Origin of the sequence: Oscillibacter ruminantium GH1, assembly GCF_000307265.1 — a bacterium.
Taxonomy (GTDB): domain Bacteria; phylum Bacillota; class Clostridia; order Oscillospirales; family Oscillospiraceae; genus Oscillibacter; species Oscillibacter ruminantium.
The window spans coordinates 230687-288357 of the sequence record NZ_DF158897.1; the positions used below are offsets into that span (position 1 = coordinate 230687).

The 57671-nt window shown below is 53.2% G+C and carries 44 protein-coding genes (1 of these 44 cut by a window edge); 19 read left to right on the forward strand and 25 right to left on the reverse strand.

Annotated elements, in window-relative coordinates; all coding sequences use genetic code 11:
• The 4 genes from ON16_RS05695 to ON16_RS05710 all read right to left on the reverse strand — a co-directional run.
• On the reverse strand, positions 1 to 173 hold the start of the coding sequence (locus tag ON16_RS05695; RefSeq protein WP_040660245.1) for a 2-hydroxyacyl-CoA dehydratase subunit D. Its footprint begins 955 nt before the window's first position; only the first 173 of its 1128 coding nucleotides appear in the window; it begins with the start codon at positions 171 to 173; its stop codon lies beyond the left edge, outside the window.
• Entirely contained in the window at positions 166 to 1476 is a 1311-nt protein-coding gene (locus ON16_RS05700) for a 2-hydroxyacyl-CoA dehydratase subunit D (RefSeq protein WP_193372944.1), read from the reverse strand. Before ON16_RS05700 ends, ON16_RS05695 begins: the two co-directional genes overlap by 8 nt.
• 102 nt (positions 1477 to 1578) lie before the next feature.
• Complete coding sequence (locus ON16_RS05705) at positions 1579 to 2781, reverse strand: CaiB/BaiF CoA transferase family protein (protein WP_040660247.1); 1203 nt, start codon at positions 2779 to 2781, stop codon at positions 1579 to 1581.
• 98 nt (positions 2782 to 2879) lie between these two features.
• Complete coding sequence (locus tag ON16_RS05710; RefSeq protein ID WP_040660249.1) at positions 2880 to 3662, reverse strand: enoyl-CoA hydratase/isomerase family protein; 783 nt, start codon at positions 3660 to 3662, stop codon at positions 2880 to 2882.
• A gap of 467 nt (positions 3663 to 4129) precedes the next feature.
• Here ON16_RS05710 and ON16_RS05715 point away from each other — a divergent pair, with 467 nt between their 5' ends.
• From ON16_RS05715 to ON16_RS05730, 4 genes are all read left to right on the forward strand, one after another.
• On the forward strand, positions 4130 to 5317 hold the full coding sequence (locus ON16_RS05715) for a thiolase family protein (protein WP_040660251.1): 1188 nt from the start codon (positions 4130 to 4132) through the stop codon (positions 5315 to 5317).
• Between the two features lie 33 nt (positions 5318 to 5350).
• Entirely contained in the window at positions 5351 to 6241 is an 891-nt protein-coding gene (locus ON16_RS05720; RefSeq protein WP_040660253.1) for a 3-hydroxyacyl-CoA dehydrogenase family protein, read from the forward strand.
• A 197-nt stretch (positions 6242 to 6438) separates the two neighbouring features.
• The gene (locus tag ON16_RS05725) at positions 6439 to 8277 is read left to right on the forward strand and encodes an NAD(P)-binding protein (protein WP_040660255.1); all 1839 of its coding nucleotides are present in this window, start codon (positions 6439 to 6441) and stop codon (positions 8275 to 8277) included.
• Positions 8271 to 10001 (forward strand): [FeFe] hydrogenase, group A, encoded by a 1731-nt coding sequence (locus tag ON16_RS05730; RefSeq protein WP_040660257.1) that lies wholly within the window; start codon positions 8271 to 8273, stop codon positions 9999 to 10001. Before ON16_RS05725 ends, ON16_RS05730 begins: the two co-directional genes overlap by 7 nt.
• 183 nt (positions 10002 to 10184) lie before the next feature.
• On the opposite strand, the gene ON16_RS05735 is transcribed toward ON16_RS05730, so the two are convergent.
• The 3 genes from ON16_RS05735 to ON16_RS15290 form a co-directional block, all read right to left on the reverse strand.
• Positions 10185 to 12962: an ATP-binding protein gene (locus ON16_RS05735; RefSeq protein ID WP_040660259.1), complete on the reverse strand. Its 2778-nt coding sequence runs from the start codon at positions 12960 to 12962 to the stop codon at positions 10185 to 10187.
• 144 nt (positions 12963 to 13106) lie between these two features.
• A complete protein-coding gene (locus tag ON16_RS14940) occupies positions 13107 to 17831 on the reverse strand; it encodes a response regulator (RefSeq protein WP_051131564.1) in 4725 nt (1574 codons plus the stop codon).
• Positions 17815 to 21270, reverse strand: a complete 3456-nt coding sequence (locus tag ON16_RS15290) for an EAL domain-containing protein (RefSeq protein WP_144032059.1) — start codon at positions 21268 to 21270, stop codon at positions 17815 to 17817. The genes ON16_RS14940 and ON16_RS15290 overlap by 17 nt, the downstream gene beginning before the upstream one ends.
• Before the next feature lie 365 nt (positions 21271 to 21635).
• Here ON16_RS15290 and ON16_RS05750 point away from each other — a divergent pair, with 365 nt between their 5' ends.
• Positions 21636 to 22799 carry a DUF4317 domain-containing protein gene (locus tag ON16_RS05750; protein WP_040660261.1) on the forward strand — a complete coding sequence of 388 codons (1164 nt, stop codon included), beginning with the start codon at positions 21636 to 21638 and terminating at the stop codon, positions 22797 to 22799.
• 358 nt (positions 22800 to 23157) lie between these two features.
• The gene (locus ON16_RS05755; RefSeq protein ID WP_040660263.1) at positions 23158 to 24513 is read left to right on the forward strand and encodes a uracil-xanthine permease family protein; all 1356 of its coding nucleotides are present in this window, start codon (positions 23158 to 23160) and stop codon (positions 24511 to 24513) included.
• 134 nt (positions 24514 to 24647) lie between these two features.
• On the opposite strand, the gene pnuC is transcribed toward ON16_RS05755, so the two are convergent.
• The 3 genes from pnuC to ON16_RS05770 form a co-directional block, all read right to left on the reverse strand.
• Positions 24648 to 25346, reverse strand: a complete 699-nt coding sequence (gene pnuC / locus ON16_RS05760; RefSeq protein ID WP_051131565.1) for a nicotinamide riboside transporter PnuC — start codon at positions 25344 to 25346, stop codon at positions 24648 to 24650.
• A gap of 242 nt (positions 25347 to 25588) precedes the next feature.
• Positions 25589 to 26965 (reverse strand): MATE family efflux transporter, encoded by a 1377-nt coding sequence (locus ON16_RS05765; protein WP_040660267.1) that lies wholly within the window; start codon positions 26963 to 26965, stop codon positions 25589 to 25591.
• A 4-nt stretch (positions 26966 to 26969) separates the two neighbouring features.
• Positions 26970 to 27416, reverse strand: a complete 447-nt coding sequence (locus tag ON16_RS05770; RefSeq protein WP_051131566.1) for a MarR family winged helix-turn-helix transcriptional regulator — start codon at positions 27414 to 27416, stop codon at positions 26970 to 26972.
• 231 nt (positions 27417 to 27647) lie between these two features.
• Here ON16_RS05770 and ON16_RS05775 point away from each other — a divergent pair, with 231 nt between their 5' ends.
• On the forward strand, positions 27648 to 28493 hold the full coding sequence (locus tag ON16_RS05775) for a DegV family protein (protein WP_040660269.1): 846 nt from the start codon (positions 27648 to 27650) through the stop codon (positions 28491 to 28493).
• A gap of 287 nt (positions 28494 to 28780) precedes the next feature.
• Positions 28781 to 29428 (forward strand): hypothetical protein, encoded by a 648-nt coding sequence (locus tag ON16_RS05780; protein WP_051131567.1) that lies wholly within the window; start codon positions 28781 to 28783, stop codon positions 29426 to 29428.
• Positions 29429 to 29612: 184 nt separating this feature from the next.
• Here ON16_RS05780 and ON16_RS05785 read toward each other — a convergent pair whose 3' ends face one another.
• From ON16_RS05785 to arcA, 3 genes are all read right to left on the reverse strand, one after another.
• Entirely contained in the window at positions 29613 to 30998 is a 1386-nt protein-coding gene (locus tag ON16_RS05785) for a YfcC family protein (protein ID WP_040660271.1), read from the reverse strand.
• Positions 30999 to 31012: 14 nt separating this feature from the next.
• Positions 31013 to 32011, reverse strand: a complete 999-nt coding sequence (argF, locus tag ON16_RS05790) for an ornithine carbamoyltransferase (RefSeq protein ID WP_040660273.1) — start codon at positions 32009 to 32011, stop codon at positions 31013 to 31015.
• A 109-nt stretch (positions 32012 to 32120) separates the two neighbouring features.
• Entirely contained in the window at positions 32121 to 33344 is a 1224-nt protein-coding gene (gene arcA / locus ON16_RS05795; protein ID WP_040660946.1) for an arginine deiminase, read from the reverse strand.
• Between the two features lie 422 nt (positions 33345 to 33766).
• Here arcA and ON16_RS05800 point away from each other — a divergent pair, with 422 nt between their 5' ends.
• From ON16_RS05800 to ilvA, 4 genes are all read left to right on the forward strand, one after another.
• Positions 33767 to 34852, forward strand: coding sequence for a sensor histidine kinase (locus ON16_RS05800; protein ID WP_040660274.1), 1086 nt, complete (start codon positions 33767 to 33769; stop codon positions 34850 to 34852).
• Complete coding sequence (locus ON16_RS05805) at positions 34849 to 35556, forward strand: response regulator (RefSeq protein WP_040660276.1); 708 nt, start codon at positions 34849 to 34851, stop codon at positions 35554 to 35556. Before ON16_RS05800 ends, ON16_RS05805 begins: the two co-directional genes overlap by 4 nt.
• Before the next feature lie 353 nt (positions 35557 to 35909).
• Positions 35910 to 37391, forward strand: coding sequence for a carbon starvation CstA family protein (locus ON16_RS05810; protein ID WP_040660277.1), 1482 nt, complete (start codon positions 35910 to 35912; stop codon positions 37389 to 37391).
• A gap of 372 nt (positions 37392 to 37763) precedes the next feature.
• The gene (ilvA, locus tag ON16_RS05815; RefSeq protein ID WP_040660279.1) at positions 37764 to 38957 is read left to right on the forward strand and encodes a threonine ammonia-lyase; all 1194 of its coding nucleotides are present in this window, start codon (positions 37764 to 37766) and stop codon (positions 38955 to 38957) included.
• A gap of 603 nt (positions 38958 to 39560) precedes the next feature.
• Here ilvA and ON16_RS05820 read toward each other — a convergent pair.
• The 4 genes from ON16_RS05820 to ON16_RS05835 all read right to left on the reverse strand — a co-directional run bounded on the left by ON16_RS05820 (position 39561) and on the right by ON16_RS05835 (position 43486).
• Positions 39561 to 41321, reverse strand: a complete 1761-nt coding sequence (locus ON16_RS05820) for an ABC-three component system protein (RefSeq protein ID WP_040660281.1) — start codon at positions 41319 to 41321, stop codon at positions 39561 to 39563.
• Positions 41318 to 41566 (reverse strand): ABC-three component system middle component 6, encoded by a 249-nt coding sequence (locus tag ON16_RS16345; protein ID WP_040660282.1) that lies wholly within the window; start codon positions 41564 to 41566, stop codon positions 41318 to 41320. Before ON16_RS16345 ends, ON16_RS05820 begins: the two co-directional genes overlap by 4 nt.
• Positions 41563 to 42531, reverse strand: a complete 969-nt coding sequence (locus ON16_RS05830; RefSeq protein ID WP_040660284.1) for an ABC-three component system protein — start codon at positions 42529 to 42531, stop codon at positions 41563 to 41565. The genes ON16_RS16345 and ON16_RS05830 overlap by 4 nt, the downstream gene beginning before the upstream one ends.
• A gap of 628 nt (positions 42532 to 43159) precedes the next feature.
• Positions 43160 to 43486 (reverse strand): helix-turn-helix domain-containing protein, encoded by a 327-nt coding sequence (locus ON16_RS05835; protein WP_158441606.1) that lies wholly within the window; start codon positions 43484 to 43486, stop codon positions 43160 to 43162.
• Between the two features lie 180 nt (positions 43487 to 43666).
• Here ON16_RS05835 and ON16_RS05840 point away from each other — a divergent pair, with 180 nt between their 5' ends.
• From ON16_RS05840 to ON16_RS05870, 7 genes are all read left to right on the forward strand, one after another.
• Positions 43667 to 44023 (forward strand): helix-turn-helix domain-containing protein, encoded by a 357-nt coding sequence (locus tag ON16_RS05840; RefSeq protein ID WP_040660288.1) that lies wholly within the window; start codon positions 43667 to 43669, stop codon positions 44021 to 44023.
• Positions 44024 to 44170: 147 nt separating this feature from the next.
• Complete coding sequence (locus ON16_RS05845; RefSeq protein WP_040660290.1) at positions 44171 to 44779, forward strand: recombinase family protein; 609 nt, start codon at positions 44171 to 44173, stop codon at positions 44777 to 44779.
• A complete protein-coding gene (locus ON16_RS05850) occupies positions 44772 to 46676 on the forward strand; it encodes a recombinase family protein (protein WP_040660292.1) in 1905 nt (634 codons plus the stop codon). The genes ON16_RS05845 and ON16_RS05850 overlap by 8 nt, the downstream gene beginning before the upstream one ends.
• Positions 46669 to 47484 carry a hypothetical protein gene (locus tag ON16_RS05855; RefSeq protein WP_193372945.1) on the forward strand — a complete coding sequence of 272 codons (816 nt, stop codon included), beginning with the start codon at positions 46669 to 46671 and terminating at the stop codon, positions 47482 to 47484. Before ON16_RS05850 ends, ON16_RS05855 begins: the two co-directional genes overlap by 8 nt.
• Complete coding sequence (locus ON16_RS05860; protein WP_040660294.1) at positions 47481 to 47888, forward strand: hypothetical protein; 408 nt, start codon at positions 47481 to 47483, stop codon at positions 47886 to 47888. Before ON16_RS05855 ends, ON16_RS05860 begins: the two co-directional genes overlap by 4 nt.
• Complete coding sequence (locus ON16_RS05865) at positions 47869 to 48843, forward strand: ParB N-terminal domain-containing protein (protein WP_051131568.1); 975 nt, start codon at positions 47869 to 47871, stop codon at positions 48841 to 48843. Before ON16_RS05860 ends, ON16_RS05865 begins: the two co-directional genes overlap by 20 nt.
• Positions 48843 to 49706, forward strand: coding sequence for a DUF6551 family protein (locus ON16_RS05870; RefSeq protein ID WP_040660296.1), 864 nt, complete (start codon positions 48843 to 48845; stop codon positions 49704 to 49706). Before ON16_RS05865 ends, ON16_RS05870 begins: the two co-directional genes overlap by 1 nt.
• Positions 49707 to 49759: 53 nt before the next feature.
• Here ON16_RS05870 and ON16_RS05875 read toward each other — a convergent pair whose 3' ends face one another.
• From ON16_RS05875 to ON16_RS05905, 8 genes are all read right to left on the reverse strand, one after another.
• Positions 49760 to 51019: a type II toxin-antitoxin system HipA family toxin gene (locus ON16_RS05875; RefSeq protein ID WP_040660298.1), complete on the reverse strand. Its 1260-nt coding sequence runs from the start codon at positions 51017 to 51019 to the stop codon at positions 49760 to 49762.
• 1 nt (position 51020) lies between these two features.
• On the reverse strand, positions 51021 to 51341 hold the full coding sequence (locus ON16_RS05880; RefSeq protein WP_040660299.1) for a helix-turn-helix transcriptional regulator: 321 nt from the start codon (positions 51339 to 51341) through the stop codon (positions 51021 to 51023).
• 76 nt (positions 51342 to 51417) lie between these two features.
• Positions 51418 to 53058 carry a recombinase family protein gene (locus ON16_RS05885; protein ID WP_051131569.1) on the reverse strand — a complete coding sequence of 547 codons (1641 nt, stop codon included), beginning with the start codon at positions 53056 to 53058 and terminating at the stop codon, positions 51418 to 51420.
• Positions 53015 to 53920 (reverse strand): recombinase family protein, encoded by a 906-nt coding sequence (locus ON16_RS05890; RefSeq protein ID WP_040660303.1) that lies wholly within the window; start codon positions 53918 to 53920, stop codon positions 53015 to 53017. The genes ON16_RS05885 and ON16_RS05890 overlap by 44 nt, the downstream gene beginning before the upstream one ends.
• Positions 53921 to 53937: 17 nt before the next feature.
• On the reverse strand, positions 53938 to 55479 hold the full coding sequence (locus tag ON16_RS05895) for a recombinase family protein (protein ID WP_040660304.1): 1542 nt from the start codon (positions 55477 to 55479) through the stop codon (positions 53938 to 53940).
• A 164-nt stretch (positions 55480 to 55643) separates the two neighbouring features.
• Positions 55644 to 55802, reverse strand: coding sequence for a hypothetical protein (locus tag ON16_RS15905; protein ID WP_162829295.1), 159 nt, complete (start codon positions 55800 to 55802; stop codon positions 55644 to 55646).
• A 4-nt stretch (positions 55803 to 55806) separates the two neighbouring features.
• The gene (locus ON16_RS05900; RefSeq protein ID WP_040660306.1) at positions 55807 to 56355 is read right to left on the reverse strand and encodes a recombinase family protein; all 549 of its coding nucleotides are present in this window, start codon (positions 56353 to 56355) and stop codon (positions 55807 to 55809) included.
• A 530-nt stretch (positions 56356 to 56885) separates the two neighbouring features.
• Positions 56886 to 57359 carry an RNA polymerase sigma factor gene (locus ON16_RS05905; protein ID WP_040660308.1) on the reverse strand — a complete coding sequence of 158 codons (474 nt, stop codon included), beginning with the start codon at positions 57357 to 57359 and terminating at the stop codon, positions 56886 to 56888.
• Positions 57360 to 57671: the final 312 nt, after the last annotated feature.

Here is a 57671-nt window from a genome sequence, read left to right on the forward strand (position 1 = left end):
CCGCCCCAAAGGCCCATGGGAATCATGCCGGAGGCATGAACCAGCTCTTCCGGCGTATAGGCCGGGAAGCATCCCACCACCTTTTTCCCCTGACTCAGATAGAAGTCCAGCCGGGCGCGGGGATTTTGACAGGCCTCGGCCAGCAAAGAGAGATTACTCTTCAAATCAGCCATTTGCGTTTGCCTCCTTTTTCTGCGCCATGACTTCCACCAGGCCCTGAATGCGCGTTTCAAACTGCGCCTCGCTGTAATTGCGGTAATCTGCCTGATCGCCGTCAAAAGAGGCGAAGGGGATACCGGCCCGCTCGGAAATCTGGCGCTGAACCTCCATCATCTGGCAGTCCATGACCTTGCAGCTGCGGTTGACGTGGTAGATGGTGCCCTCGCAGTCAAACTTCTTCAGCGCTTCCATCCGCCGGTCGATCATGGTGGAGGCGTTGTCGCCGTTGGTAGACGCAAAGCAGTATGCCCGCGCCATGCCGTCCAGATCGTCGTATTCAATGGCCCATGCCTTTCCGTAGCTGGAGGCCACCATGTTGATGCCGTACTTTTTCATGGTGCGCAGATTGTGGCTGAGATAGGGCCAGCAGGCAATACCGTCCCAAGAGACGCGGAACTGCTCCTCCACAGGGAAGGTGGAGGTTCCGTTTTTAATATGCTCCTCGATCTCGGCGTTCAACTGCTCCAAAACGGCGGTGGAGGACGTCTTGCCCCGGTTGCAAACCATGGCGGACATGTAGTTGAACAACTCAAAGCCGCCGATAGGGGCAGGCTTATGCTCCATCAGGTTATTGGCCCGCTCCCAGAGGAAGCTGTTGCGCTGGGAAATTTTCATGACCTCCTGAAAGCGCTTTTCATCCCACGTTTTGCCCGTGAACGCGCATAGGTCCTGAATCAGCTGGTCAATCTGGGCGCGCACATAGCGCACGCGCGTCTCGGTGACATAGTCGTTGGGATTGTAGCAGGTGTCGATAAAGAAAATGGGAATATCCATCTGCTTCGCGAGGTTTTCATACCACTTGGTCAGCTGGTTGCAGATATTATTGGTCAGCAGCAGAAAATCCGGCTTGACCATTTTTCCCCCATCGGGGAATTCCACCGTGCTCTCCCCGTTGAGGGCTGCCGCGTAGGACAGATTCACCTTGGCGTAGGCGCACAGGTCGTTGGAATAACCCAGCGGACCCTCGCAGTCCTGCAGGAAGGGGTCTGCCTGATGGCGGGCGGCGATGCCTGCCGAGTGGTTTTCAGGGTAGAGGATGTTCAGTCCCAGCGTCTCGGCGATCTCCTGCGGGAAGATGGAAGCGGACCAGCCCACCTTTTCGCCCCGCTCTTTGGCAAGGCGTGCGTTTTCAAAGAGATCGCGGGTCTGCTCATCCAGCATCAGCATAGACTTCGGCTTGGGACGCTTGGGCTTGGGGGCGGGAGCCGCCTGATCGGCGGGCGCGGTATTGGACTGAGCCGTTATCGTTTCACTCATTTCAGTGTACCTTCTCCTTTTTTAATTTCGGCCATGCCGGAATCGCCGCTTCGCCGGAGGCAAAGCGCTGTCGATTCCTCCCTATCCATGGCAGGACGGGATTTACATCACGTCCTTTGCCGCATACATGGCGGCAATCTTCTCCTTGGAGTAGCCCAGCTCCTCCAGCACCTCCGCCGTGTCACAGCCCACAGGGCCGGAAGTCTTGCAGGGAATCTGAGCGGGGTCGATGGAGCCGAAGTGAACCGGGCCGTTTGCAAACACGGTTTTGGTCCCGTCGTCGTATTCGTGGAAATATGTATAGTGGTTTACCTGAACCTGCGGATCATTGGGAACGTCCTTGAAGTGGCGCAAAACCTCGTGAGGCAGGTCGTGCTCGGTCAACAGCTGGTCCCAGTATGCAACGGGATGCTCGGCAAACTTTTTATCGAAGATATGCGTCAGTTCGGCACGGTTGGCGTAGTATGCGGTGGACGTACTGTACTTGGGGTCCTTTGCCAGCTCCGGCATGCCCAAAAGGTCGCACAGCTCGGGGAACCGGCGGTAATCAATCACCGCCAGATAGAACCACTCGCCGTCCGCGCCCTGATAGGTGTTGCTTCCCGCATGGCCGCAGTCATAGCGGTCCCGGGGGAGCTTGCGGCCGTTGAAGCCGTTGAGAATTCCGGTGCTGAGAATGAAAACGCCGGACTGAAGCAAGGACACGTCCACCTTGTCGCCCTGACCGGTGACGGTTCTGCGGTAGAGCGCGGCGGCAATGCCGCCCGCCAGCGCCACGGCCACGCTGTGGTCGCCCACGCCGCCGATGGGAACCAGCGGACCGGCTCCCGCCGGGGAGAGGTCGGACATCAACCCGGTCCGGGAAAAGAAAACGGTGTAGTCATATCCGGGGCGGTCCTTGTCGGGGCCTTCGGCTCCGTAACCCAGCACCGACGCGTGGATCAGGCGGGGGAATCGGTCCTTGATCTGCTCATAGGCAAGACCCATGCCCTCCAGCGCCTGCACGCGGTAGTTGGTCACCAGAATATCCGCCTTTTCCAACAGCTTCATCATGGCGGCGGAGCCTTCCTCCGAGCGCATGTTCAAAGAGACAAAGCGCTTGTTCAGGTTTTGCATGTCAAAGTTGGGGTTTGCCGTCTCCGTGCAGGGGGAGAGGGTCGTTCCGGCCTGTTTGCGCCATGCGTCTCCGTTTGAGGACTCGACCTTGATCACGTCGGCGCCCCACTCGGCGAGAATACGGGCAGTCATCGGTCCTGCAAGCATCGTTGACAGCTCCACAACACGAATGCCTTCCAACGGTTTCATAAAAAAATTCCTCCCTAAATGTTCTCAGGAACGCCGCGCGTCCCATTTTATACAGGTTCGTTTGTCTCGCCGGGATTCTCCGGCATTTTCCCGGGAAATCAGCAGCCCTTAAAGTCTACCGGACGCTTTTCCAAAAACGCCGCGGTGCCTTCTTTGCGGTCCTGCGTGCTGAACGCAATGGTCTGGGCCAGCCGCTCAATCATCAGTCCCGTGTTGATATCCGTTTCATAGCCCAGATTGATGGACATTTTCGCAAGAGAGACGGCCATCGGCCCCTTCGCCATAATTTGCCGGGCAATTTCCTCCGCCTCATGCAGCAGGGCCTCCCGGTCGTCTTCGGTCACGCGGTTGACAAGACCGATGGACGCGGCCTCCTCGGCGGGAATAATGCGTCCGGTGAAAATCAGCTCCTTGGCCTTTGCCAGCCCCACCAGGCGGGCCAGACGCTGCGTGCCGCCCGCGCCGGGCATGATGCCAAGGCCCACCTCCGGCTGACCGAATTTGGAACGCCGGGTGGCCACCCGGATGTCGCAGGCCATTGCCAGTTCACAGCCGCCGCCCAAAGCAAATCCGTTTACCGCGCAGATCACCGGCTTATAAAGATCCTCCAGCTCCTTGAGGGAGACGGACGCAGTGGCCAGCAGCATTTTGAGATAGTCGCGGTCGTGGATTTCCTTGATATCCGCGCCGCTGGCCAAAGCCTTATCGCCCGCGCCGCTGACAATCACCACTTTTATCGAATCATCCTCCCGTGCGCATTGCACCGCCGTTCGGATGTCATTCCACATTTCCGGACTAAGCGCGTTGCGGACTTCCGGCCGATTCAGGGTCAAATACAGGATTCCGTCTCTCACCTCGTACAGAATATTGTCGAACGTCATGTTGCTTTTCCTCCTTCGCTGTTCCGCGTTTTTTCAGAGTTTCGCGAAAATCAACTCTTGCTAATAGGAACAGCAAAATGCGTACCAACCGGACAGCGTTCTGTTCTTTTTCTCTTTTTGTTTGATTTTTCAAAATATATGTCCTGAATATGGCAGATTTCACGAAATAAAACCACAAAGAAGTACCACCGCCCGTCCAAAACATTTCTCAAAAGTTGTGAGTTCACGCCTTTTTAAGCACTCATTTCACAGTTCTCACTTCACACTTTTAAAAAAGAGTTTCCCCAATCCATGCGAGAAATTTTGGGGTTCCCCACGATTTAGAAGAGGAGAATTCCGTTTTTCCACAAAAATCCGCAAAATTCGCATGACATCAAGTATCTGGCATCATTCTTGCTTAAATTATATTGACTCGTTCTATCCGCAAATCAAATGTAGTCAAAACAAACCGAAAGGGGCTGCAAAAATTGGAGAATATCTACATTATGGGCGCTGTTCGTACGGCCATTGGCAAATACGGCGGTTCACTTAAAAGCGTACCGGCACACCAGATGGGAGCATTGGTGATTCGGGAGGCTTTGACCCGCGCAGGTGTCGACGGCGGCACGGTGGATGAAGTAATTTTAGGCGAAGTCCGCCAGAGCACCGAATCTTCCAACATCGCGCGGTGCGCAGCGCTGGAGGCGGGACTTCCCGAAACGGTTCCCGGCTATACCGTCAACCGCCTCTGCGCCTCTGCCATGCAGGCCGCTTTTTGCGGCTGTCAGGAAATCTGGTGCGGCGAGGCGGACGTCATCGTGGCTGGCGGCACGGAGAACATGAGCCGTGCGCCGGTATATGTCCGCAATGCCCGCTGGGGCGGAAACAAGATGGCGATGGTCGACTCCAACATTGAAGCCGGAAGCACCGCCGCGCCCGCTTCTGTTTACGGCTCTGGCCTGAGCATGACCAAGACGGCTGAAAACGTGGCCGAGCGCTTTGGCATCAGCCGCGAGGAGCAGGACGCTTTTGCGGCGGAGAGCCAGCGCCGCGCGCTGGCAGCCATCGAGGCGGGCTATTTCAAAAAGGAAATCGTCCCGGTAGAGATTACCGAAAAAAAGCGCAGCTTTATTTTCGACACGGACGAATTCCCCCGCCCCGGCACCACGATGGAGGTTCTGGCGGGACTGAAATCCATTGTGAAACCCGGCGGGACCGTTACCGCAGGGAACTCCTGCGGCCTCAACGACGGGGCGGCCGCGCTGGTACTGATGTCAGAGCGAAAGGTCAAGGAAACCGGGCTGAAGCCTCTGGCGCGGATCGTCGGCATGACGGCCAGCGCGCTGGACCCCACCATCATGGGCTACGGACCTGTGTTCGCCACCCGAAAGCTGCTTGAACGCACCGGGATGCAAATCGAGCAGCTGGATCTGATCGAACTGAACGAGGCGTTTGCCTCCCAGTCCGTGGCCTGCGTGAGGGACTTGGGGTTGGACCCCGCCAAGGTTAACATCAACGGCGGCGCCATCGCGCTGGGCCATCCGCTGGGCTGCACCGGCGCGCGGCTCATCGTCACGTTGCTGCATAACCTCCAGCGCACCGGCGGACGGTTTGGCCTTGCCACACTGTGTATCGGCGGCGGGCAGGGCATGGCAACCATTATTGAAAAACTGTAAGAACTCAAATTTTATATAAAGGTGGTCTTTTCATTGAAAATCGAAAACATTCAGACCGCAGTCGTGGTAGGCGCGGGGGCCATGGGCCGGCAGATCGCAATGAACACCGTGCTCAACGGCCGTGCGCATGGCTACAAGGTCATTCTCTGTGATTCCTTCCCCAAGGCGATTGAAGGCGCGCAGGTCTGGGCAAAGGAGTATTTTGCCGGGCGCGTGGCTAAGGGCCGCCTGACGCAGGAAGAAGCCGATCAGGTTGCCGCCAACCTGACCATCACCGGCGATGTGGACGGCTCCGCCCCCGCCGCCGACATTGTGGTCGAGGCCATTATTGAAGATTTGGACGCGAAGCGGGAGCTGTTTTCCAAACTGAGCAAGCTGTGCAAAAAGGATACCATTCTTGCCACGAACAGCTCCAATCTGGTCAGCTCAAAGCTCGCCGACGTGGTGGAAAATCCGGAGCGTCTTTTGAATATTCACTATTTCAACCCCGCGCTTGTCATGCAGCTGGCCGAGATCGTCCGCGGCCCCCACACCTCTGAAAATACCATCGCGGTTGCCACCGCCTTTGCCGCGAACACCGGAAAGTCTCCCATCGTGATTCAGAAGGAGATCGCCGGTTTTGTCGCCAACCGCATCAACGCCGCCGTCACCCGGGAGGCCTGTCTTCTGCTGGAAAAGGGCATTGCCTCTGTGGAGGATATTGACACCGCCTGCGAAAAGGGCCTTGGCTATCCCATGGGGCCTTTCAAGCTGATGGACATGACGGGGTTGGACGTGAACTACTTTGTCCGCCGCGACCGCTATGCGGAAAGCGGAGATGAAAACGACAAGCCCAGCCCGCTGGTCATCGAGAAGGTGAAAAAGGGCGAGCTTGGCCGCAAGTCCGGCAAGGGCTGGTATACCTACGACACCGAAAAGAAATAAGAAAAACTCCCTGCGCTTTGGCGCGCCGCGCCGAACGCGGACGCGCGCGCCAAAATCGCAGAGAGCGTATCGCGGGATTGCCTGAAATCTTTACATGATAAAATCGGCCAACTGGTTGGATCAACGCCCGGTTCCCTTATTGTCCCTTTTTCAAAGTCACTATGGAATTAGAACGGAAGAGAAAGGCGTGAAATGATATGAGCAGGCTTGAAGTCAAAATTCCGGGGCAGGCCCAAGCAATCGTGGAACAGCTGTACCGGAATATGGAACGGCGAATCGCCGCCAGCCCACCGGGCCTTTGCCCCGTGGATATGGCATTGAATTTCCTGAATCTCTGTCGTGCGCAGACCTGCGGCAAATGCGTTCCCTGCCGCATTGGTCTTGCCCAACTGTCCAGCATGCTGACACAGGTGCTTGACGGAGAGCCGGAAATCGGAATTTTGTCCCGCATTGAAAGCACCGCGCAGGCCATTACCGAAACAGCGGACTGCGCCATCGGCATCGACGCGGCAAATCTGGTCCTGATGGGCCTGAAGGGCTTTCGGGACGATTACGAGGAGCACATTCTCCATCACCGGTGTCTTGGCAGTCTCAAAAACCCCGTGCCCTGCGTGGCGCTGTGTCCCGCCGGGGTGGATATTCCCGGTTACATCGCTCTGGTCAACGCGGGCCGCTGCGACGACGCGGTTCAGCTCATCCGTAAGGACAACCCCTTCCCAACAGCCTGCGCCTATATCTGCGAGCACCCCTGCGAGGCCCGGTGCCGGCGGAACATGGTGGACAATGCGCTGAATATCCGGGGGCTGAAGCGCTACGCCGTGGATCACGCCACAGGTGCCCCCCACGCTAAAAAAGCCCCCGAAACAGGGAAGTCCGTCGCCATTATCGGCGGCGGCCCCGGCGGTCTTTCCGCCGCCTACTATCTGGCACTGATGGGCCATAAGGTCACCGTCTATGAAAAGAAAAAGCAGCTGGGCGGCATGATGCGTTACGGCATCCCCAGCTACCGCTTACCCCGCCAGCGGCTGGACAACGATATCAACGCCATCCTCTCCCTTGGCATCGAGGTTCACACGCAGGTGAACGTGGGCAGCGACATTACCTTTGACCAGCTGAAAAAGCAGTATGACTGCCTGTATCTCTCCATCGGTGCGCACACCGACAAAAAAACCGGCATTCCCGGCGAAGACAGCCGGGGGGTCATCTCCGCGGTGGAGCTGCTGCGCCGCATCGGCGACGACGATATGCCCGATTTCACCGGACAGAACGTGGTGGTTATCGGCGGGGGAAACGTGGCGATGGACGTGACCCGCAGCGCAATCCGGCTGGGCGCAGCCAACGTGACATGCGTGTATCGCCGCCGTCAGGCAGACATGACCGCCCAGCAGGAGGAGATCGAAGGCGCAATTGCGGAGGGAGCCGAGGTATTGACCCTGCAGGCCCCGGTGCGGATTGAGGCCGACGAGACGGGACAGGCTGTGGCCCTTTGGACACAGCCGCAAATTATTGGGGCGATGGACAGCAATGGCCGTCCTCGCCCGGCCACTGCGGCTGTGGAGCCTCGGCGCATTTCCGCCGACTCCATCATTGTGGCAATCGGACAGGGGATTGAGTCCCTTGGGTTCGAGCAGTGCGGCGTGAAGATTCAGCGGGGCGGCACACTGCTGGCGGATTCCAGCACACGCCTCCCGGACATGGAGGGAGTCTTTGCCGGAGGCGACTGCGTCACCGGACCCGCCACCGTCATCCGGGCCATTGCCGCCGGAAAGGCGGCAGCGGCCAACATCGACGAATATCTGGGTTTCCAGCACGAGATTCGCACAGAGGTTCAAGTCCCCGCCCCGCGCTTTGCCGACCAGCGCCCCTGCGGCCGGGTCAACGCCACAGAACGCGGCGCAAGCGAGCGCAAGGGCGACTTTCAGTGCATTGAATGCGGCATGACCGACGAGGAGGCGGCGCAGGAATCCTCCCGGTGCCTCCGGTGCGATCACTTTGGATACGGAAACTTTAAGGGAGGACGTGTGGAAAGATGGTGAATTTCAAGATCAACGACCGGGACCTGACCGCCGCCGAGGGCGTCACCATTCTGGAAGCCGCCGAACAGGCGGGAATCCCCATCCCCCATCTGTGCTTCCTAAAGGAAATCAACAACATCGCGGCATGCCGCATGTGCGTGGTGGAGGTTGTAGGGAAAGAACGTCTGGTCCCTGCCTGCAATACAGAGGTTACAGAGGGCATGGTCATCTACACAAATTCCGACCGGGTCCGCAGAGCCCGCAGAACGAACCTGAGACTGATCCTCTCCCAGCACAACTCCAACTGCGCGGTCTGCATCCGCAGCGGCAACTGCGAACTGCAGCGGCTCTCCCGCGACCTCAACATCCATTATCAGCCCTATGAGCTCCAGCTGGAGCGCTCCACCGTGGATTTGGAGGCCCCTGTCGTCCGTGAGGCCAGCAAGTGCATCAAATGTATGCGCTGCGTGCAGATCTGCGACAAGGTACAGGGAATGCACATCTGGGACGTGGCCGGTACCGGCTCCCGCACCACGGTGGACGTGAGCTACAACCGCTTCCTGAAAAACACAGACTGCACCTTCTGCGGGCAGTGCGTGACCCACTGCCCCACCGGCGCACTGACCGTTCGAGACGACACCAACCGGGTGCTGCAAGCAGTGGGGGACCCAGACATCGTCACGGTGGTGCAGGTTGCTCCCGCCGTGCGGGTGGCGTGGGCGGAAGCCTTTGACCTGCCTGTTGAGCAGGCCACCACCGGACGCATGGTGGCGGCGCTGAAACGCATCGGCTTTGATTACGTGTTTGACACCAACTTCACCGCAGATCTCACCATCATGGAGGAAGGCAGCGAATTTTTAGAGCGGTTTACTCACAAGGGAAAATACCGCTGGCCCATGTTTACCTCGTGCTGTCCCGGCTGGGTGCGCTTTCTCAAAACTCAGTTCCCGGCTTACACTCAGAATCTTTCTACCGCCAAGTCGCCCCAGCAAATGTTCGGCGCGGTGGCAAAAAGCTATTTCGCGGAGAAGATCGGCGTTGATCCCCACAAAATTTACGTAGTGTCCATCATGCCCTGCTCCGCAAAAAAGACGGAGTGCGAGCTGCCCACGATGAATGATGCCTGCGGCGACCCGGACGTGAACGCCGTTTTGACCACCCGGGAAATGTGCCGAATGTTCTGCAGCGACTGCATCATTCCCGCCGACTTGGAAGAAGCGGAATTTGACAGTCCCTTGGGTACCGGCACCGGCGCGGCGGTGATTTTCGGTGCCACGGGCGGCGTGATGGACGCGGCGCTGCGCAGCGCCTACTATCTGGTGACCGGGACCAACCCGGATGCCGATGCTTTTCAAAAGGTGCGGGGAGATCGGCCTTGGAAGGAGGCGGTTTTCTCCATTCCGGGGGCCGGAGACGTGCGCGTGGCGGTGGTCAGCGGCCTTGGGAATACCCGCCGGCTGATGGAGGCCATTGACGGCGGGGAAGTGGTCTATGACTTTGTGGAGGTCATGGCCTGTCCCGGCGGCTGCGCGGGCGGCGGCGGCCAGCCCATCCACGAGGGCGTGGAAATGGCGTCTCACCGCGGCAATCAGCTTTGGGAAATGGACGCGAACGCAACCGTCCGCTTCTCTCACGAAAATCCGGACGTGTATGAGCTCTACCGCGCCTATCTTAAAAATCCGCTGGGCGAGAAGTCCCATCATCTCCTGCACACGGACCACACCGCATGGTCCGTCCGCAAATAAAAACAACAGAGGCCCGGGCGCAAGCGCCCGGGCCTCTGCTCTGTTTCTTAAAAACTTCATTTTTGAAGCTGACCATTTCCAAAATGCTTTTATCCCAGTATGAATGATTGATAAGGGGTAACGTCCCACAGAATCGCTGGATTCTGTTTTACCCAATCGTTCCAGCGCATCCGGTGGTTTTTCTTATCGTATCAGGCTCGGTGATTTCGGACTCTGCCGCTCATCCTCCGGGAGGTATTTGGCAAGGGCGGCATACAGCTCCTCCGGATCAATCGGTTTGGTGAGACAGCCGCTCAATTCCGCAGCCCGAAAGGGCACCATGTTTTCATCAGGAGCAGCAGCGGACAGGGCGATAATCGGAACGCCCGCCGCGTCCCGGCGCGACAGCCGCCGAATCGCTTTTGTGGCGGAAATTCCGTCCAAAACAGGCATTCGAATATCCATTAACACCGCAAAATAGTAATTTTCCGCCGACTTTTCAAACAGTTTCAATCCCTCTTGGCCATTTTCGGCAGAATCCACGCAGATGCCCACATGTTGCAGCAGCTTTTCCACAATCTCCCGGTTTACGGCCTGGTCCTCGCACACAAGGACATTTTTCCCCGCCAGCCCGGATGAGGAAATCGGGCGGAACTTTTCCACCAGATTCTGCTCTGGAACAATTTGGCCCCGCAGCAGCACCGTGAAGGTTGTGCCTTTTCCGGGGGCACTTTTGCAGGAGATCGTGCCACCCATCATCGTGACCAGGTCCTTCACAATTGCCAGGCCCAGCCCGGTGCCGTCACCGCTGGCGGTGGTGTGCTCCTGCTCAAAGGGCTTAAACAGCCGGTTTCGCTGAAATTCATCCGACATACCCGCGCCGTCGTCCCTGACCCGAAAGCGAATCAGATACGAGTCCGGGCCGGCGTCTTCCTTTTCAATGTCAAGGGTTACGTGGCCGCCGGACGGCGTGAACTTGATGGCGTTGTTCAGTAAATTTACAAAAATTTGCTGAACCCGCATTTTGTCAAACAACAGCAAAGGAGGAAGCGTTGGATCACAGTGGAAGGCAAGGGAAACGCCCTTTTCCTGCGCCCGGGGCTGGAGAAGGTTGGCCAGAGACTCCAAAAGCTCCTCTTTTCGATAGGGCTGGGGATGAAGCGCATAGTTTTTGCTCTGGAGCTTGCTTAAGTCCAGACTGTCGTTGATTAATTGCAGCAGATACTGCCCGGCCTGATGAATTTTTTCATGATATCCGGCGGATTCCTCCAAGTCAGAGGCCTCCGCGCCAAAGGAGGAAAAGCCAATGATCGCATTCATCGGAGTGCGCATGTCGTGGCTCATTCTCGACAGGAATGCCTGCTTTGCGTTGACGGCTTCCGCCAAATCAAGGTTTTTCCGGTGGGCGCGTTTCAGATAGAGGAAAACCGCGGCCAGACTCACCATTAAAATCGTCCCGCCGCTGACAATCAGGATACTGCGGACGGGGTTCTCGTAGATCCAAGCCAGAAGAAGGTTCTGACTGGGGCGTTTCACAGTGGTGTCGATCATCAGTGCGTTCAATTCGTCGGTGGTGATGGTGGAAAGCGTTTTACTGAGCCCGCTTGCCAGCAGGCCGGTTTCGTCGCCCTCCACGCCCAGACACACCTGATTGGAAAACGCAACCAGAGAGGGCGTGAGCTGGCTGTAATGATACATTTTCAAATAATATTCCGCCGCGTAGCTGGAGACAAGGGCCAGACTCGCTCTTCCGGATGCCACCGCCGTCAGGCAGTCCTGTGAATCCCGGCACCATGTTATTTGATCCTGACGATACTTTCCTAAAATATAATTCTGCGTCACATGGGAGGAATGGACGGCGGCCACCGTGCAGGTTTCGGGATCAAAGCTGCTGTTCTTGTTTTTGATTGCGTAGTAATTGACCGTGGCATAAGGCTGCGTAATGTCTACATTTTTTTCGTCGGCCCACACGTGATCGTAGTAGAAATCAGGATAAACGACAACGCCTCGCGCCTTCTCCTCTTTCCACTCCGTCTGGATGCATGAAACGCCCAGCCGGTCGCAAATCATCTGCGCCACGGCGGGATAGAACCCCGTGAAAGAACCGTCCTTCTCCCTGCGGCTGTAATATCCCCGCCCGTCCTGAAAGGCGAAGGTCAAAGAATTGATCGACGCCAGATAGCGCGCTTCATCCTTTGTCATCGGCACAGCGACCCGCTCCGGAAACCAGCGTTTATAGGTATCTGAAAAGAATGTCGGCTCGTCGCTTTGAATTTTAGCCAGCGCATTGTTGATCGTTTTTAAATATGGATTGCCGATACTCATAGAAATATAATTGGAGATGGTGCCAAACCGCTCCAACTGCTTCATTTCGCCGTCCAAATCCATGACGTTGGAGATCAGCGCGTCGATTTCCCCCGCCTCCAGAGCGGCTCGGCAGGCGTTGAACCCATCGTAAAAGACAAGGTGTTCCGCCGGAATGCCTGCATCCTCCAATTCGTTTTCCAGTCCGGCGGATTGGTACACGGGCCGGGAAATGCCGACTTTCAGCGTTTGAAACGTCTCGTAATCCTGATAGCAAAGATCTTCTCTGCTTTTGAGTGCCATGACGGCATAATAGGTGTCGATGATGCTGTGCTCCGTGTACCCCAGCGTGGTGGAGGGCGAGACGGGAAGCGTACCCGGCATACGGACATCCGCCTCTCCTTCCAAAACCATTTGCTTTGTCTCTTCCCAGCTGTGGGCCAAAACGTAGGTAAAAGTAATGCCCGTATACCGGGATATCAAATTCAGCAGGTCAACGCCATATCCACATTCCTCGCCCCGATTGGTATACTCAAAAAATCCGGGCAGCGGATAAAATGCAACGCGAAGCGTGGGTCCGCTCACCGCGCCGGCAGGCACGGCCAGTATCCCCACAAGAAGAATTGCTCCCAAAATAGCGGCGCACAGGCGCCTTTTCAAATTTTGCAGCGCGTTCATTTCGATCCCTCCTGTTCGGTAGTGAATTCATGGCGGACAAATTTTAAATACTTTGGATACTTTCCGCCCAAACGGCGGCGCCCCAGCGGCTCCGGCTCTATGCCGCAGATGCTGAACAAACAGAAAAATGCACGCGCCCCGCTCTTATTCGGGCAGAGACGTCTGCCCCGCGTGGAAAAAGTCATCCAGCGTTGCATACAGCAATTCCGGTTCAATGGGCTTGGCGAGGTGCGCATTCATCCCCGCCATCTTGGATTTTTCCACATCCTCGTCAAACGCGTTGGCGCTCATCGCGATAATAGGAATCGTCTTGGCGGTCTTCTTTTTCAGCTGGCGGATAGAGCGTGTTGCCGTTAATCCGTCCATGACCGGCATGCGGATATCCATGAGGATTGCGTCGAAATACCCCAGTTCGGCTAAAGTAAAAGTCTCAATGGCGGCCAACCCGTTTTCCGCGACCTCCACTTCGCAGCCTTTGGCGCTCAACAGGCGCTTTGCAACCTCCACATTCAGCATGTGATCCTCGACCAGCAGAACCCGGTGGCCGGTGAAGTCATATTCCCGGGGCGTGGCGGCTTGCTGTTCCTGCTCTTTGTGCAGATAGATCTTTTCAAAAGCGGAGCAGAGCGAGGTTTTGAACAGGGGCTTTGAAATAAGAAGATTGACTCCGGCGTTTTTGGCCTCGGCCTCAATACTGGCCCAGTCATAGGCCGTCATGATGATGATTGTCACGTCCGGACCCACGATGCGCCGAATCCGCCGCGTGGTTTCAATGCCATCCATCTCCGGCATCTTCCAGTCGATCAGCACAATATCATAAAGCTCTCCCCGCGCCCACTTTGTCTCCACCATGGCGACGGCCTTTGACCCGCTGTCCACCCAGTCCGCCTTTGTGCCCATCTCCGTCAGGATATGCTGCGTCTGCTCGCAGATAAGAATCTCGTCGTCCACAATCAGCGCCGACAGGTTTTTCCAGTTCATGCCCCACTGATTTCTGACCCGGTAAACCGTGTCGGTACATAGTCCCAGCGAGAGTTCCACGAGAAACTCCGTGCCGATGCCCTCGATGCTGTTGACGGAGATCGTTCCGCCCATCATATCCACCAGATTTTTGCAGATGGCAAGGCCCAGCCCCGTTCCTCCATAGGGACTTGTGGAGTTGGAACGCTCCTGCTCAAAGGGTTCAAAGATGCGGTCCTTAAATTCGTCGCTGATGCCGATTCCCGTGTCGTTCACGGTAAATTGCAGATATGCTTTGCCGCCATTGGTCCGAGCCTGATTGACAATGAACTGCACCTTTCCGCCCGCCGGGGTAAACTTTACCGCGTTAGAGATCAGATTTACCAGAATCTGCTGCAGCTTCATAGGATCGCCCATATAGGACGGCTCCGTAAAGCTGGTCAGGATGCAGTCGTATTCCACGCCCTTGTTCTCTGCCAGCTCACAGGCAATGGTATTGATGCCGTTCAGGAATTCCTCAAAAGGAATCTCCTCATTTTTCAGCGTCAGCTTTCCGCTTTCGATCCGGCTCATATCCAAAATATCATTGATGAGAGAGAGCAAGAATCGCGCCGAAATCCCCACCTTGGAAATGCAGTCGGACACCTGCTCAGAGTTGCCCACGCACTGGGCGGCCAGCGCCGACATTCCGATGATGGCGTTCATGGGCGTGCGGATTTCGTGGCTCATTCTGGAGAGGAATTCCGTTTTTGCAACGCTTGCCTGCTGCGCTTGCAGCAGTGCGTCCCGGAGGACTGCCTGATGTTGCTCCTGCTGGTGGGTAATGGCGGTGATATCCGTGCGGGTAAAGACCAAAACGGAGTGGCTCTGATCGAGGTACATGCACTGCCATTTTTTGCGATAGGTCTTGCCATCGGCGATCACCGGGAAGGTATAGACAAACGTATCGCTGGTTTCAAGCTCACGCATGATGTGCGCGCAGTCAAACGCCTCCATGGCCTCCTGCCGATACTCCTCCGGAACGTACCGCTCTATAAATTCAGGATAGCCCCGGGTATAATCTCCATTGGCGTGCATCTCCAGCTGGGATTCCAAATCCGTGTAGTGATAGCAGGTCAAGTGCTGATCGGACAGGTTTAAAAGCCCCAAAAACTCATATTCCAAATCCAGAATCCGACCGATAATCGTTCCCAGCTGTTTCTTTTCGTTAATATCATGGGTATACAGAAAGCACATGATGTCGCCGCTGTCGGGGTTTCGATAGGTTTTGGAAACAGTCCTCACCCAGTGGGGCTGCCCGTTGGTCATGCGCCGCTGATACTCTATGGAACTGGTCTTTGTGCCCGCCTTATACAGCCGTATCAAGTTTTCAGGCTGCATTTTTCTGCGCAGTTCATCACTCATCTCCTGCGTTGCGCACAAAGAGGCGACAGTTTCTATCACGTCGGTATAGGCGCTGCTGTCCTTGGAATAGAGCATCCGCTCGTCGCAGACATAGTGGTCCACCAGATTGAGCGTCAGATTGCCCCGGCACTTTCCCAGCAGCACCTCGCCCTGAATTGCCTCCAGATTTTTGACCTCTTCGTCAAATTTCTTCTGGGCATTGATGAACTCGGTGACATCCTCTCCGATGGCTACGCCCAGCACCGGCAGGCCGCCCGCGCCAAAAATCACGGAATAGGTAATTCGCTGCCATTCCACGCCGGTTTTCGCTTTGTTATAATGGATGATCGCGGCCGCCGTTTTCTCACCCCGGGCCAAGGCTTCATAAAGCGCGATGTAGTCGTCCACCCCGTCCGGCATGATATAGCCCGCCTCAATCCGGGCCATGTAGCCGCCCTTCTGATTCAGTCGGAACCCAAACCGTTCGGCTCCTCGGCTGAGGCTGTTAAAAACGTTGTTCTGGATATCGTAGGAGCATAAGAAGATTGCGCTGGAGGCCAGCGCCAGTTCCATCTGCTGCTTTTCCGCCAAAATCTTTAACTCGTTGGTAATGTTTTTCCCTACGCCGATGGATTGCAGCACGTTACCCCGATCATCCAGCAGATTCGTGTAAAACACTCGCTCGCACCACCAGCCGCCCCCGTCGGGGCGGGCAAGCCAGATGTCCCGGCTGACCTCCGGCTCTCCGGCTTCCACCCGGCGATACAGATCCCGGAAAGCCTCAATGCTCTCCGGCTTGATATCTCCCCGCCGGATAGACGTTTCCACAAAATCGGAGATGACCGGTTCGTTGCCCGGATGCACCTTCAAGGACTCCGCCGACTCATAGAGCGTGTGGGTCTTGACATCGTATGTCCAAACATTTAAATTCGCGGTACTGATGGCAATATCAGAGATCACCTTGTTTTCCAGCAGTGACAGCTCCGCCTCCTTTTGGCGGGTGATATTGTGGAACACACATTGCAGCAGGGGCGCGCCTCGGTCCTCTCCGATCTTCTTGCCCTGCATATGCACCCAGATCACGCGGCCGTCCCGATGGCGCTTGCGGAAATCAATGTCCGCCACCGTGTCGTGAGCGCAGGCATCGCGCACCTTGCAAATCACCATTTCAGCGTCCGCCGGATAGATCAGGTTGGCGGCGTCCTGTTTGATGATCTCGCCGTATTCCTCGGGAGAGTAGCCTGTCAGCGCCGCGACTCCATCGGAAAAATAAATCGTCTCAAAGATATCGGAAACGCGGTAAATGGTCACGCCGCCGGGAATGGCGTTAATGATATTTTGAATTTCCTCGTTAGCGGCCTCCGCCTTTCGGGCGGCCTCCATTTTTTCCGTCACGTCACGTCCGATGGCCGCCGCACGTATGGGCCGTCCCCCATCGTCAAAGATGGTCTTATAGCAGACCTCTTCCCACCAGTATTCCTTTCTGACCGGATCATAGGTGCGCAGGGTGGCGGAGACTTTTTCCTCTCCGGCCAGCACCCGGTCAAAAATATCTTTCGCGGCTTGGACGGAATCTTCGTGATAGTGCTTTTCATCAAACAGGCACTGTGGGAAATTGGGATAGACCTCTGCGCCGCTCCCGGCGCACCGGGAGGAATGAATCGACTGATACGCCGTTTGGGACAGAATGTCCCACTCCCAAACGGATACATCGTAGCCCTCCATCACGCGGTCCAAAAGCTCGCGGGTCCGCTGCTCCTTTGTCACGTCCATATAGCTGATATAGTACCGCAGCTTACGGCCAAGGCTCTTCACGGTGCCGCGCACGGAGAGCGTGATGGAGCGTCCGGCCCGGGTCCGTGCCTCAAACATGTCGGAGAACATCGCGCCCTCCTGCGCGTTTTGCTCCAGAACGGATCGGCACAAAGTCCGCTCCCTTCCACACGCCATGGCACATATGTCGGCTTTGCAGCCCTCTATAAACTGCTCCCGGGAAACGCCCAGCATCCGGCAAAGGCCGTCGCTGACAAAGCTGAGAGCATATCCGCCGTTCTCGTTTCGGTCCACAATGGTAAAGCCGCCCTCAAAAATATCCAGCGCGGCGTTTATTTGCTCGGCGCCCTCCCGCGCTTCCTGCGGGTCTTGAAGCTCCCACGGCTCCGGATTCCGGACTTCTTGCAAACAGCAGGCGCAGTAGCCGGGTTCGGGGGAGAAACAAAGGGCCTGAAGCTGCCGTCCTCCCGCCAGAGGGCAGATCGCCGCCGCTTCCGCAGTCCCGCGTGTCGCCGTGTTTTCCAGCAGCCGCTTCCATTTGGAATCAGCGGTGGGAAAAAGGTCGCAAAAACTCCTTGTTTGAAGCTGTTTCAACGAAATCCCAAGAATTTTCGCCGTCGCCTCATTTGCGTAAGCAAGTTTAAAATCCCGAATTTCTTCGGCCTCGTCTTCGACAGGGCCCCAGATGCAAAAAGCGCAGGAGCCGGCGTCAAAACATGCATGGTAGTGCTCCACCTCAAATTTGGTGCCCATCGTCTTCATCCTCTCTATCTGACCGTGCAGAGTGTTCCGCTCCGGATAAATCCAGCAGCAGCTGAAGATGAATCCGGCGTCCGTTTAATGCAAGCAGCTTCTCTCTGGAGAGCATTTTTTTGCCTGTCTTTTCTTGCAGATAGGTTCCCTGCTCATACGTGTCAAAGGAAAGGCGGCCTCTCTTGCAGGATACGCAGGGGGTATGCTGATGGCGCAGGATTTCATAGCACTTTTTCCCGTGGATATCCGACACGCCGAAAAACTGCTTTGCCGCCTCGTTGCAGTAAAGCAGGTCATATGTCTCATCGTCGATGGCGACCACGGCGGCGTCCAGTGCCTCGATCAGGCTCTCTTTGTTGATCCAAGCGGACATCGCGAAAAGCAGGCTGCCCTGCCCATACATCGCGGCTTGATTCTTTCCCTGACGTTTCGCATCGTACAGCGCCTGATCCGCGTTTTGGTAAAGCGTTGTAAAGTCCGCGGCGTTCGGGCCGGTAATCGCGGCCCCCACCGAAATGGTAAACGGAACCGGGGCAGACTCAGGGTTCTCGGACAGCATTCTGCAAAGCGCGGCGCACTTTTCCGCCACAAGCGTGGCGGAGGGCACTCCCATCATAAACACACAGAACTCGTCGCCGCCGAAACGCCCGATCACATCGCCTCTTCGGAAAAAGGCCGACAGTCTTCGCGCCAGATAGGACAGAACCTCGTCGCCGCATGCGTGACCACAAGTATCGTTGATGCTCTTAAAATGATCAACGTCTATCATAATCAGGGCATGGGTGTTCTCCGCCTGATTCAGCAGAATGTGGTTAATCAACTGCTCTGTGATGGCACGGTTGAAAATTCCCGTCAGGGGATCGGTCCGGGCTTTTCGGACCACCATGTCGTATTCCTGAAGAATTTCGCGGAATCGCCGGTTGGACTCCAGCACATTGTCCACCCGCCGGACAACGATCTCCTCCACAAAGGGTTTTATGATGTAGTCGTTCGCCCCAAGAGCCAACGTGTTGATCTGACATTCGGCGCTTTCGTCAGCTGTAATGATAATGATCGGAATGTCTGAAAGCGCCGTGGTCGCCCGCTTGATCTCCAAAAACTCCGTGCCGTCCATCACCGGCATCATCAAATCCAGCAGAATGATATCCACTTGGTTCTGGTATTCCTTCAAAACGTCCAGCGCCTGCTGGCCGTTTTCAGCCTCCAGTATGGTAAACCGATTTTGAAAAATACCCTTCAGAATCTTCCGGTTGGTCTTCAAGTCATCCACGATCAGCATCCGCCCCGTATCCACATGGCCGGCTTCTGCAATCATCCGATATTTTTGAAGCTCGATGTCCAACTCCCTTTGGGCGGTAATGTCCAGAAAGTTTCCCAGCAGGATCTGCCTATTACCCACATGGCTGATGCGCTTCAGCTTCAGCTGAAGCCAGAGCGGCTTTCCGCTGGCGGTTTCGCGGCGGTACTCCACCTCCACCGTCCCCGCAGAGACGGCAGCCTGACAAAATGCGGTCATCACAGCGCCGCGGTATTCACGGCTCACCACCTGCAGCGCATCCCCGGTGTTCACCACGGTATCGTCGCGGCCAACTAAATCATAAAAAGCCTGATTGACCCGGAGAATCTCCACCCGGTTGTCCGCAAACTCATAGATAGCCACCGCGTGCAGCGCGCTGGAAAGCAGCGTCTCCAGCCGGGCGTGTGGCTCCCACATCTGGTCAATGTCAACGTGCGTTCCTTCCACCGGCCGGAAGGGTGTTTCACTTTTGACAAGATCCTCATAGGCCTCCACCGTCATGGGCTGGGCAAAATAATAGCCCTGCACGTATTCGCAGCCGATTTCCCGCAGAAAATCCGCCTGCTCCTGTTTTTCAACGCCCTCTGCAATCACCGGAATATGGAGCCACTTTGCCATGCGGACCACGGAGGAGATGATATTTTCGCCGCGGCCCGGAATTTTTGTATTGGAGAGAAATTTCATATCCAGCTTGAGGATATTGACCTCCAGATCCTTCAGGATGTTCAGGGAGGAATATCCGCTGCCGAAGTCGTCCATCAGGACCATGAAGCCCTTTGACTGCAGCCGCCTCATCGTATCCATCATAACCTGCGGATTGTCGGTATAGGCGCTTTCAGTCAGTTCCAGCTGCAAAAGGTGGTTGGGAATCTGATATTTCTCCGTCAATCCACAAATCCGTTCCACCAGATCAGGCGTGTAGATATTGACTCGGGAGACGTTTACCGAGATGGGGAAGGGCTGCTCTCCATGGTCAATCCAGCGCTTGAGGACCCGGCAGACCTGCTCCCAGACATCATAGTCCAACCGGGAGATAAAGCCGTTGCGTTCAAAGACGGGGATGAAGGTTCCGGGGAAGACCATCCCCTTTCTGGGGTGCATCCATCGCACTAGCGCCTCTGCACCTTCCGGACTGTTTGTTCTCAAATTGTACTTGGGCTGCAGGTAGATCTGAAATTCGCCGTTTGCCAGCGCGCCGGCCATTTCATTGGTAATCTCCTGTTCCATCTCAATGGCCTGACTCATCTTCGCGGTATAAAAAGCACAGTTTTTTAAATACTTTCCTTTGACCTGCTTGGAGGCAAGGCCCGCCTTGCCCAGCATGAGACTGATTTCCTCGGAATTGTCGGGGATTACATACGCGCCGCAGGTGGGAACCAAATTAAAATCCCAGCTGAAGGACCGAAGATTTTCCTTGCACCGTCTGACCAGTGCTTCCACAGCGTCCCGCCCCCCATAGGGAATGCAGCAGGCAAAAATGTCAGCCTCCATCCGCCCATAGGTTCCAATGATCTGCCGATCCATCAAATCCGTCAAAACTCTTGCAAAATGCTTTAAAAGTTTGTCTCCCTCGGCGGAACCATAATAGGAGTTAATAAGCTGAAAACGGTCAATATCCAAACGAAGAAAGACAAAACTCTCCTGATGGCTCGCATCAAGCATGGTGCGGGTCATTTCAAAGAATTTTGTCTTATTGTAGATTTCTGTGAGGGGATCGTATTCCGCAAGGTATTTCAGCTGATGAAGCGCTGTCAGCTGGCTTCTCTCAATTGCGTTTTTCAGGCGGAATTTCAGGATCTCAGGATCATACGGCTTGGAGACAAAGTCCCATGCTCCCAATTTCAGGGCCTCCCGCTCGTTCTCACTGTCCCCGTTCCCGGTGGAGACGATAATAGGCAGATTTTGATAGGCCGGGTCGCAATGAGTGTCGGACAAAAAAGCATACCCGTCCATCACCGGCATCACAAGGTCCAAAATGACAGCGGCAATTGCACTTTTACGCTGACGCAAAAGTGCGATGCCCTCTTCGCCGTTGGCGGCTTCCAGCAGCAAATAGTCGGTAGATAATATCTTCGACAGGATCTTCCGGTTGATGGGGTCGTCCTCCACGACCAGAACGGTTTTCAGCGAATGCATCGTCATCCCTCATATTTCCTGTAATTGCGCGCATCTGAGCATAATATCGCTTGTATCATACCATTTAATGGAACATAACACAAGAGTAAAGCGGGCCGCCCGCTTCTTTGCGGAGGCGGACAACACGCCGTGCGCTCCGACGGCGGGGAACGCCGTCTTCTCCGCCGCATAGCCCGGTTGCAGCATTTTGCACACACGCAGGTGGGATTAAAATCGGCGAGTTAAAGAAGCTTTATTTTAAAGTTTACTTTTGCAAATTTTTGATCTGTCCCGCAAATTTTGTGGTATCATAGAACTCGTTCGTGATAGGATAAAAACTCTTACCGCAGTCTTTGTACAGCGGAAAACAATTAATGCAAGTGAGGTCAATTATGAATCAAAAGGAATTAGGCGAGCTGCGCCGCCGCTTTCGCCCGGATAAAAGCGCGATCAGCCGTATTTACGGCTGCTTTGTCAACAGCAACAAGGAAATCATCGCCGATTTGGACGAATCCCTCGGCATAATGCCGCAGGAGGAGGCTGAAAAGTATCTGAGCCTTCTGAAAAAAACACTCTCTGGGACACTGGGAAAAAATTTGATGGATATCGTGTTCTCCACCCAGCAGGTGGCAGACAGCGAGGAGTGCCGCCTGCTGGCCGCGCTGCGCAGCTCCGAACTGAAGGACGGCGGCGCGCGGCGGGCGCTTTTTGAAAAGGTAATCACCTCTTTGGACATGACGGAGGGCAACTATCTGATCCTCCTTGCCCACGACGCCTATGACGTTCCCCACCGGGGCAAGGACGACGAGCTGCAGGCCGACGCTTCCGATGCGGTCTTCTCTTACATCGTCTGCTGTGTCTGTCCGGTAAAGGACGGAAAGACGGAGCTGGGCTATTTCCACGGGGAAAACGAATTTCACATCTGCACCACCGGACAGACCGTTTCCGCGCCGGAGCTGGGCTTTCTCTATCCGGCCTTTGACGACCGGGCTGCCAATCTCTACAACGCGCTGTTTTATTCCCGCAGTCCCGCCGATCTCCATCAGGAGTTTATCGACGCGGTCTTTCATGCGGAGGCCCCCATGTCCGCCCCGGAGCAGAAGGAGACGTTTGAATCCGTTCTGCGGGAGACATTGGAGGACGAGTGCCGCTTTGACGTAATCCAGTCCGTTCACGAGCGGCTGCAGGAGAAAATCGAGCAGCACAAGGAGAGCCGGCAGCCGGAGCCTCTGGATATCTCCCCAAAGGAGATCAGCGGAATTCTGGAGGACTGCGGCGTTTCTCAGGAACGGACCGCTCTGTTTCAGGAAAAGTGCGACGAGCGGTTTGGCGGCAGCGCGGCCCTCAGCCCGGAAAATATTATTGACAGCAAACGCTTTGAGATCAGCACGGCGGACGTTACCATCACAGTGCCCCCGTCCCAGAGCTATCTGGTGGAAACCCGGATTATCGACGGCAGAAAGTACATCCTGATTCCCGCCGACGAGGGCACAACGGTCAACGGTTTCGACGTGAGCATTCAGCCGGACAGAGATTCCGCCCACGGCGGCGAATAACTAATCACATATCAAAGCGGGGACGGTTGAAGCAACTTCAACCGTCCCTGCTTTCCTTTCGGGATATGCGCCTTTGGCCGAAACCGCGGGTTGGATTGCCTTAATACAACGTCAAAATACGAAGGGATTCGCATACGAGCATAGAAAAAGCAACCGAGCAAATATGTAAATAATTCTAATTTTTTGTAAGGTATGCTAAAAAATATTTGATTTTGTAAAAAAGTATGGTATGATAGGAGCGATCTTTTTGAAAATCGCGCAGGGGAGCTGCGCGGTGTCTGCCTTGCCTCAAAACGTAAAAGTGGAGAGGGTCTTGAGAATCCGTTTTTCCCAAGATCCGTGAAAGGAGCTGCCTGCCATGGAGAGAAGAACCCCTGACCGGGAAGCGCTGTTTCGGCTGAGAGGTCCTGTGCCGCCGGGAATGGCGGTGTCGCTGGCGCTGCAGCATCTGGTGGCGATGATTGTGGGATGTGTAACCCCGGCTATCATCGTGGCCGGTGCGGCGGGGCTGGAGATGGGCGACCGGGTCGTGCTGATTCAGGCGTCGCTGGTGATGTCTGCCGTGTCCACCTTTTTTCAACTCTATCCCATCGGCGGGCGGTTTGGTTCCGGCCTTCCGGTGATTCTAGGCGTGAGCTTTGCCTATGTTCCCAGTATGCAGGCCATCGCGGCTGACGGCGGCGGGATTGCCTCCATTGCGGGGGCCATGCTGGTGGGCGGCGCGGTAGCGATGCTTGTGGGCCTTTCCATGAAGCACATCCGCCGCCTTTTTCCCCCGGTCATCACCGGAACCGTGGTCTTCACCATCGGCCTGTCCCTCTATCCAACGGCCATTAACTATATGGCGGGCGGAACGGGCAATACCGCCGAGGTCATCGCGGCCAAGGGACTGCCCTCCGCGCTGATATACGGCTCCTGGGAAAACTGGCTGGTGGCGGCGCTGACGCTGACGGCGGTCATGCTGCTGAACAACCGGGGCAAGGGCGTGTGCAAGCTGGCGGCTATTCTGCTGGGTATGCTGATTGGGTATGTGATTGCCATTCCCTTCGGGATGGTGGACTTTTCCGGGGTTGCGGATGCGGCATGGTTCTCTCTGCCCAAGTTCCTCCACTTCGGGGTGAAATTTGACCCGGCCTCCTGCATCGCGATCGGGCTGCTCTTTGCCATCAATTCCATTCAGGCCATCGGCGACTTCACCGCCACCACCGTGGGCGGTCTGGATCGGGAACCAACCGACCGGGAACTCAAGGGCGGCGTGATTGCCTATGGCGCCAGCAATATTCTGACGGCGTTTTTCGGCGGCCTGCCCACAGCTACCTACTCTCAGAACGTGGGCATTGTCACCACCAACAAGGTGGTGAACCGGACCGTGTTCGTCATGACCGGCGGCTTTTTGCTGCTGGCAGGCGTGTGCCCCAAGTTTGCCGCCGTTTTGACCACCATTCCCCAGTGCGTGCTGGGCGGGGCCACGGTGACCGTGTTTTCCACCATCGCCATGACCGGCATGAAGCTCATCGCCTCTCAGGATTTGACGGCTCGAAACACCACCATTGTCGGCCTTTCCGCCGCATTAGGCGTTGGAATCTCTCAGGCCTCCTCCGCGCTGAGTCAGTTTCCCGACGCCGTTACCATGATCTTTGGAAAATCCCCGGTGGTCATCGCCACCATCATGGCCGTGCTGTTGAACCTGTTGCTGCCAAAGGAAAACAAATGATCGCAAAAGCATGCGGCGGATTCAGCGCCCCTCCATAAGGGTATTTGAAGGGAGGCATCGTTTGAAAACGATGCCTCCCTTCACTGCGTCAAATGGGATCACGCTTCCCGCAAAGGGAGAATCTCTGCGTACTTTTATGCATTTTCAGCCTGCCGTTTGCCCATTTTGCGCCAATTGATAAATCCATAAACATCATTGACGAGGAACGCCAGAAAGCAAACGACAACGGACAAATAGGAGGTCTCTTCAAGCGTTGCCAACGCCCATAGAACAATCAGCACAATGTCATTGGCGGCGTATCCGATGGCGTAATACGGGCTTCTTCTGAACGTCAGATAGACTGCCGCAAAACTTGTTGTGACGGATATCGTGCTTGGAATGATATTTGCCGTATAAAAATACTCCAAAATAAAATAAAACACTAGCGTAATCAGAGTCGTTAAAACCCACAGAAACCCCCATTCCATTTGGGACAGATGATTGACTTTTACCTCCGCCTTATTTCCGTTGTAGGGATTTTTTATCCAAGAAATCAGGGCGCATACTGCCATTGGCATTGTCATTCCAAGATACGTCATCATTTCTCCATAATAGGAAAAGGAGAACGATATGACGCCGTATAGCAGGCTGAAAATAATCATGAGGAGCTGACCAAAGGAATTTCCTTTGGCATTAAAAATCAGCGAAGTAACGCCGATCAGAGAGGCCATCAGCGTTAAGTAATTGTCGCGGTCAAACAGGCAGAAGGCAATCACAATCGCAAGCACGGAGCCAAACCACAGGGTCCGTTCTCCTCTGGAAAAATAGTGAAACAGGGCGTTCAGCTTTTTCATATAGCCTCCAAAAAAATAAGCACCCGCATACACATCTTCATAGACCTAACGATGTGCAAACGAATGCTTTACGCATTTCTACCCGGTGGCAGACGTATTGAATTTCGACCAGTATAACCCGGAAAACCCCAAAAATCAATAGGCTCCGCTAAATTTTGCTTTATTGTGCGGTGAGAAACTCCATTCCCAAATAAAACACGGCGGCCACAATTGGATTGTGGCCGCCTGTTTTCTCTTTGTGCTTATTTTTCCCAAGGAGGCGCCTCCAGCCTTTTCATGGATTTCTTAAACTGAACGGCAAACATGATCGCCGTGGTCAAAACAGCCATCGTGTCTGCCACCGGCTCCGCCAAAAACACGGCAAATGCCTGATTTTCAAAGAAATTGGGCAGGATATAGATCAGCGGGATCAGCAGGATGATTTTCCGCAGAACTGCCAGAAACAGCGAGCTTTTTGCGTTGCCCAGCGCAATAAAGGTCTGCTGGCAGGCAATCTGGATGCCGAAGATGCAGCACATCGCCATATACACGCGCAGCGCGGGTACCGCATAGGCCACCAGCTCCGGATCACTGTTGAACATGCGGACAAAAATCCCGGGAAACAGCTCGACCAACGCCCACAGCGACGCGGAGTAAATCACGCACACCCGCAGCAGCAGTCTAAACGCTTCCCGCACGCGCTGGGGCAGTCTGGCTCCGTAATTATAGCTGATAATAGGCTGGGCACCCTGAGTCAGTCCCTGAAGCGGCAGCATAGCAAACTGCATGATGCTGGTCAGCACCGTCATTGCGCCCACGGCGATATCGCCGCCGTATTTCAGAAGCGAGGTATTGAAGCACACCGCCAGAACGCTCTCTGTGGCCTGCATGATAAACGGCGACAGTCCCAGCGCAACGCAGGGGAGCACCACCTTTGCCCGTGGGCGCAGGTACTGCCGCTTCAGCCGCCACTTGGTCTTGCGCCCCATCAGAAAGCGCAGAACCCAAACGGCCGAGACAGCCTGCGAGAGGATGGTTGCCAGCGCGGCGCCCTGAACGCCCAGATTCAGCGCAAAAATGAAAATGGGGTCCAGCACGGTGTTCAGTCCCGCGCCGATCAAAACCGTCTGCATACTGACCTTGCTGAAGCCCTGCGCGGTGATGAAAATGTTCATCCCCAGCGTCAGCTGGACGAAAATTGTTCCCAGCGCATAAATGCGCATATAAGCAACGGCATAGTCAATGGTGTCCGCGCTGGCACCAAAAGACAGAAGGATGGGGCGGTTGAACAGGACGAAGAACGCCGTCAGCACCACGGAGGCAATCAGCAGCAGCGTCAGACAGTTGCCCATGATCCGCTCCGATTCCTCCGGGTTGCCCTTTCCCTCCTCGATGGACGCCCTTGGCGCGCCGCCCGCGCCAGCCAGAGAGGAAAACGCCGTGATCAGCATAATAATAGGCAGACAAACCCCCACGCCCGTGAGCGCCGCCCGGCCCACTCCCGGAATGTGGCCGATGTAAATCCGGTCCACCAGATTGTACAGCATATTGACAATTTGCGACGTGACCGTTGGCAGCGCCAGCGAAAACAGCAGCTTGCCGACCTTTCCACTGCGCAAATCCGCGCCTTGTTGTTCCATGAGTTTACGATCCCTTTCCTGCCAGCGCTTCCACGCCGGACGCAATTTTTTCCGCCAGCGTCTCCAGCTGGCTCCGCTCCTCCGGCGTTAGTCCGGAGGTGATGTCTCGGGCGCAGCGGCCCTGAATTCTCTGCGCCTCGCGGGCCAGCGGTTCGCCAGACGGCGCAATCAAAAGATGCACCACCCGCCGGTCGCCGCCGTCCGCCTCCCTGCGAAGGAAGCCCCGTTTGGAAAGCCCCTCCACCGCCTGAGAAACTTGGGATTTTCCAAGACCCCGCAGCTCCGCCACATCTCGAGCCGTGTCCAGCCCCGGGTTGTTGGCCAGAAACAGCAGAACATGCACCTCGTTTATGCTCAGGCCGGTCCGCGCCAGCAGGGGAGCGAACTGGCTGGTATAGTACCGTTCAAACTGACGGCTCAGTTTTAAAATTTCCGAAGCGCCTAAATGCATACGCCGCCTCCTGACAGTTCAAAATAAAACTGTTCTAAAATGAACTTTTACAGTATATGCCCGGAGCCTGCAAATGTCAAGCGCGCGATGCCAATGTAAAATCGGCAGACTTCTGCCCTCATATTTTGCATTGACAAATCACCCCAGATGATGTAATGTGATATTAAGAATTAGATTACGCGAGGACCCTGACGAAATTCATTCCGGTCAGGAGTCTTCAAAGGAGTTTTTATGACCTGGAATATTGTCTGCGACAGCAGCGCCGACCTGCCCTCCGCGGGCGGGAATGACGACGCCATCCGTTACACCTCCGTACCTCTGCGGCTTTTGGTGGGAGAGCAGGAATTTCTGGACGACGAGAGTCTCACCATTTCTCGCCTGTTGGAATGCATGAAGGAGGAAAAGGGAGCCTCATCCACGGCTTGTCCCTCTCCCGCCGCATTTGCTCAGGCGTTTTCCACGACGGATTGCTCCATCTGCTTTACCATTTCCTCCAACCTCTCCGGCACTTGTTCTTCCGCCATGATGGGCCGGGATCTGGCGCTGGAGGAGCATCCGGAAAAAAAGATTTGCGTCATCGACTCCAAGAGTACCGCCGGATGTCTGGTGCTGCTGGCCCGCCGGGCCAGAGCGCTGATCGAGCAGGCCGAAGTGCCCAACTTTGAGGAAATCTGCGCCCAGCTGCGGATTTATCAGGCGGCGCTGCGCACCACCTTTACACTGGAGAATTTCGACAATCTCATCAAGAATGGGCGGATGCGCCCGCTAGTGGGAAACCTGCTTCATTCGCTGGGAATTCACGTCATCGCGGAGGCCACCCCGCAGGGCACCATTCATGTGGCGGACAAGGCCCGGGGCGAAACGAAGACGTTTCAGGCCATTATCAAGCAGATGGCCGCCAGCAAGGACTGCACCGGTGCAGAGGTTATCATCTCCCACTGCCAGAACCTGCCGGGAGCCGTTAAGCTGAAGGAACTGATCTTGAAGGATTTGCCGGTAAAGAGCGTGGAACTTCTCTCCTGCCGGGGCCTGACCAGTTTTTACGCCATGGAAAAGGGTCTTATTTTGTGCTATTGATTTATCTTTCTATAAAAAAACATCCGCGGAGAAAGAGTCCCGTTCATAAGGATGTTGTCGGTGGGTAAGATTGGCCGTAGGATATGCGATAAGCAATCCTACGGCTTTCCTGTTCTGCGATATCGGGAGTCTATCGGTACAAAGGCGAATGTCAGACAGATAGGACGCTTGCCACAATCATAGGCACAGATTTTAAACAGAATTGTCTGACATTGTGCTATCGACGGTTCGATGATACAATCATCCCATAAAGGCAGTAATAAATCGGAATTTGTGGAGGTAACGATGTGAGAAAATTCCAAAAGCGTTCTATTGCGTTGATTGTGCTCGCAGTTATAGCAGTAGCCTTCGGATTGACCGGCTGTGGAAATACCGACAAGACAACGCCTGGTGAAAGTACGCCGGAACAAATCGCAGTTTCGTCCGGCGAGGAACATTCCGCCGCATTTTCCTTTGCTGATGTTTCCAATCTTCAGTTCTGGTTTGGCAGCGGCGCAGGCGGCTGGTGTACAGTACTTAACATTGCGGAGGACGGCAGTTTCAGCGGTGAATATATGGACAGTGAACTGGGGGCTCAAACCACCTATCTCTGCGATTTCACCGGGCAATTCTCTCAGCCGATACAGGTGAATGACGATACTTACTCTGTACAGTTGGAATCCATCTCCTACGAACGGGAATCCGGTACCGAAGAACGTGCGGTGGTGGAAGGATACGACTGGACCTATTCCTATACAGAGCCTTACGGTCTGGACGATGCAACGGAACTGTTGATTTATCTGCCGGGCACGCCGGTTGCGGATCTGCCTGAGGGGTATCAACGCTGGATGTCCGGCTACGGCGATGAGATCGGTTCTGAGCTGCCATTCTACGGACTTTACAATGTGAACGGGGAGCAGGGTTTCTCCAGCTATGTGATTGAGCCGGGCGACTGAATGTAAATGCCCGTTTATCGGGGAGATTATGAGCATAATCTTCAACTCAATAATTCGGAGTTTATCGAGTTGATTGCAATGAAAGCATAACGCAAATTTAAGGCGTCACCGTTCATCAAAACAGTGACGCCTTAAAAACATCCTTATTTGAGTGACGCTAAATTTCCGCGGATGTTTTTTTGTTTTACAGCCACACGCCCAGCATCAGGAAGGCAAGCGTCAGCAGGAAGAAATAGAGGATCAGCTTCCACACGTACTTGAACCACCGATCATAGGGGACATGTCCCAGCGCCAGCGCACCCATGACCACGCCCGCCGTAGGCGTGATGATGTTGACAAGGCCGGACGCGGACTGGAAGGCTGTCACCACCAGATCGCCGCCCACTCCGGCAAAACCGCCCAACGGCGCAAGAATGGGCACCGAAAGCGTTGCAAGGCCGGAGGAAGAGGGAATTAGGACGGAAAGCGGCAGATAGATAAGATACACCAGAAGCGTGAACGCGATGGAACCAGCGCCGGACAGGGCGTTTTCGCCCCAGTGGAGCACAGTGTCCGTAATAGCGCCTGCGTTCATCAAAACGGTGATACCCCGGGAGATACCGATAATGAACGCCACACCCAAAAGGTCCGCGCAGCCGCCCACAAAGGTCTCCGCAATCTCCGATTCCTCCATCCGGTCCACCGCGCCCACCACGATGCTGCCTACCAAAAACAGGGCGGACAGCTCCGGGAACCACCAGCCCAGCGCGGGCAGGGGAAGGCCCATCTCGTCAAAGGGGATCACGCCGTAAATCATCACCAGAAATGTGATGGCAAACACCGTCAGGATCGCCTTACGTCGGGCATTCAGCGGGGCAGTCTCCGTGGCGCTGACGTGGAGTTTGCCTGCACCCACGCCCACCACGGACCGGGAGGGATCACGCTTGACTTTAGCGGCGTAAGCCATAACGAACCAGATGGCCACCGCTTCAAAAACAATCCATTGCAAAATCCGCAGAACGATGCCCTCTCCCAGCGACACGCCGGCAAAGCCCGCCGCGATGCCGGTGGCAAAGGGATTCACGGTGGAGCAGATCACACCGGTACCCGCGCCCAATAAAATCACCGAAATTCCCACCACCGCATCATATCCGGCGGCAAGGAATACGGGAATCAGCAGCGGGTAAAACGCCATCGTCTCCTCCCACATGCCATAGGTGGTGCCGCCCAAGCCGAACAGCAGCATCAAGATGGGGATGAGCCATTTTTCTTTTCCGTTCAGACGGCGGATGACGTTGGAAACGCCTGCGTCCACCGCCCCGGTCTTCATCACCACGCCCAAGAATCCGCCCACGGTGAGAATGAACACACACACGTCCACCGCATCATAAAACCCGTTGAACGACGCCAGAAGCACGTCTCCGATGCCCTGCGGATTGGATTCCACGGCGTGATACGTGCCCGCCTGCGGCACGTCGTTAAGATACTCGTATTTGCCTGCGGGAATAAACCATGTCGCCACCGCCACCAGAATAATCAGCAAAAATAAAATAGTGTAGGCGGTGGGCATTTTGAACTTGCTCTTGGCCATGAGCGGCCCTCCTTTTACCTGCCGATAGTGGCCACCAGCACCGCCTTAATCGAGTGCATCCGGTTTTCCGCCTCGTCAAAGACCACGCTGTGGCGTCCCCGGAAGACCTCGTCGGTAACCTCCCGGATATCCACGTTTTTCTCCTGCCATTCCTTACCCACCTTGGTTTCATAGTCGTGGAAAGAGGGCAGGCAGTGGAGGTACAGCACCTCCGGATTGCCCGTGGCTTCCAGCGTCTCCTCGGTCACGCGGTAGGGAGCCAGCAGCTTGGCCCGGTCGGGGATCAGAGCTTCCTCGCCCATGGACGCCCAAATATCGCCATAGAGCACATCCGCGTCCTTCACGGAGTTCATATCGTCGGTGATCTCGATCAGACCGCCGTTGGCGCGGGCCACGGCGAAGACTTCCTTTAAAAACGCGCCGTCCAGCTCCCGGGCCATGCACTCCGGCCCCAGCGCCACGTAGTGCATACCCATCTTTGCCGCGCCGATCATCCACGCCCGAGACATGTTGTTGCGCACATCGCCGGGGAACACCACCTTCACCTTGTTCAAGGGCTTGGCGCAATGCTCCTCAATGGTCATCATGTCCGCCAGAATCTGAGTGGGGTGATCCGCGTCGGTCAAACCGTTCCACACCGGAACGCCGGACCATTTGGCAAGGCCCTCCACGGCGGACTGCTCATAGCCCCGGTATTCAATGCCGTCAAAAAAACGGCCCAGCACCTTGGCGGAGTCCTCAAGGGATTCCTTTTTGCCCATCTGAGAGCTGCCTGCGTCCAAAAACGTCACATGGGCGCCCTCCTGCGTGGCGGCCACCTCAAAGGAGCAGCGGGTGCGGGTGGAGGTCTTTTCAAACAGCAGCACAATGTGCTTGCCCTTCAGCGCTTCGCCGCAGATTCCGGCGCGGCGCTTGGCTTTCAGGTCGTGGCCCAGATCCAGAAGGTACCGGATCTCCGCCGGGGTAAAGTCCATCAACGTCAGAAAACTTCTGCCTTTCAAATTAACAGCCATGGATATTCTCCTTTTTCATTACAATAAATCGTCAGCATACGCTTCCCGTCACCGGAGGGGCATTTCTTGTCAAAAGTCCGCGGTTTTCCTCCGGACGGGAACCGCCCTGTCAGGGATCATCCCGCCACAGCGGCATGGACATACACCGCGGGCCGCCGCGGCCACGGCTCAGCTCTGCGCTGGGAATGGTGTGGACCTTGATGCCGGCTTCCTCCAGCGAGCGGTTGGTGACATAGTTCCGGGCATAGACCACCACTTCGCCTGGGGCAATGGCGAGGGTGTTGCTGCCGTCGCTCCACTGTTCGCGGGCGGCGTCGATCTCGCTGCCCTGTCCGCAGGGAATCAGAGTCACCTTGTCGAGGCCCAGATGCTCCTTCAAAATGTCCTCCAGCCGTCCGTCTTCCTGACGAATGGACATCTTGTTGTTTTTATCCAGCTCCATAACAAACACAGTGATCTGGCTCAAGATATTGGGATGAACGGTGAATTTGTCCCGATCCACCATGGTGAACACCGTGTCCAAATGCATAAACGACCGGGTCTTGGGGATGTTGAACGCCAGCACTTTTTTGAACGTTTCGCTCTCAGAGAGGATCGTCTCCGCCAAAGCGTCGATAGAGTCCTCCTGTGTGCGCTGGGAGATGCCAACCGCCAGAACCTCGGGCGAGAGAATCAGAATATCGCCGCCCTCCAGCGAGGTCGTCTCGCCCCGGTCATACCAGCGGGGGGTCTTTTGAAACTCCGGGTCATGCTCGAAAATAAACTTGCCGAACAGCGTCTCACGGTTGCGGGTGGGCGTGTGCATTTTGTGAATGGACACGCCCGCGCCGATGGTGGCAAAGGGATCGCGGGTGAAATAGAGGTTCGGCATGGGGTCAACGGCAAAGGGATAGTCCTCCTCCGCCGCCACCAGGTAATCGCCCAGTTTTTCTCCGCCGGTGCGCAGCTCCTGCTTGCGGATACCGGCCATCATGGCGTCCACCATCTCCCGGTCAGGCAGATCGGTGAGATAATCGGACACTGTTTCCCGCATCCGCTCCTCGCGAATGCCTGCCTCCTCCACAAACTGACGCACCAAATCCTCCCGAACACTTTTGTCCGAAATGGATTTGAGCACCAGATCCGTCAGGTAGACCACCTCCACGCCGTTTTGGCGCAGGCAGTCGGCAAAGGCGTCATGCTCTTCTTGGGCCTCCCGAAGATAAGGGATATCATCAAACAGCAACCGCTCCAGATATTCCGGCATCAGATTTTCCAGTTCTCTTCCCGGCCGATGGAGCAGCACACGCTTGAGCCGCCCGATTTCCGAGGTATTATGGATTCCCGTTTCCAAACTCAGGTCACTCCTTTTCTTGTGATACTTTTGCGGGTTTTCGCGATTATAGTTTGTGAAAAAACGATTTTCATGCGCCATATGAAAAAAGCGGGTGCGGTATTTCTATTGTTTCCAACACTTTCCTCCATTGGAATAAATTTTGAGCAAAACTGCGCAAGCGCCAACGGTTGAAACCCGGCGACAGAAACCGACAAAAAATTAGCGGAAACTTAGCGGCAGCTATGCTATAATAAGCACAGGCTATTTCGCTATTTTGCCCGCCGGGAAGTGCCGTTGCCAAGAATGCAGCCGAAAGTGGTGAAAAGCACTGCTTTTTTTGATTACTTGGGTTTACCTGTCTGCATAACCGGCGGTTACAGAGACTTCCATTTTCAGCCCGACTGCAAAACTTGATTTTTATAGGAAAGAGGAGGAAGGTCATGCATTCGGAAAAATCCATTTTTAAGCAGTTGTTTCCCTTTCGTTTGCAGGACTTGTTGGTGTGCGTCGCGATTTTGTTCTGCGCGGCCACAGTTTGTACGCTTCTGCTGTCCGCCGACACCAGCGACGGCTTCGCCTCTCCCATTTTTGTGCTGGCGGTGCTTTTAATCTCCCGGCTGACAAACGGTTATCTCTTCGGTCTGGTGGCCTCCGTCGTAGGGGTCATCGCCGTGAACTACACCTTTACTTATCCATACGGAGCCATCAATTTCGCAATTTCCGGCTATCCGCTGACCTTTTTGACGTTTCTCATGGTTTCCGTTGTCACCAGCGCCATGACGACGCAGGTGAAGCAGCAAGAGCGTCTGCGGGCAGAGAATGAAATGGAAAAAATGCGAGCAAATCTTCTCCGCTCCGTATCCCACGACATCCGCACCCCGCTGACGTCCATTGTGGGGTCCACCTCTGCCATTTTGGAAAATCCGTCGATTTCCAAAGCGGCGCAGAAAGATCTCCTGACCGATGTGCGGGACGAGGCCCAGTGGCTCATTCGTGTGGTGGAAAACCTGCTGTCCGTTACCCGAATCGGAGAAAACGGGCAGGCCCACATTACCAAAAAAGACGAGGCGGCAGAGGAAATTTTGGGCGAGACTGTGCGGAAATTCCGCAAGCGGTTTCCGAATGTGGACATCACCGTGGAAGCCCCGCAGGAGCTGCTGATGGTGCCGATGGACGCAATCCTCATCGAGCAGGTGCTGGCAAACCTCTTGGAAAATGCGGTGCGTCATGGTGAAACCACCAGCCATGTCTTTCTCTCTGTGGCGCAGCAGGGGAATCTGGCCAAATTCTCTGTTCGGGACAACGGGCAGGGAATCCCCAAGGATCAGCTGCCCCGTCTGTTTGACGGAACGCTGAAGCGCAGCGAGACAGCTTCTGGCGACGGCAAGCGGGACATGGGTTTGGGCTTGGTGGTATGCCTCACGATTGTGCGCGCACATGGAGGGTTTATGGAGGCTCAAAATATAGCGGGCGGCGGCGCGGAATTTTTCTTCTACCTGCCCCTGACAAAGGAGGAAGCACAGTGAATATCCGAGAAAAAATATTGGTGGTCGAGGATGAGAAGAGCATCTCCCGATTTATTTCGACCATACTGGACAATAACGGCTATGAGGCAGTGCAGGCCCGGTCAGGGACGGAGGCTCTGTCCATGATCTCTTCCCACTGTCCGGATCTGGTTGTTTTGGATCTGGGCCTGCCGGATATGGACGGGCTGGATATTCTTCAAAGTCTGCGGTCTTGGTCCAGCCTGCCGGTGGTGGTAGTCTCCGCCCGGGATCACGAGCAGGATAAGGTGGCGGCCCTTGATTTGGGCGCCGACGACTATCTCACAAAACCCTTTGGCACCGGAGAGCTGCTGGCCCGTGTCCGAGCGGCTATTCGTCACACCCGCACCACTTCCACCAACGACGAAATTGCCCGCAAGGGGACCTATTCGGTGGGCGATCTGACCATTGACTATAACAAGCATCAGGTGCTGGTAAACGGCGAGAACGCAAAGCTGACCCTCAGCGAGTTCCGCATCGTCGCTCTGCTGGGGAAATACGCGGGCAAGGTTTTAACCTATGACTTTATTATCAAGGAACTTTGGGGCCCTCGGGCCGGAGACGACAATCAGATTCTCCGGGTCAATATGGCAAATATTCGCCGGAAGGTGGAAAAAAATCCGGCGGAACCGGAATATCTCTTCACAGAGGTGGGCGTGGGCTATCGCCTTGCCGAAGGGGAGTAAAGCCGCTTGCCGTGGCAGGCGCTTTTCCGGCGGGGAAATGCGAAGCCGCAGAGCAATTCGTTGAAAAAGGGAAGAGTCTCCAAAGGAGACTCTTCCCTTTTTTTAGTGGGCAACAACTCTCTTTCTTTTCCCAGTTCCCCGCGCGGCCGCGCTTTTAGAAAGTATTCGATTACTTTAATGGGGGAGACAAGCCATTTATTAGCAAGATTTTAACAAAATTGAACTTGTCTATGATAAAGTCTGAATTTTTTCAAGTAATTTCTGAACACCATTTTTTGGAAAAACATGCTATCATTTTTATCAGATACTAGCGTAGCCGCTTTGGCGGTAAAAAAAGGAGTGTGTGTATTTCTATGGCAACCTTTCTCATTGGACTTCTGATTCTTGTGGGAGGAGCAGCGGTCTATGGCCGTTTCTGCGAAAAGATCTTTGGTCCGGACGGGCGCGAGACACCCGCTTATTCCAAGCAGGACGGTGTGGACTATGTCCCTATGCAGGAATGGAAAAACAGCCTCATTAACCTGCTCAACATTGCCGGCACAGGTCCCATCATCGGGCCCATCCAGGGCATTTTGTTCGGGCCCATCGCATTTCTCACCATTCCCATCGGCAACATCATCGGCGGCGCAATGCACGACTACTTCTCCGGCATGATCTGCCTGCGGGACGGCGGAACGCAGATGCCGGAAATGATCCGCAAGTACAGCAACAAAGGTGTTTACGGCGTTTATCAGGTGTTTGTCAGTGTGCTTCTGCTGCTGGTGGGCGCGGTATTCATTTACACCCCCGGCGACATTGCCGCCAAGCAGGTCTTCGGCTTTGATGGAGCCGCTACATCCGTTTCCACTTGGGTAATTTACGGCGTAATCTTTGCTTACTATCTGATCGCCACTGTGTTCCCCATCGACAAAATCATCGGCAAGATTTATCCCGTTTTTGGCGCAATTCTGCTGTTTTCCGCAGTGGGCGTGTTCATCGGTCTGTTCGTTCAGGGTTATCCCCTGCTGAACGTCTGGGACAACTGGAACGGCGGTCTGATCGCCTACGGCGACTATTTCGGCGAAAATCATTTCATCCCCATCTTCTTCATCACCGTGGCCTGCGGCATTCTCTCCGGCTTCCACTCCACGCAGACCGCTATTATCTCCCGCACCGTGAAAAGCGAGAAGCAGGGCCGCATGACCTTCTACAACATGATGGTTCTGGAAGGCTTCATTGCCATGGTCTGGGCTGCGGGCGCCATGGGCGTTTACAATCTGGGTCTGCAGGCAGCGGACGCTTCTCTGGCCACCGACACCATCGGCGTGGTCTGCAAGCACATCTTGGGCAACGTGGGCGGCATTGTCGCTTTGCTGGGCGTCATCGTTCTTCCCATCACCTCCGGCGACACGGCGCTGCGGGCGCTGCGTCTGACCATCGCGGAGTCCTTCCACCTTGACCAGAGCTCCAACGCCAAGCGTTTGACTCTCTCCTCCATCATCTTTGCGCTGGTGGCTGTAATCCTTGTGTTTGCCAAGAGCAACCCCACCGGATTCAGCACTCTGTGGCGCTATTTCGCTTGGTCCAACCAGACGCTGTCTCTGTTCGCCTTCTTGGCTATTTCCGTCTGGATGTTTGAAAACGGCAAGGGTAAATTCGTTTGGGTTCCCCTGATTCCCGGCGCGTTCTATGCCTTTGTCACGGTGACCTACATCATGAACGCCAAGATCGGCTTCCATGTTCCTTGGACCGGCGCTTATATCATCGGTGTGTGCGCCGCCGTTGTTTACGTGGGTGTCATTCTCTGGTACGGCCGCCGCAGAGCTGCTGCCACACCCCTGAAGGCAAAGCATTAAAATTACTCTCCCCTTTCTTTAAGCCCTCCGCGGCAGGACACGGTGGGCTCATACAGGAAACAAGACCGTGGCTTTTGCCGCGGTCTTGTTTCCTTCTGCACCAAAAAAGCACGTTTTTTTCACGAGAGTGTCTATTTAGAACACAAACCTTTGGAGATACTGCGTATTGCATTTTTCTTCCAGCGCCCGTATAATGGCAATTAGAAAAGACAAACTGACGCGTGTTTGTGCTTATGCAGAATACACGTCTCTGTTTTCGGTGGATAGAGGGCGTGAGCCTGTGAGGTAGACGCGCAAAATGAACGGGACGCACCCGTATTTTTCTTGCCTGACCGATTGCCGGTCTGAAACGTCTGTACAGGAGGGAACCATATGCTGACTCTGGAAATGATTCAGGATGCGCAGGCCGCGCTGAAGGGCGTGGCCCGGGTAACGCCGCTGAACCCCGCAAAGAAACTGGGAAAAAATGTGTTCATTAAGTCCGAGAATCTTCAGCTGACCGGCGCGTTCAAGCTGCGGGGTGCATACAACAAGATCCGCTCTCTGACACCGGAGGAAGGAAAGCGCGGCGTGATTGCCTGCTCCGCCGGAAACCACGCGCAGGGCATTGCCCTTTCCGCCACAAAGCTGGGCATCCGGTCCATCATCTGTATGCCCGCCGGGGCTCCCATCAGCAAGGTGGAGGCCACCCGGAACTATGGCGCGGAGGTGATTCTGGTCCCCGGCGTGTATGACGACGCGGCGGCAGAGGCCCAGCGGCTCACCGAGGAAAAGGGCTACACCTTTGCGCATCCCTTTAATGACGAGCTGGTAATGGCCGGGCAGGGCACCATCGGTTTGGAGATTTTAGAGCAGCTGCCGGAGGTGGAGCAAGTGGTGGTCCCCATCGGCGGCGGCGGATTGATTGGCGGCGTGGCATGCGCCATCAAAAGTCTGAAGCCCTCCTGCCGTGTCATCGGGGTGCAGGCCTCCGGCGCAGCCAGCATGTATGTCTCTCAAAAAGAGGGGCGCCCGATGGAATTGTCGGGTGTTTCCACCATCGCGGACGGCATCGCCGTGAAAAAGCCGGGGAACTTGACATTTGAGTTGTGCGCCAAATATGTGGACGAGATCGTCACCGTAAAAGACGATGAAATCGCCACCGCGATTTTGGCGCTGATGGAAGATCAAAAAACCGTGGCCGAGGGCGCGGGGGCCACTCCAGTGGCCGCCGTTATGTTCGGCAAGGTGGATGTGACCGACCGGAAGACCGTGTGCCTTGTCTCCGGCGGCAATGTGGATGTGACAACCCTGTCCCGCATCATCACAAAGGGGCTTTCCAAATCGGGCCGTCTGGCGGAGTTTTCCGCCAAGATCGCGGATAAGCCGGGCAGCCTTTTGGGTCTTCTCCAAATCGTGGCAAACACGGGGGCAAACATCCTCAGCGTAAACCACGCTCGAGAAGATAAGCACTCGGACGTGGGCGCGTGCATCGTGTCTATGGTTTTGGAGACGCGGAACACTCAGCATGTGGACGATATTGAACGGGAACTGATTTCCAACGGCTATGAGCTTTTGACAAAATAACGCCACAAACAGCCCCAGCTGCGGAGGTTCCGCGGCTGGGGCTGTTGCTGTCTTCCTGTCAAGCTCCGTGTGTAGAGTATGTCGCATTGTTTCTGCTCTCTCAGAGCAGGGATGTGGCATTCCTGGCGGATAATTTAGGCGTCATCTTTGAGTAGCGCCATTGTTTATGTGGACAGACTGTTTTAGGTTTGGGATAGCCTGTATTGGGTATCGTCCTTTTTTGTGCGCCAACGCCCCAAAACTGTATCGCGTGTGTCCATTATATCCCAAATATTTAAAATGCCAAATTTAAATGGTATAAAAAACTATAAAAACCGTCCAAATCATAAGAAATGGACGGTTTTTTGGCGGGTTGCGGTGATTGAGATAATGGCCAAAAGCCTTTGTTTTCAATGGTTTTCGGATTTTCTACTCGCTGCTTTATCCCGTCCGGGCCTTAACTCTTCTCTTAATATAGCCGATTTTAAGTGCATGCGAAAAAGATATCGAGTTGATAATCTCTTCACTTACAATGGTGTTGGCGGAGAATTACATAATGTTGGTCCAATAGACAGTGGCCATCTTTCTTACCGCGTGGCCATAAGAAAAATATAATGCTGTAAGTTAAAAGCGGAACCCAAATAAACCACCGTCGTCTTTATCAGTTAAACGTGGCGAAACGATCATCGAACCAATATCAAAATCCTTCGGCAAATAGTCGTATGGTATCTGGTCGGAGTTCATTGTAATAATATATTGGAAATTATATTTACGTGCAAATTCTGCACCTGTTACCAGTGCGTGAGCGATTTGTCTTGAATCTACTGGATCGAACAAATGGCTATCGTGTACAAGAAAATCAATATTTGAGCCTTGTTCTCTGAGTAAAGAGATCAGTGTCATATCGAAACAATAGATTTGCATAGACTTAATGCCCTTGCTTTTGTCTCCTTGTTTCGATACGTCAATTGAAATACCATTAGCTGTGTTTTCTATGGTCAACAAACCTGTCTGCTCAAATAAAGTCGAAGATATACTTTCGAAGCGCTGTATTGCTTTATTTATAAAAACAGAGTTCTCTTGAATGTTCTGCCCAATTTTTAAGGTTAGTGCTGCACGCTCCATATCCAGTCGCGGCTGTGCATCTTCAATATCCGTCGCAGTTTTCAGCCGCTTTTTTAAATCTTCAAGCTCAGCCTGCTTTTTAAGTAAGTCGGAGTTAAGTTTATTATATTGTTCCAATGCTCCGTGTGTTTGAAGTAAATCCATTATGAAGGTCTGGCGTTGAGTCAAATGAGTTATTTTGCTATTGCGAGCAGATATATTTGCTTTTACTCTCTCAATTTCAGACTGCAGATACAACTTGCGGTTTCTGACAACTGAATCATGAAAGGTCTGAACTTCATCAAACCGCTTTTTTACTATATCAGGGAAAACCTGTAAGGACTCTTGATATAGTTGTTGAAGTGAATCGTAGTCTGGGCTGGATGCCTCTTCAATTGAAGTCACCAATGAATCTAACAACTCATTTTCGATTGTGTTTTTATCAATACATGTCCTGAGCTCTATCCCAATTTTTGTAAGTTCATTTTCATATTGTCGATACTCGGGCAGCAAGTTGAAAGTCCGAAGATTCGCCTGCATTTCAGAAACCTTTCCTTCAAGAATAGCAATTTGCGATCTCAAATTTGCAGGCGCATCAACAACAGCATCTAAATAACCTTGTTTTAACGATTTTTTCAGTTCTTTTAATGCCTTTTCTTTATCCCTAATAACTTGAAACTCGCTGGATAGTGTCCAGTCTAACCCGAACAGAAAAGATAAATTTATCTGTTCATCATATGACTGCTGCTGACGAGCATTTTTCTTGGGTTCCAACATCCCCCCGGCCGTCTCTCTACGGACAAAATATGAAAAAAGAGAACGAAATGAGGGGTTGTACTTCGAAGTTGTGTCCACTGTTGATATTGAAAAGAAATATCTGCCCAATACCTTTTTCCAGTCATTAACGCTCGAGAAAAAGAGCTTTATTTCAGCGTCTTCTTCTAAGTCAATATCAAGCTTTAGCTCGATATCAATTCTCTTATCAAAATAGATCCGATTCTTTTTTGCCGCACCTCTTGATGCAACGAAGGTAACCCCGCTATATTCCATCTCTACACTAAACAAATCACCTTCAAATGCCTCTTTATTATAGAAAGCCCCCTTATCATTGTCAGCCCCAAAAACAAAATTAATAATCTCAATTAAGCTGGATTTTCCAGCGGAATTTCGTGTCTGTTTAACAGTAGACTGTTCAGTTTTATCCACTATCAGCAAATTCATTCCGGGGTCAAAGGAAGGTGCCTTGAATTTTGAATGCGTCGAAAAGACTCTCTTTATCATGACGCACCTCCAACAATCCTGTCATTAATAAGTGCAATGTTTCCAATCTCATACAGCATAGACAGGGCTAATACGAACCAATCATATGTAATATCGCAGTCCTGTGTATACTCACCATATAAAGCTTTAGTGCTACGCCATAATTGATCTACAGACATGGAACCTGAGGAAAGAATATTTTGGACTATTCCTCCAACATAAATAAGAGAGGACTCGCTCCGTAAATGCTTAGTAGGCAATATCATATTGCGTCCCCCTCTCTTGGTTGCTCGAAGATATCACATGTCTGGAAAAAATAAGCCATAATGGTAAGCGCAGAAATCATCGCTGTTGGATTCCCATAATCTGTGCCGCATATAGTAGTAAATATTCGTTGAAAGACATCATCAGGCGAGACACAATCGTTAACTGCAGCTTTATAAATTCTGTTCATTTCAGATGCCGTTTTTTCTTCGAGACTTGGGTCGTGCCATTGTTTAAAGAATAATTCAATCAGATTACTCTTTATCATTCCCGCTTCAAACAACTGTTTTGTCGCGCTGGAGAGTCCATTTGCTTCAAGCTTCTTTTGAGAAACCGGTTTAACCTCACCAGGCAACGGCGCCGATGTCATTGATACGCCCAAAAGTGTTCTCTTTATTGATTCCATCGACAGATTGTTTACGTCTGAATATGTAGGGACAGCGCCAAGAACATCACGGACATATTGTTCGGCGGTCTCAAATAGTGCCGCTTTCAACTCGTCTTTTCCTAAATGAGCAAACTTAATTTCTTTGTGCTCGGCTTGAAACGTCGTTAACTGCTGCAAAACATGCGGAGGCACACCAACCTTGGCATTGTGCACGAACACCCACGTTTGAATTTTTTTACCCCATTTATCAAGTGCACCAGCAAAGTCCGTTTTCATCTTCTCAGTAGTAGATTTATAATCCAATTCCTCTGGCGCATAAACTTGATAGAAAGTGCCTGTACTTAGAATATAGCCATCGCATTTTTGGTCACCCAACTGACCCCAGGGCCGGGTAGCAACAAAATCCCCAGGATATCGTGCACTCATGATTTTACTAAAGAATAACTGAAACTCATTTGCGGTTTTAGATTGAAACAACAAGTCAAACTTCATATCATAAAAGGCACGTTCCATGCTATCCATAGACATCTGCACCACACTTTCAAAAGGATACGAAAACCCAACTTGATTATAAATCATTGAGTAAAGTTTCTCAATAAAAAACTGCAAATAACTGGTTTTCGTAATAGCTGAATGGTGCACGATGCATATTGTTTATTTAAAAGCCCACTTGAATCCAGGTTTTCCTTTACTTAACCTGTGAGTCGTGCCCACCATCAGGCATTCGCTGTCCAAAAGCATTTCGGAATAGTACACTCTCAAATCATCCCGCAACTTTAACCAGTCTTCTCTTTGATAGAGCTTATTACCAACCAGCTCGCGATCTACATGGTATCGTTTATCTCTTCTTCTGTCATATTCCTTTCCGTTCGGAACGGTCCATGTCACAGGGCAAGGCCATTCCAACTGCCGCGCTGCTTCGTGTGGTATTCCTTCTGTTCACGCTTGCTCTGCTTTTGCAGAGGCGTCATCCGCATCATGTGAACATATTCTATCCTTTAATTTCCGGTTTACGATCTTCTCCATAAAATTTCGGCACCACGCCGAGTCGTCGGAATAACCACATATCTGCCCGAAATCTTGGACACACAGAAAACATAATCACTTTTCCAAAAACATATTCACTATGAAACTGCGCAAAAATAAACCAGCAGTCAAAACCATGACTCCCGGTCGATTGTTTTCTCCGCGAGGTGCGCTAAAATTCTTATCGATCTGTGTGCGTCAGGACGGATTTGTGGTCGCGCAGCGATGTTTTCATTGCTTTTACCGTGTCGGTGATGACCATCCTTTCATAATCGCTGCAATCTGTCAGGAGCATCGTGATCTCTTGACTGGCAGCCATGACGGAGCCGGTGAGCTGCTCAGCAAGGAGAATGTCCGCCGGGATGTCCAGCGCGTTTGCAATTTGTACGAAGGTGTCGAGGCTCATGCTCTTTTTCCCGTTTTCTATGTAGCTGACATAAGTGGGAGATTTGTCTATCAGCTCCGAGAAGACCAACTGGGATATGTTGTTTCGCTTTCTGATGATCATGATTCGGCGTCCGATCGCGCGATAGTTTAGACTCATAATAAGAACCTCCAAAATAAAAATGTCGGTTCCATTATAATGTCAAGGCTATATGATAATCCTCTCTTTATATCAATTTAGTCCGCAGTTGATATAATTCAGATTATAAAATAGTCTGCGGATTAAGTTGAGAGGGGTGAGACGATGGCAGGGCGCGATACAACGGAGAGTCAGGTGATCGGCTCACGGATCAGAGGGGCTCGGATTAAGAACGGCATGAGCCAAGCGGAGCTGGCGGCGAAGTCCAACATTTCCTTGCCGCATATTAGCGACATAGAGCTTGGGAAAAGCAATATGATGCTCACCTCGTTCATTCGGATTACTGAAGCCTTGCAGGTGTCCGCCGATTCATTGCTCCGGCCGAATGTGCCGGGCGTAACGAGCCTCTATGAGAGCGAGTTTTCGGAGATCCTCAATGACTGTACTCCATCGCAGATGGATTCCCTCTTGAAAATCGTCCGGGAACTGAAGCAGACCATGTGTAAAAAAGAAGAAGAATAACATCTACCAAAGCGGGTTGGAGTGATCCAATCCGTTTTTTTATTTCAAATCTAAACCAGAGGTCAACATCTTGACTTCTGGTTTATTTCTTTCTTAGCCTCCAGTTTATATAATTTTCAAGAAAACATTATGTTCCGGAGGGATTCTATGTCTGATCTGATAAAACGAGACGATGACGCTGATCTCGAAGTCATGCCGTCTTTTGACTTCGTTTTTGAAAAAGAGACCGAGCAGCAGACTCAAATCGCAGAGCATCGTGCGTGGCTTAAGAGCATCAAACATGAACGCCCCCTGCCGAAGCATCACTTCAAGGTTGCGGTCTATATCCGCTATTTTAACCAGACAAAACACGAGGACTACCTCGCGTTTCACAAACAGCAGTTTCTGGATACCATTGGCCTCTGCCCCAACTGGGAGTTTGTCGGCTTCTATGTGGATGAGGGTGGAACCGCGCCAAACATGGAAACAGCCGAGGAATGGTCGAGGCTCCTTCAGGATTGTTTCGAGGGAAAGATCGACCTCATTATTACCCAAAAGGCGAGCAATGTTTCCAAGAAGCAAACGGAACTCAGCTTCTGCGCGAGGATACTCGCCTCGCTCAAGAAGCCCGTTGGCATCTACTTTATTTCTGAGGACATCTACACTCTGGCTTCATATTATCAGGAGGATTTAAAAGATCCGTTTTTTCTCCCCGCCCCTGATTGGAAACTGCTGCCTGACGATGCTCCCGGCATGGGAGGTTTACTCAATGATTGATCAGAGCAAAAAGCAGAAATTGGCGGAGCAAAAGGCGCGTGTCCACAGAAGGGTTTATGCCGAGGTTGATCCGAACAACTACGAGTTTATACCGGCTAAAAAGCAGATCGATTACTATGACAATGATGTTCCGCAGCGCGTCGCCGTATATGCCCGTGTTTCGACAGATAACATCCAGCAGACCTCGTCCTACGAACTGCAAAAGAAGTATTATGAAGAGTTTGTCGTCCATCATCCGAACTGGACGCTGGTAAAAATCTACGCAGATGAAGGGATAAGCGGGACTTCGCTGGCGCACCGGGACGAGTTCAACCGAATGATCTCCGACTGCCGTGCCGGGAAGATCGACATGATCATCACCAAGAGCGTTTCCAGATTTGCCCGAAATGTCGTTGACTGTATCAGCATGGTGCGAACGCTGGCCGAGCTCACACACCCGGTCGGCGTATTCTTTGAGAGCGAGTGCATTTTCTCCCTGAAGGATGACTCTCAGATGGCACTGTCCTTCCAGGCGACCATGGCGCAGGAGGAGTCGCACATCCGAAGCCGCAGCATGGAGACCTCGCTTCGTATGCGACTCGACGGCGGACTTCCATTGACGCCGAAGCTTCTGGGGTATTCCCATGATGCAGACGGAAAATTGGTCATTAACCCAGATGAGCAGTCAACGGTAAAGCTCATCTTTTTCATGTATCTCTATGGTTACTCAACTACCGAAATCGCGGAGGCTCTGACTGAGCTGGGGCGAAAGACCTATCTTGGAAATGTTACTTGGACTTCCAACTCGATTGTTCAGGTACTTCGCAATGAAAGGCATTGCGGAGAGGTTCTGACAAGAAAGACTTTCACTCCGAACTACCTGAATCACAAGTCAAGGAAAAACAAAGGTGACAGGCCCCAGAGTGTCTATCGAAACCATCACGAAGCCATCGTATCAAGGGATGATTACATAGCTGTCCAGCACCTGTTGAACAACGCGAAATACGGAAACAAGTCTATTCTCCCCGAACTTCGGGTCATCGACAGTGGCCTTTTGCGAGGCTATGTTACGATTAATCCCCGTTGGGCGGGATTCAAGGCATCGGATTACTTTCAAGCTGCGGCCAGCCTGAAACCTTCTGCAGAAGTGGAAGATGCCGAGGGTTATATCGAGGAAGATCCTGAAATACATGTTACCGTGGAGGCGGGCGACTTTGATATGCGCGGGTTTGAAATCACCCGCTCCGAATTCTTCGATTCTCACCGCCGCCCGTATGTGGTTTTCCAGGATAAGCAGATCAAATTCAGCACCGACTGCGTTAGGAAGCTTGATAAAAACAATATGGTCGAGTTTCTTGTGAACCCGCGAGAAATGAAGTTCGCCGTCAGAACAGCCGCCAAGGGCAGCCGCCACGCTGTGGCCTGTTCGCGGGTATCAAACGGGATTTACTATCCCAAGACCATTTCCTGTGCGGCATATATGGACACGCTGTATCAGATATTCGGATGGAACTCGGATTTCAAGTATCGCATTTCCGGGACTCTCTTTCAGAAGGGAAACGAAGCCGTCTATTTGTTCAATATGAGCAATGCTGAGGCTTTTATTAAACCCTATCTGATGGCAAGAGCAGCAGAGTCCGATGCTCCGAAAGATGAAATTAAGCCTCTCTCAGTATCAGGCACAAGAGTGCGAGCTGTGCCGCAGGAATGGATGAGTTCCTTTGGAAACCAATACTACCTGCATCAGCACATTTTTCCGCCCGTCGAGTCGCAAAGCGAAAACGATTGGAAAATACGCTTGGAGGGTCAGTTATTTGAAACAGGCGAAAAAATCCATGTTACGGGATTTGACGAACTCAAGCGCTTTATCAATCAGGAACTGAGCAGAGGTGAATTGGAGGAGAAAGCAAATGAATGACTTGAACGATGGGCAGACGCAAGGGGTTCTTGCGGGTATGCTGCAGCATCTTTATGAAGCAACGCCCGACAGCGACACGGCCTTTACCCTGCGAGAAGAAGTCGGCGAGCAGTCCCCCAACTCGACTTCCGTTAATGGCGATGTGATTGAGCTGGGCGGCGAGTTCGATTATGAGGGCTATCAGGTGGTTCGCCGCGAGTTCTTCGCGCATACCAACGAGCCGTCCATCACCTTCAATAATTTCAAGGTGTATGTCAATGCCGCGTGCTTGAGCAGGTTCCCATCTGTGGACTATGTGCAGGTGCTGGTCAACAGTGACAGCAAGATCCTTGCTATCCGTCCGTGCAGAGAGGAGGAACGTGACGCCTTTTCGTGGTGCGTCCCCGGATCGGCCAGGAGAAAGCCACGGCAGATCACCTGCCGTCTGTTCTTTGTGAAGGTGTTTTCCCTCATGGACTGGAACACGGATTACCGATACAAGCTGCTTGGGAAGGTTATCCACGCAAACGATGAATACCTTATCGCCTTTGACCTGTCGGCTACCGAGGTATACCAGCGCGTGTTCAAGGATGGTGAGAAACCCAAAACCTCCCGCACTCCCGTCTTTCCGGAAGGCTGGCAGAACCAGTTCGGATTGCCTTTTAAGGAACATCGCAACTCAATGCAGGTCAATATCTTTGAGGGGTACGCCGTCTATGGCATTAAGGAAAACAGCGTGACTACAACTGCGGAAACCGAGGGCGCGACATCTGATGCACACCCGGTTGAAGCGGCAAATAACAATGCGCCGGGAGGTTCTGATGTATGAGCAGCAAGACAGAAATGGTTGCGAACCTCACCCTTGATATGAAAAGGAATCGGATTCGAATATATAGGGCGACGCTACGCGCGCTCGGAGATCCGGCGTATATCCAGTTTCTGATCAATCCGGAGGAGCTTTATATTGCGATCCTCGGTTCTGAGATTCCGCTGTCCGGTGGAACTGCAAACAGGGTCAAGATACCGAACTCGCGTCTGGATGGCAAGCTGTCTGTCGAGTTCTACAGCGCCGCGCTGCTCGACGGCATATATAGCATCTTCGGCGTGTTGGACCGTGAATATAACTACCGCCTTACAGGTGAGATTGACCAGGTGAATCGGGTGGCTTATTTTTCTTTGCGTACACTGAAGCGAATCGAGCGGAGGAAACTCAATGATGGACAAGGGGTATAGAGAGCTTTGCATTGACGCTGAGTTCAAAACATTGATAAGGCCGCTGCGCCGCGATGAGTATGCCCAGCTTGAGGCGAACCTCGTTCTGGATGGATGCCGTGACCCGATCATAGTATGGAATGATGTCCTTGTCGACGGGCACAACCGCTACGAGATCTGCAATCGGCTTCATATCCCGTATGCGGTTCAGGAGATCGAGTTTGACAGCCGGGAGGACGCCATCGTCTGGATATGCAATAATCAGCTCGGCCGCCGGAACATTACGGAGGAAACCCGCAAGTATCTGATTGGCCGGCAATATGAAGCAGAGAAGGTCGTCGGCTTTCGCAGAAACACGGATGGGCATAACCAGTACACGAGAGCAGACGATTATGACGAGATAGACGAGACCAGTGATATGAGCGGCAAGGAACGCAGGGAAAGCGGCCGGCGTACCGCAAACCGGCTCGGCACAAAATATCACGTTTCCTCGGGAGCTGTACAGAAATACGGGAAATACAGCGCCGCACTGGACACGATTGCAGATAAAGCGCCGGAACTGGTTCCACAGATCTTGTCCGGCAATTACAAGATTTCACACGACAATGTCGTTGCGCTGTCAATGATGGAGGCTGAGGAAGTGCGGAAGCTGAGTCAGAAAGTCGGGCATGGGGCGGCGCCATTCATTCGATACAGCGAGTCGCGGAAGGATTTCACCGATGAACCGGCGCAAAAGCCGGGGCCGAAGCCTCCAGAATTACCCGTAATAAAGACGATGCCCACATTTGATCCTGATGCAGAGGTCACCGGGCTGACTCTCACGATCCCCTCGTGGACGAGCTCTATTGATCGAACAAAAGCCGCTGCGGACTTGCGTACCGTTTCGCCGTCAGCGAAGAGACGGCTTGAAGATGCCTTGCTGTCGCTGCAGAGCAAAGCGCAGGACATGATCCGCGCGATAAAGGAGGACTCCTGATGCCCGATTATAGTATGTTCGTCCCCCATGTTCATTTTGAACTGATCCCAATAAAGAACTTGGTTTCTAATCAGGAGTACCAGCGGAACCTGTCATGGCGTCATGTGCAGAACGCCGCAGAACACTTCGATTTGTACCAGATCAATCCGGTCAAGGTTAGCTGCCGGGAGGGTTCAAATTATGTCTTTAACGGCCAGCATACCATAGAGATCGTGGCGCTCGTTTCGGGGTCACGGGATACGCCGGTCTGGTGCATGATATACGACGATTTGAATTATGAGAACGAAGCGTTTGTCTTTGCCAATCAAATGAAGTTCGTAAAGCCGCTGAAACCCTACGAGGTGTTCATGGCCAACATTGAGGCCGGGAGCGATAAGCAGCTCATCATCAGGGATTTGGTAGAATCGTATTCTCTATCCATCGGACAGGTAAAAGGCTACGGTGTAATCTGTGCCGTATCCGCGCTGGAAGGGATCTACGATAAGTTTGGCTACCATGTATTAGACCGTACCCTGCGTCTGTGCGCGGGGACGTGGGAGGGAGATATGAATTCGCTGTGCGCCAACTTCCTGAACGGTGTCGCAAGGCTTGTGAATACCTACGGGGACAAGCTAAAGGACGAGCTTTTCAAGGAGCGAGTCGGCGCCACCTCGGTCAAACAGCTCACCCGCAACGCAAAAGAACGGCGTCCGGGTTCCCTCGGATTTGCAGAGGCCATGCTTGTTGCATATAACAGGAAATGTAAATATCCTCTGGTTTGGAATAAACTCTATGAGAAAAATCTCGGCACGAGCGACGCGCTGGATGTCGATGTCGATCTGCCAGATGATGAAGTGGACGAAGCGGAAACCGTGGAAGAATAAAAACTGGGTTCCCCTCAAACTCCGTGGGAAACCCAGTTTGCAGTCTTTATTGTTCAGAGCTTTAGCGAGAATGCCGGTCGCATATATTCAACAGCACCTCGGCTCAGTCCAAATCTATCTGCGACCCTTTCCCAGCTCTCCTGCACCGTTGTGACGATGTCTGATGCGGCTTTCTCCGCTTCTGCCTTTGTCAGTCCGAAATATTCGGAAACCTCCATCGCCAGATCCAGATCGATGCTGTTGTCCAGCTCGGTCACATTGAGCGAGAGTCGGTCGCCGGATGGGATCGGGTTCACATCAAAGAGCGGAGAGAGTTTCCAGCCGGACGGCGTCAGGAGGAAACCGTGGTTGCGAAGATGGTCATCCGTGTTGGACACCGCCATATTGAATACGATTCGCTTCCAAAGCTCCTTGAGATCACGCTTTGGTTCCGCACCGTTTGCGCGGATAAAGGCGGCTATATCAAGATAGCTCGTTCCGTCCGCGCCGGAAGCGCCGTCAGTTTTGCCCAGCAGCGTCATGGCGGAGGCGAAATGAATGCGCCGTTTACCATCGCGGTCAAAGCGCTTTACCAGAAAGGTGCTGCCATTTTTTGAAAAGGTTTCGAGCTTTGACTCCGGCGCATCCAATGTGCAGCGCCGTGCCAGCTCATGGACGACTTTTTCCCATGCACCGGTGTTGCTCTCATCGTGCTTGGATGGAAACTTGGCTATCCAGAGTGAGCCATCGGTTGCCTGGACGGTCGCTTTCGGTCTGGCTCCTCCCAGAGAGGAGCCGGGAGCCAGGAGCTCTTTCAGCCAGCGCTCGTCGAGTCCGCTGTCGTCATTCTCAAATGCGATGGAGGCGTTCTCCAGCGTCCGCAAGTTGATCCACGGAGGCGTGGCGTAGACTTTCTCGTTTGAAACAAATTCTCCGCCCTCCTCCAAGCTGAATCGAAGAGCGCCCATACGGGATTCGTCATATACGCCGAGCAGGAAATCGCTATCCGTCAGCTTGCGGGGTTTGCGATCCTCTTTTCGCGCTTCGATGGCCTCTTTTCGCGTCATGAGGAGCCGACCCCAGCGATCAGGACAAGAGTCCGCGAACAGTCCAAACAGCTTCTTATCCAACGGAGCATACTGCCGCCCCTTGTAGAGCGAGAGATCCGGGTCAAGAGGGTATGCGCTCTCAAAGGAACTCAGCCATTCCGGGGTGTATTCAAACGAGAAGCTCTCAACCCCTCTTACAAACGAGGCGCGCAAGATCCCTACCAGCGACGGGGCTGCGGCGCGCCAGTTCTCATATACATATATCGTTTTTTCGGCCTGAGCCATACTAATCACCTTTCTTTGGCGCCCGTTTCCTCGTTGGCAGTTCAAGGTCTTGCAGCTTCCGTCCAAACTCGTCGTCTTTGGCGATCAGGAGCAGGTCTGCGTCCAGATTGTTCAGCGCGTGAAGGACAGCAGCATAGGAGCCTATTGCAACGGTTGAAGAGCCCTTTTCTATTGAGTTTAGCGTCTGCCTGCTGATTCCTGCCCGTTCCGCAACGAGCTCGGAGGTCAGCTTTCTCCGGAGCCGCGCAAGCCTGATCTGCTCACCCATCCGCTCGAGTATCTCTCGGGTTCCGGGCATGATAACCGCCGATTTCTTGCTCATTCAATTACCGCCGTTCTTGTAATGTCTAATATAATATACAAATATAGCGATATTGTCAAGTGTATAGGCTGTTATATTACTCGGCAGTGATGTTTTCTTCTACGATATAGCCGCCCCCGAATATGATATCCAGCTTTCCGCTTGGGTAGACCTTGATGCATTCAATCATTTGGCGGACAATGGAGTCGTCATATTGAAATCCGCTTTGCTCCCGTTCGGAGATGACTCGCTGAATCTGGTCGAGGCGGTCATTGGGAGAATTGTCCGAGCTGGCAAGCTCCTGTATGGCGTTGATTCTGTTCTTGAGGAGCGCAATCGTATCCGAGATTTGTTTGAACTCATCCTCGCGGCTTTCGATGTCGTTTCCGGTCTGAACGCTTTCATTGATCAATTCAAGCATTTTTCGGTTCAGCGCATCGACTTTGCGCTGGAGCAGGTCGACTTCGTCGGAGCATCCGTTCAAGCCGATTGCCTCGCCGATGGTTGCTTTCATAAGCGCCATGTAGGTGGGTCTGTCCTCCTCGTTAAATCTGTTGAGCGCTCGCATGATGGCGTTTTGGAGTGCTTTCTCATCGATGGTGGCGGATTCCTTACAGTACTTCTTTCCGTAGTCGAGACGGTTTATGCACCGCCAGACGACCCTTTTTTGCTTATAGGCAGTCCATGTGACTCTCTTATAGCGGCTGCCGCACTCCCCACAGATTAGCACATCCGTCAGGGCAAATCGAGAGTATTTTCCTGACGAAGTGATCGAGGATTTTGTGGACTTCGGCGCTACTGTTTTTCTCCTGATGAGTTCTTCCTGAACCTTGTGAAAGGTATCGCGGCTGATAATTGCCGGATGGCTGTTCTGTACATAGTACATGGGGGCCTCGCCCGTGTTCTTGCGCCTTGTCTTAGATATGCAGTCGACGGTCACGGTCTTCTGGAGAATTGAGTCGCCGCAGTATTTTTCGTTTGCAAGGACATTGGCTATCATGGAGCTGCTGAAGGATAAATTCTTACCGGGGATTTCGGTGTGTTCAGCTTTTAGGACAGCCGAGATGCGGGGAGGCGTTTCGCCGGCAAGGTACATATTGAAGATTCGCATAACGATTGCAGCTTCGTCCGGAACTACCTCCGGCATTCCATCCTCGCCTTTCCGATATCCGAGGAGCTTCTTGTACATAAAGATTGAATTGCCATCCTCAAATTTTTTGCGATAGCTCCATGTGATGTTTTTGCTCATGCTTTCGGATTCGGACTGAGCGAAACCGGCGTATATGACGAGGTAGAGTTCGCTGTCAATTTTGAGCGTGTCAATGTTCTGCTCCTCAAAAAGCACCCCGATGCCTCTGGATTTCAGGATTCGTACATGATCCAGACAGTCCACCGTGTTTCTGGCGAAGCGAGAGACGGACTTGGTGATGATGTAGTCGATTTTTCCGGAGAGGCAGTCGTTAATCATCTTTTTGAACTCAGGCCGTTTATCGGCACGAGTTCCAGAAATGCCCTCATCGGCATAAAGCCCCGCAAATTCCCAGTCTGTCCTTGCGGCGATCATCTCCGTATAGACCTTCTTTTGCGTGGTGTAGGAAGTGAGCTGTTCCTCGCTGTCCGTGGAGACTCGGCAATAAGCCGCCACGCGCTGCTGTCGGTACTTTTCCTTATCTACGATCAGGGAACGCTTCGGCTCAATGACCGTGATTGTCTTTTTCGGTATCTTGGTTGCTTGCATTGTCATCATCTCCGATTTCCGTGTCCGTCTTGGTATGAAGGGTGATCCTGCCTCCGTCGTCAAGGGATATGTAGCTGACGAGATCGGTGAAGTAGCTTTCGCTGAACTCCTCCTGCGGCGTCATCATCTCAGCGCGTTTTCTGGCGATAGAGGCAGCGATGTTAATTCTGGTTTCGCTTTCTCGGTAGAGTTGACTCGCCATTTCCGCAGTTTTGGCAATTATGAGTTCTTCATTTGGATTGTCTCTCTCAAGCTCGAGGCTGATTTCGTTATTCAGCTTCAAGACAGCCGGAGACATCTCAGGCCGCTTTTTGCGCCGCGGAATCAGGAGCCTTGTGTTGTTGATGATTCGATTCATCAGCACATTGACCTTCTCCAAAAGCTGCGTGTCGCCAATACGGACCTTGATTCCGCACTCGTCATTTGTACACATCCAGCTTTCACGGATGCAGTGTTTGGTGCTGACGCGCCGTTTCATGGGTGCGCCGCACTGTTGGCAGCGAATATAATCCCGCAGGAGGTTGATTGCCCCGGTATCTTTCTCAAATGTATTGCGCTGTCTGGCGGTTTTCAGGCGGATCGCCGTTTCGTAGAGTGCTTCATCAATAATGGGGTCATATTCATCATCGCCGGTGTATTTGGCATTGTCGATGATTCTGGCGATACGCGCTTTATCCCATGTGTCTGTGCGCTCGCTATAGGGTATCTTTCGCCCGGTCAGTTCCTCGGCAATGGCTTTCAGCGATGCGCCGCTGATGTAGGCATCGAATATTTCCCGAATAACATCGGCTTCACCATGTTCGATGACCGTCCTGCCGTTTCGGATCGTATAGCCATATGGGATGTAGCGTATCTTTTTCATGTCGAGATTCTCCTGTTTCAGATCAGCTCTGTGAATCTGAGGCCGCCGATCATAGTAAGCGTCATTTCATCGTTATGGTCAATTGAGATCGCCTTTACGACCTCAGTAAACAGCTTTTCGTCAAAACGTTCGAGCGGATCTTCCAGCTCTTCCAGTATGGTTTTCAGGTGCTTCACATCGTCGAGCATTTGGATGATATGGGAGTCCAGCTCCGTCTGGCGCTCTTTTTTCAACTTGGCAAGCTGGTTGTTGATATCTCGGGACTGGGTTTGATGCACTTCGGGAGCGAGGTAACCTTTGGCGCGGAGCTGTTCGAGCATGAGAAGCTTTGCGTTCAACTCGGCTATGCTCTGGCTCATCTCTCGTGCGGCGGTGTTGTTTTTCTTATATAGCAGGACGGCCGACTCAAGCCGGGATATGACCTGCCCGAGTATATCCTCCTCTCCGAAGCGGAGCTTGTTCACCATAGCGGTGAACCCGTCGTAGATGCGTTCTTCGCTGTAGTAGCTTGATTCACAGGCGTTTCGGTCATTTATATGTCGGCAGCAAGCCCATTTGACGGTTCCAGAAACGAGCCGTCTACGAAAATACGAGCCGCACTCAGAACACTGAATGCGGCTCGTAAGAGGATATATGTTTTGTGTTGCCACTTTTGAGAAGTTCTCCTGCCTCTTTTGCAGAAGCGCCTGAACTTTACCAAAGGTGTCCTGGTCGATCAGCGGCGCGTGAGTCCCTTTCGCATAGAACTGATCCTCCTGACCTCTGTTGGCGTATTGCCTAAACGGGACTGTCGTATCTCGGTAGGTTTTCTGATAGCGGCAATCGCCAATATATCTTTCGTTTCTTAAGATGTAAGCAACCTTTGCGGAGCGCCATGTTCCTTTACCTGTCTTAGTCTGGATGCGTCGGTTATTCAGCTCCCGAGCAATTTCGGTTGTGGAGCAACCGTTCAGATACATTCTGAAGATCGAGCGGACGATTTCAGCTTCCGGTTCGTACACTGTCAGTTCCTTGTTCATGAGACGGAATCCGTATGGGGCGTTGCTGTCCACATATTCGCCGTCCTCCATGCGTTTTACGATGGAGAGACGCTGGTTCTGGGAGATCGCCTTGGATTCTTCCTGCGCGATAGCGGAGAAGGTGTTTAGGAGCATCTCGTCGCCAAGCGCCAGCGTGAAGATTCCTTCCTTTTCGAACTGAACGCCGATGCCGAGTAGCTTTAGCTTTCGGACATACACGAGGGACTCTTTCGCGTTTCTGGCGAACCGTGACACGGACTTCGTAATAATGAGGTCGATCTGGTGAAGCTCACACATACGGATCATCCGTTGGAACTCTGTGCGGTTCTCGGCGTTCATCCCTGAGAGTCCTTCATCTGCGAATATTTCCACCAGTTCCCAATCCCTGCGTTTCTGGATCATGCTGGTGTACACTCGAATCTGGTTCGCGTAGGAGCTCTGCTGATCTGCCGAATTGGACGATACTCGACAATAAGCAGCGACTCTGGACTTAGCCATAGCCTGTCGTGTGATTGGCGATATCAGTCTTGCTTCGGGCATCAGCGGCAACTCCCTTTCTCAAAAGTGATTATGTTTTCGTGCTTTTTGTATATGTTTTGGTCTGTATCATAATGTGATACAGGCCTCCGGTTGGCCGGCAACACACAGTATACCGACACCTTTTCCGAATAGCTATACAAATATGAGGAAAAGAGAGAAAAGATTTAATCAGCTAAAACGATGTCCGCTCCGGTCAGTTTGAGATAGTAGTTTTTGGCTCGCAGGTATTCCTTCTGGGTGATGGAACCAAGGCCGAGCATCTCTTTCAAAACGCTTACAATGAAGAGATAGTTGGCGTTTTTGGTATTCAGATGCGATATCACAGCCTCACCACCTCCTACAACATCCTAATCCGGAACGCTTCTTCTTTTCCCAGTCGTTAGGATCATAGTCGGATTTGCAGTCGCTGTCGTAGTCCTCCGGCTCACAGTCACCCATATAGCATTCCACGCGTGCCCGTGCGGTTCTGCCTTCTTCCAGCTCATCCATGAACCTGTCCATGTCGTAGTCGCTTTTCATCTTCTTGAAATTGAAAACGCCACGACCGGGAGCGCAGATCCTGATGCCTTTTTTGTCCAGGCAGGCCATGAGGTCAAAGGCAGAGAGAAGGCTGTCGCTGAGCTGGCCAAGGCTATTGACCACCAGAATGTCGAACGCGCCCTCATTCGCTGCCTGCAACATCTGCGAAACGCCATATCCACCACGACGGCGGTTAAAGTCGATAGAGACACCGGCGACTGCGAGATTCTGGGTGGCCGCAAAGGAGCGGAGCGTTTCCTCCAGTGAATTGTAGTAGGAATCAGGTGTGTGGGTTTTCCTTATGTATATCCATGCGCGCTTTTGGGCGGCAGAGCTCGCCTCGATGTAATTCTTCATTTTTCGTTCCTCCTCTTTTGTTTCATCGCTTAGTGGCACAAAAACGGAGACCCCCAGCCATAAGGGGTGGCGATCTCCGTGGCTTCTGACATTAAGCCATGGTGTTGCTATTGTCAGTCTGACTCTATTCGACACAATTTCCCGAGTCTTGGGCGACGACGAGAACAGCGGCTGGCGCCGCTTCACAGGATTCTAACCTCCCCGAGGATCTCTCCGGGCTGCCCCCATTGCGTGATTCTGTGGCTGGGCAGGAGTACCATTGTAGGTTGACAAGGTCATTGCGAAACAGCTTGCCACGGCTGTCTTTCGGTTGGATGGGTACCGCTCGCACCTCTTGGCCGTCTTTTCCGGCAGGATTACTCCCGCCGTAGGTGGTCTTGGCGCATCCTCCGATGTCGCTTGCCCCTTTCGGGCTTGCCAACTGATGTGTTCAGGTCGTCGGATATGACCGCATGACTGCGGTATTTGTCAAAGTGCAGGAGAGGGATTGTTTGTTCCCTCACTGTGTAGCCGACGAGAAGGCACGTTTGTCACCCTTCACGCAAAAGTTTTTTGATTCTGGCGAGTTTTTTGTTTACGGTGTTCCTCGCACAACCATCCTTCTTCGCTATATCTGACTGACTGTAGTCATCTATGACCATGAGCGTAATAAGTTCCAAATCATTGGTTGATAGTGCTTTGAGGCTGGCACACAGTTCTTCATCCTCAATCGTTTCAACCCAGCTATACCGCCCAGTGAAGTCATCTTCACTGAAGGTAACCTTTAGCGAGTCGAACTTCTTAAAGAGACCGGACATGCTGTCTTCATCATCATCGCTAAACGATTCCGAGGGAAGCGGCTGAGTGTGCTCTCTGTACCTGCGTTCACTGAGAAAAGCATTCCAGTCGAATTCATACATTTCTTGGATTTCTTCTTTGGACATTCCAGCTTTGCGGTACTTCTTGCGGAGGAGTGCCCACTTTTGCTCGTACTTTTTCCTCTCTGCGGCATGATTAAAGCCCATTTTTCATTCTCCTTATCGATTTCTGGTTTTGTGGCGCGTGGGAAAAACCAGAAACCGATGGGGGAGAACGGCAGCCGGGGCAGATGTGCCTGTATGCCTTGTTCATGCTTACTCTCCAAAAATGGGCAGCAAAAAAGGCCGGGCGCGAATTGAATCACGCCCGGCCTTTATGCCCCCGTATTGGCTGGAGAGACGAGGAACGCCGCAAGACCGATCAGGTCTTGCGGCGTCTTGGTATTATTCCCCAGCATGGACAGTGTAGCATATCAAAAGTCGCTTGGGAGTAGGAAAAGGGTGGGTATTTCGTCGGTT

Coding starts and splice junctions, on each gene's coding strand:
- ON16_RS05770 (WP_051131566.1), bottom strand. CDS start 27,416: ATGCATTTAGGCGCTTCGGAAATTTTAAAACTGAGCCGTCAGTTTGAA.
- ON16_RS05890 (WP_040660303.1), bottom strand. CDS start 53,920: ATGAAAAAGATACGCTACATCCCATATGGCTATACGATCCGAAACGGC.
- ON16_RS05700 (WP_193372944.1), bottom strand. CDS start 1,476: ATGAGTGAAACGATAACGGCTCAGTCCAATACCGCGCCCGCCGATCAG.
- ON16_RS05895 (WP_040660304.1), bottom strand. CDS start 55,479: ATGCCCGAAGCAAGACTGATATCGCCAATCACACGACAGGCTATGGCT.
- pnuC (WP_051131565.1), bottom strand. CDS start 25,346: ATGAAAAAGCTGAACGCCCTGTTTCACTATTTTTCCAGAGGAGAACGG.
- ON16_RS05830 (WP_040660284.1), bottom strand. CDS start 42,531: ATGATTTATAATCAAGTTGGGTTTTCGTATCCTTTTGAAAGTGTGGTG.
- ON16_RS05755 (WP_040660263.1), top strand. CDS start 23,158: ATGGAGAGAAGAACCCCTGACCGGGAAGCGCTGTTTCGGCTGAGAGGT.
- ON16_RS05900 (WP_040660306.1), bottom strand. CDS start 56,355: ATGAAGAATTACATCGAGGCGAGCTCTGCCGCCCAAAAGCGCGCATGG.
- ON16_RS05885 (WP_051131569.1), bottom strand. CDS start 53,058: ATGCAAGCAACCAAGATACCGAAAAAGACAATCACGGTCATTGAGCCG.
- ON16_RS05840 (WP_040660288.1), top strand. CDS start 43,667: ATGGCAGGGCGCGATACAACGGAGAGTCAGGTGATCGGCTCACGGATC.
- ON16_RS16345 (WP_040660282.1), bottom strand. CDS start 41,566: ATGATATTGCCTACTAAGCATTTACGGAGCGAGTCCTCTCTTATTTAT.
- ON16_RS05810 (WP_040660277.1), top strand. CDS start 35,910: ATGGCAACCTTTCTCATTGGACTTCTGATTCTTGTGGGAGGAGCAGCG.
- ON16_RS05860 (WP_040660294.1), top strand. CDS start 47,481: ATGAGCAGCAAGACAGAAATGGTTGCGAACCTCACCCTTGATATGAAA.
- ON16_RS05870 (WP_040660296.1), top strand. CDS start 48,843: ATGCCCGATTATAGTATGTTCGTCCCCCATGTTCATTTTGAACTGATC.
- ON16_RS05735 (WP_040660259.1), bottom strand. CDS start 12,962: ATGAACGCGCTGCAAAATTTGAAAAGGCGCCTGTGCGCCGCTATTTTG.
- ON16_RS05800 (WP_040660274.1), top strand. CDS start 33,767: ATGCATTCGGAAAAATCCATTTTTAAGCAGTTGTTTCCCTTTCGTTTG.
- ilvA (WP_040660279.1), top strand. CDS start 37,764: ATGCTGACTCTGGAAATGATTCAGGATGCGCAGGCCGCGCTGAAGGGC.
- ON16_RS05730 (WP_040660257.1), top strand. CDS start 8,271: ATGGTGAATTTCAAGATCAACGACCGGGACCTGACCGCCGCCGAGGGC.
- ON16_RS05835 (WP_158441606.1), bottom strand. CDS start 43,486: ATGATCATCAGAAAGCGAAACAACATATCCCAGTTGGTCTTCTCGGAG.
- ON16_RS05855 (WP_193372945.1), top strand. CDS start 46,669: ATGAATGACTTGAACGATGGGCAGACGCAAGGGGTTCTTGCGGGTATG.
- ON16_RS05710 (WP_040660249.1), bottom strand. CDS start 3,662: ATGACGTTCGACAATATTCTGTACGAGGTGAGAGACGGAATCCTGTAT.
- ON16_RS05850 (WP_040660292.1), top strand. CDS start 44,772: ATGATTGATCAGAGCAAAAAGCAGAAATTGGCGGAGCAAAAGGCGCGT.
- ON16_RS05820 (WP_040660281.1), bottom strand. CDS start 41,321: ATGATAAAGAGAGTCTTTTCGACGCATTCAAAATTCAAGGCACCTTCC.
- ON16_RS05845 (WP_040660290.1), top strand. CDS start 44,171: ATGTCTGATCTGATAAAACGAGACGATGACGCTGATCTCGAAGTCATG.
- ON16_RS05775 (WP_040660269.1), top strand. CDS start 27,648: ATGACCTGGAATATTGTCTGCGACAGCAGCGCCGACCTGCCCTCCGCG.
- ON16_RS05875 (WP_040660298.1), bottom strand. CDS start 51,019: ATGGCTCAGGCCGAAAAAACGATATATGTATATGAGAACTGGCGCGCC.
- ON16_RS05880 (WP_040660299.1), bottom strand. CDS start 51,341: ATGAGCAAGAAATCGGCGGTTATCATGCCCGGAACCCGAGAGATACTC.
- ON16_RS05705 (WP_040660247.1), bottom strand. CDS start 2,781: ATGAAACCGTTGGAAGGCATTCGTGTTGTGGAGCTGTCAACGATGCTT.
- ON16_RS05750 (WP_040660261.1), top strand. CDS start 21,636: ATGAATCAAAAGGAATTAGGCGAGCTGCGCCGCCGCTTTCGCCCGGAT.
- argF (WP_040660273.1), bottom strand. CDS start 32,011: ATGGCTGTTAATTTGAAAGGCAGAAGTTTTCTGACGTTGATGGACTTT.
- ON16_RS14940 (WP_051131564.1), bottom strand. CDS start 17,831: ATGGGCACCAAATTTGAGGTGGAGCACTACCATGCATGTTTTGACGCC.
- ON16_RS05725 (WP_040660255.1), top strand. CDS start 6,439: ATGAGCAGGCTTGAAGTCAAAATTCCGGGGCAGGCCCAAGCAATCGTG.
- ON16_RS05905 (WP_040660308.1), bottom strand. CDS start 57,359: ATGGGCTTTAATCATGCCGCAGAGAGGAAAAAGTACGAGCAAAAGTGG.
- ON16_RS15290 (WP_144032059.1), bottom strand. CDS start 21,270: ATGACGATGCATTCGCTGAAAACCGTTCTGGTCGTGGAGGACGACCCC.
- ON16_RS05765 (WP_040660267.1), bottom strand. CDS start 26,965: ATGGAACAACAAGGCGCGGATTTGCGCAGTGGAAAGGTCGGCAAGCTG.
- ON16_RS05785 (WP_040660271.1), bottom strand. CDS start 30,998: ATGGCCAAGAGCAAGTTCAAAATGCCCACCGCCTACACTATTTTATTT.
- ON16_RS05865 (WP_051131568.1), top strand. CDS start 47,869: ATGATGGACAAGGGGTATAGAGAGCTTTGCATTGACGCTGAGTTCAAA.